Genomic DNA, 57671 nt, shown 5'->3' with positions numbered 1-57671 from the left:
GATCGACGCGGGGGCTGAGGAAATTGAGTTTGAGGAGGAGTATGTTACTATCTACAGTGCCATGGAAGACTTTGGGGCCCTGCAGAAAAAAGTAGAGGCGTTGGACTTGGAGCTGGAGAACGCAGAGCTGCAGCGCATCCCGCAGACGACTGTGAAGGTGGAAGACCCGGATGCTGTCAGGAGCGTGCTGAAGCTAATCGACGCGATGGAGGATGATGACGATGTGCAGAAGGTATACCACAACCTGGAGCTGAGCGACGAGGTGATGGCAGAATTGGAAAGCTAGGCTAAGCTTAACAGGAAAGAAGTAAGGGAGCCGCAGACTTTGGTTTGCGGCTCTCTTATTTGAAATGCTTTCCCTTTTTATTGCTTTGAAGGGTAGCAGCTATTGTCGTAATAAGGTGCCGAAAGTACTTTTATCCATAAATGAAGGATTACAGAAAGAATGCAAGATCCTATATTCAAGAACATGCTTGTGTTGGAGCTGGCGAGTGTGCTGGCAGGGCCTAGTGTGGGGCAGTTCTTTGCCGAACTGGGGGCGCAGGTTATTAAAGTGGAGAACGCCGCCACAGGCGGCGACGTGACCAGAACCTGGAAGCTTCCTACGGAACCGGCTGATACCGATACTCCTGCTTATTTCTGCGCTGCTAACTGGGGGAAAGAGTCTTTCGCCTTAGACCTGCTGCAGGAGGAGGATCTGGCGGAACTGTATGCTTTGGTAAAGCTGGCCGATATAGTCATCGCCAGCTATAAACCGGGTGACGCGGAGAAATTGCAGGTAGACTACGATACGCTTAAAAGCATAAATCCGCACCTGATCTACGGGCACATCACAGGCTATGGCCCTGGCGACGCCCGGGCAGGATACGATGCGGTGGTACAGGCAGAGAGCGGCTTCATGTACCTGAACGGCGAACCAGACGGGCCGCCTACAAAAATGCCTGTTGCGCTGATGGATCTCCTGACTGCCCACCAGTTAAAGGAGGGGTTGCTGGTAGCCCTGTTGCAACGGGAGCGGACGGGGCAGGGCAGCCTCGTGCAGGTGTCCCTGCTGGAATCGGCTATCTCGGCACTGGCAAACCAGGGAACCAACTATCTGGTAGCAGGTTATCCACCAAAGCGCATGGGTTCCGAGCACCCGACAATCGTACCTTATGGCAGCGTGTACACTACCCAGGACGGAAAGCAGCTGGTGCTGGCGGTTGGCGACGACAGGCAGTTCCGGAGGCTTTGCAGGGTGTTGGGCGTGGAGGACTTTGCGCTGGACGAGCGCTACAGCACGAATTACAACCGGGTACGGCACCGGGAGGAAGTGAACGAGCAGCTACGGCCACTGATTCTGCAATGGGAACGCAACACCCTGTTACAGCACCTGCACGCATTGCACGTACCTGCCGGCGCTGTCAATACTGTGCCCGATGTGTTCCAGCTGCCGCAGGCTCAGAGCATGTTACTGCAGAGGGAAGGGGTAAAGCCGGGAATCCGGCAGGTCGCCTTTAAGCTGGCATGGCAGGAGCACACAGAAGTTAGTCCGCCGCCCTCGTATAAGGATAAAAGAAACAGCGAACAGGGGTAACCGATACATAGTGGCTATGGCATTCCATGCCCTTTCTTAAACAAAGTGCTTATTTCAACGGTAAACACTTAGCAATAGCACCAACCGACCTTATAGACTATGGAAGACAGATTAAACGATATAATCAACGGACTACACCAGAAATCAATCACCAAAGAGACGATCTACCGCAACACGCAAAAGACTTTCGTGCGGATGAAGGAAATTTCCCAGGAGTTGGTGTCAGAGCTGACCGAACGCATGAACAACATGGATACTGGGGTTATGATTGAGTACCGCAACATTAGTGAGCACGAGTTCCAGATCCGGTTCTCCAACGACCTCCTGGTATTTGTGATGCACACAAATGTGGTTACTTTCCCCGACGATTACGAGATCATGCGGAACCAGTACGTAGACGAAGACTTCAGAAGGCGGTTCTTTGGTCATATCATGGCTTACAATTTTATGGCGGACACCATTAAGTACAACCGCCTCGATGACCCGGGTTACCTGATAGGGCGTATGCTGGTGAACATCGACATGCATTTCTGTATTGAGGGCGTAAAGCAGCTAGACCTGCCCATGGACAAGCTTGCCAACATCGCAAAGAATAAAATATCAGACAAAGCCTTGCGCGTTATTGTGGAGAGCGCCATGATTGCCTCTGTGAACAATGATTTGATGGGGCAGGACGTGAGTGATATTGAGCGCATCAGTCTAAAGCAGAAACTGGAAAACAGCCACCTGATCAGGCCGCGCAAGCTAGGCTTCCAGATCAGCCACGACTTAACAAATTAGCAGAAACAAAAGCTAACAATACACAAAGCCCAGGCCTAAACAGCCTGGGCTTTGTGTATCTAGGAAACTGGCGTTAACTCCTCCCGAAGCTTTTGAATGGCCTGCGCTACCTGTGGCAGGCTGTGCAATAGTTGGTCAAAGCTCTCAATGCAGAAGTACTGGCTCTGGTAAGTCTCTTTGATGTAAGGCGTGTCCAGGATGTGCTGCACATCAAAACCATGCTTCACACTTTGTGCAGAAACCGACAGGTTGCTTTCCCCCACAGAAGAGAGGATGCCTGCCCCATAGATCCTGGCCGCTTCACCCGGTTTCCGGAATAGGCCAAACTCGATTGTGTACCAGTAAATGCGTGTCAGGCGGTCGATGATATCCGGGCGGTCCAGGTACTCAAGGGCCATGGCCGACAGCGCTGCCAGGAACTCGCAGTACACCGGAATGGTGAGTAGGGGCACGTGCCCGAACACATCGTGAAACATATCGGGCTCCTCCAGGTAGTCTAGCTGCTCCATCTTCCGGATCCAAACAGTGGCAGGGAACTTCTTGTCGGCAATTAGGCCAAAGAACAGGGCATCATCCACAATACCGGGGGCGGGTACTACCTCAAAGCCGGTTAAGGGCTTCAGGCGTTCATTTACCTCTGCAAAGTTGGGGATGCGGTCAGGCTTAAAGCCTACCTTCTGCAGGCCTTTCATAAACTCTGGTACCGCTTTATCCGGCAAGTTCTTTATCTGCCTGTCGAATAAAATAGACCATACCTGGTGGTTCTCTTCTGTATAGGTGCTGTAGTTCTGCGTTAAGTGCATGGTTGTAGTATTGTTGGAAAACTGAAATCGATCTAAAATGAAAAAAGCAGGGGCTTGCGCCGCTGCTTTGGCAGGTTCACCTGTGGGGAGAAGCTTCTCCGGGTACTAACTAGTCAGTGGGTTTGGTGATTGCCTTAGCTGCGGTTGCGGTAATAGCGATAATAATAGCTGTAATAGCTATACACGCTCAGGCAATAGGAATAGAGAGCACGAAGCAGCCCTGTGCCAAGGGGGCTTGGCAGGGAACGTGACGTTGCTATGGCTGCTGATTGGTGCATTTGCGCACAATATTACGAGAAATTGGGTAAAACGCAAAGCCAGCCGGAAGGTTCCAGGCGCTGCAGCAGAGAAGCTGTTTATTGCACAAGTCTCATGTTACAGAAGCCTCTTGAAGAATGCCATTAAAAATTTGTATTTCGTATAAGGTAATATGATGCGTTAAGGTAAGAGGCTATGCAGACACCCCTGCTTTTAATACAGAAAAACAGAAAAGCTTCCCAAAGGCTTTTGCTGTGCTATACGTTTGCCTTATCCGCTTTTTTCCTCCTGTCTTCCTTTCACCTCTCCTCTCCTGGAAAGAAAGAGAAGCCGTGGCGCACCAAAAACGTGATCATTGTGGTGATAGACGGGCCCCGGTATTCAGAAACTTGGGCGACTGTGCCCGGCCTAATTCCGAATATGTATGCTAAGCTGCGCCCGAAAGGTGTTTTCTTCAGTAATTTCCAGAATGAGGGGGAAACATACACCAACGCCGGGCACACGGCCATTACGACGGGCGTGAACCAGCCCATTGATAATTATGGAAATGAGCTGCCCGCTAATCCTTCATTTTTTCAGTACTGGCTAAAGCAAACAGGTAAACCGGCGACAGCCGCCTGGATTGTGGCTAGTAAGGACAAGCTGCACATACTGGGCAATACACAGCAGCCCGGTTGGGAGGGCCAGTATATGCCCTCTCTTAACTGTGGTGTAAGCGGACCGGGGAGTGGCTACAGGATGGACTCTCTGACACTTGTAGAGGCCAAGCGCGTTTTAACGACGCATAAACCTAACCTGATGCTGATCAACTTTATGGAGCCGGACGGGTACGCCCATGCCGGAAACTGGGACTACTACCTGCGGGGAATCTCCAGGTCCGACAGGTATGTAAAGCAGCTTTGGGACTTTCTCAGAAAAGACAAGAACTACCGCAAGAACACCACGCTCCTGATCACGAACGACCACGGCCGCCATTTAGACAGTGTAGCCGGCGGGTGGGTCGACCATGGGGATGGCTGTGAGGGATGCCGGCACGTCAGCCTGCTGGCTTTAGGACCGGACTTTAAAAAAGGGAAGACAGTGCAAGCCGCATATTCCTTGGTTGATGTTGCGCCGACGGTGGCTCTTTTGATGGGGCTTGGGTTTGAGCAGGGGGAGGGGCGTGTCATAGAAGACCTGTTCCGCAAGAAAAAGCGCAGGGCTTTAACTTTATGAGAAGAGGCAAGCTTTCCTGAGCACACACAAGAGGCTCCAACTGTGCCGACTGGCTTGCTGTCAGTTTTGTCTATAAATCATATAGCACCCTAAAGGATGGCAACAAGTAAGACCACTACCGGGATATTCTACAGGATTATCTACTGTGCTTCTTTTGTGCTCCTAGTCCACCTGCCCTTGCGCGTGCAGGCGCAGGAAAGCAGCACCTCTGATTCTGTGTTTGCCAGCCATAGTCTTTCCGCTGAGAAGAAAGCGGGCGACGTAGTTTCCCTGTTCACCAAAGATGAGGTGCTTCACTTTAAGCTGGTAACCAACTACCAGGAGTTGCTGAAAGACCGGGGAGAGGAGCGGGCGTACCATGAGGCGACTCTGTCCTATACAGACCCACGTGGCGGCATAATATCGACTGCCCTGAAAGTGAGGGTAAGGGGTAACCGCCGGCGTGATCCTACGGTTTGTGACTTCCCTCCCTTACTGCTGAACTTTCCCCGGAAAAAGATGCAGCACACCCTATTTGAGGGAGTAAACAAGCTAAAACTCGTGACCCACTGTGTGGGCGAGGACTATGTGCTGCGGGAGTACCTGGTTTACAGGCTGTATAATGTCACCACAGAAAACAGCTTTCGGGTAAGGCTCTGCCGGGTGGACTATGAAGACCTCGTTGGTAAAAGGAAAACGGAAACCAGGTACGCTTTCCTGATTGAGGACGACGAGGACATGGCGCTGCGAAACAAGGGCAGACTGGTTTCGGAGGACATTAAGCTGCGCATGGACTGGACAGACTCGCTTGCCATGGCCCGGGTAGCCCTTTTTCAGTACATGATCGGTAACACAGACTGGTCGTTGCCCTACTGGCACAACATAAAGCTGTTGTCCCGGGACTCCTTAACAGCTCCGATACCCGTGCCATATGATTTTGACTATGCAGGTATCGTTACCGCGCCCTACGCGGTACCTCCCCCAGAATTAGGAATTACCTCTGTGCGTCAGCGCCTGTTCAGGGGCTATCACTTCAGTGACAGGACTTATGCCGCGGCAGTTAGCGCCTTTAATAAGCACAAGCCTGCTATCTATGGGGTGTACCAGAACTTTAGCCTGATAGATAAAAGTTACCTCAAGCGCACGCTTAAGTACCTGGACGACTTCTATGAAACAATCAATGATCCGAAGGACTTTAACAACAAAATCGTGCGGGTAGGGCAGCAGAACCAGCGAAAGGTTGTAACAGTGAAGGGACTGAAGTGAAAGGACCAGCTTTACGTAACCACCTGATTCGCTTTAAAAAAAGGCCCATAACTTGAACTGGTTAAGGGCCTTTCTATATTAAAAAAAATGGTTTACATCAGCTCTGCCAACTCCAGCCAACGGAACTCCTTCTCTTCCAGCTGCTCGTTTATGCTTTCAAGCTCCCTTGCCAGGGCCGTCAGCTCTTCGTGGTTAGTGGTGGAGGCACTGTTCATCATCTCCACAATCTCCGCTTTGCGGGTCTCCATCTGCCCAATTTCCTTCTCTAGCTGCTCGTACTCCTTTTTCTCGTTAAAGGTAGCTTTGCGTTTGGCATTGGGCTGCTCTGTCTTTTTCTCTGCGGCAGGTGCCGGGGCAGTGGCCTTTGCCTCTTCCTGCTCCTGTTTCTCCTGCTCTTTCTGCCACTCCCGGTAGTCGGTGTAGTTGCCCGGGAAGTTCCGGATCTTGCCCTCCCCCTCAAACACGAACAGGTGCTCTACCAACCTGTCCATAAAATAGCGGTCGTGCGACACGATGAGCAGGCAGCCGCCAAAGTTCAGCAGGAAGTCCTCCAGAATGTTCAGTGTGATGATATCCAGGTCATTGGTAGGCTCGTCGAGAATCAGGAAGTTCGGGTTTTTGATGAGCACGCGCAGCAACTGCAGGCGCCGTTTCTCGCCACCGCTTAGCTTGCTCACATAGGTGTACTGCTGTGGCGGAGCAAACTGAAAGTGCTGCAGAAACTGGCTGGCCGTGATCACCTCGCCATTGGCCATCTCTACCACCTCGGCAATCTCCTTCACAATATCAATCACGCGCTGATCTTCCTTGTACGACAGCTCGTCCTGGGTATAATAGCCAAAAACAGTGGTTTGCCCGGCATCAATGGTACCGGCATCTGGTGCGAGCTTACCTGTCAGCATGTTCAGGAAGGTAGACTTACCCGCTCCGTTAGGGCCAGTGATACCAATACGGTCCTTCTTTTTGAAAACATAGGAGAAATCGTTTACGATTTTCTTCTCTCCAAAGGACTTCGAGATATGGTCTACTTCGATGATCTTGCCTCCCTGCCGTGTCGTTTTTACGGATAGCTCCAGCTGTGGGCCGGCCGTTTTCTTGGCCGCTTTCTCCTTTAACTCCTCAAAGGCGTCTACCCGGTACTTTGCTTTCGTGCCACGGGCCTTGGGCATGCGCCGGATCCACTCCAGTTCTTTGCGCATCAGGTTACGGGCCTTTTCTGTCTCGGCTACGGCAGCTTCCTCACGCTCTGCTTTCTTCTCTATGAAATAGCCGTAGTTGCCTTTGTAGCTATAAAGCTCCCCATTGTCGAGCTCCACGATCTCGTTAGCCACTTTGTCCAGAAAGTACCGGTCGTGCGTTACCATCAGCAGCGTTGTGTTCTGAGTAGAGAGCAGCCCTTCGAGCCACTCGATCGTGTCCAGGTCCAGATGGTTGGTCGGTTCGTCCATGATCAGCATGTCCGGCTCCTCGATCAGTACACGCGCCATGGCCACACGCTTACGCTGCCCTCCCGAGAGGTGCTTGATCTTGGCGTCCAGGTTATGGATGCCAAGCTTCGAGAGGATCTGCTTTACTTTTACCTCAAAGTCCCAGGCCTGCAGCTCGTCCATGCGCACCATCAGTTGCTGCATTTTGTCTGCACCCGTGTTAGGGTTTGCAATTGCTGCCTCATATTCCTGGATCAGGTCCAGCGTTTCATTCTGCATGGCAAAAATATTCTGCTGCACGGTCAGTTCTTCCTCAAAGGAAGGGTTTTGCCCCAGGTAACCTATGCTGATTTCCTTTCTGACGCTCACGCTGCCTTCGTCCGGGGGCAGGTTGCCGGCTAATATATTCAGGAGCGTACTCTTGCCCGAGCCGTTTATGCCCACCAAAACAACGCGTTGCCCCTGGCTGATACCAAAGTTCAGGTTCTTGAACAGCCAGCGGTCGCCAAAGCTTTTGGCTATATTTTCTGCAGATAGGTAATTCATAAAGCAAATTTAACTAATTATTGGCACAGGAGAGGATAAAAGAAAACAGGCTGACCAACGGCCAGCCTGTTTTTTGCATATGTTTCTTTTACTTACCGTGCTCTTTCAGCCGATGTATGCCTTGTTCTATACGACTCGCTAGGGATACGGTGTGTCGTTAGTGCGCCTAGCACCAGGTAAACACCACCAATCAGGTGTGGCAACATCACCCACTCTGCGAAGTTAAACATCCAGGGCGATACAGCTAGGATGACGCCCAGTCCAAAGTCAAGCAGCAGGTGTGTTTGCATGGGTATCTTATGCACCATCCCCACCTCGAAGTCTGTCATCACCGCCTGAAGCAGAACAATCACGCCGGCTGCTACCATCGTCCAAGTAGCATAACTTACATCTGAAAAGCCGAAGATCCAGGGAGCGATAATAAAAACCAGCCCCACGATGTAGTCTAGAATCCCGTGGAAACGGGTTGGAATAAATCTCATAATAGTCCTCCTTTCAGTTTGTTTTCAATTCGTTTCCGAATAAGTTTATACGAATCACGAACTGAATGGAGGGAAAAAAGTGCAATTATTTAGGGAATGGTTATTCTGTTACCACAACCGTTCGGGCGATGTAGTCATGCAACGTTTGACTGCGCCGGGTGGTTAAAATGAGTAGTAAGCCCAGGCAAAGCGGTGCGACGGAAAGCAGTTTCGAAAAGTACCGGAGGTTAGCCTGTGCAAAACTAATGCGCTTGCCCCGGAGGTCTGTGACCTTTAGCCCCAGCGTAAACTTTCCTATCGTGGCCTGTTTGGGGGAAGACTCCAGGAACGTGAAATACAACCAATGAAACAAGGGCAGGTACAAGAGAAGGGGCAGCATCTCTCCGATAGCCAGCACATCACTGAAGTTTATGCCATCGTGGAGTAGGTGCTTCCAAGAGTAAAGTGGCTGAGAGGTGTTGCTCATGCTATACAGGACCAGGGAATAAGAGAAAACGAGCAGCGTGGTATCTACCAGAGAGGCCACAAAGCGAATGGTGGGGCTTCCGTATAGGTCTGACCGTTTAACGGTAGGTGCTGGTAAGGTATAGGCAGTATTCATAGCAAAGGGCGTTTTTATTACTTGTAAGTCTAACAGTAAGCTAGTAAGTAAAGCGTAATATCAGTAGTGAAGGAGTCAGCCCTAACAGGCTGCCGCAGAGCTAAAAGCCCTTGTCTAAGTCAACAGTATAAAGTTAGCTTATTGGTTTAAACCTGCAAATATTTTGACATAATTAATTTAAAAATTGATTTTATATGAAACTTGTTATATATGTTAAAACAATATTTATATAGACGGCCGCCGTCTATTGGATTCTTTGGTGAACAGACTTATTTTATGGGTAAACGTTCGTTTTGCCCGGTTTTTGGCTAATTTCGCTCATCATGTTACAGGATAAAAAAGAGAGACCGATCGGGATTTTTGACAGTGGTATTGGCGGACTTACTGTGGCTCAGGCAATTATTAACGTGCTGCCAAACGAGCGGATCGTTTATTTCGGCGACACGGCGCACCTGCCTTATGGGGACAAGTCTACGGCAGCCATACAGGCGTACGCAGTTAAGATTTGCGACCTGCTGATCCGCCAGAACTGCAAAGTGATTCTGATTGCCTGTAACTCTGCCTCAGCGGCTGCTTACGACCTGGTAAAAGAGTATGTGGGCAGCAAAGCGAAGGTGCTGAACGTGATCGACCCGATCGTGCAACACATTGGCAAAACGTACCAGCACAAGACCATCGGCCTGATTGGCACCAAGCAGACGGTCAACTCGAATGTGTACCGCAAGAAAGTGGATGAGCTGGACCTGGGCATAGAATTAAAGTCTCATGCCACGCCACTCTTAGCCGCTATGATAGAGGAAGGCTTCTTTAACGACTCGATTTCAGAGAGTGTCATACACGCCTACCTCTCAGACCCGGACCTAAAGGGTATCGAGGCGCTTATACTGGGTTGTACGCATTACCCGCTTATCAAGCGGCAGATCGAGGGGTACTACAAGGGAGAGGTAGATGTGCTGGATGCCAGCCAGATCGTGGCGCAGCACGTGAAGGCGTATTTGGAGGAAAATAACCTTGCTGCCGATAAGCTGGTAGGGGACCATACCTTTTACGTGTCGGACTTTACCCGATCTTTTGAAGAGAGCACGCGCATTTTCTTTAAGCGGCAGGTACACCTGGAGCACTACCCCTTATGGGAGTAGAAGAAAGCGGCATCTGGCGGCTCCGCTTCTACCGCTATCCTTTCTTTCGCGTAAAAAGATTACCTTTAGCTACACCTCAGACAAGCACATGAAAAAAAGATACCTCTCCATTGGGGATTTCAAGCGTAATGCCTTTATCGTGGCGGCTGCTGCCTGCATGGGCCTGACCGCCTGTGACAGTGGTTCCCGTCAGGACGAGTGGAATGCCGACAGTGAAGTAGCCGTGCCGGACGGCATCATTACCGAAGTAACGGAGCAGGCCCCTGACGAATGGAAAATAACCGATGAGCGTACCACCGTGCCCGGGCAGAGCATGGCCATCCTGAAATACAACGACGGGCGGGTAGACACCCTGCGGGGCGTAGCGTTACAGAACCGTTTGCAGGAACTGTCGGGGAATCAGGAAACTTACCGGCACGGGGGCTTTGGGCTGGGAAGCGTATTGTGGTGGAGCGGGCTTGGTTTTATGGCTGGCCGTATGTCTTCTCCACAGCCAGCCTATTATGCCAATCCCAACCTAATCAATCGTACCGATGCCTGGCGGCAGAACGTGCAGACCTACCGCCAACGCGCCACAGCGCCTGGCTCGGGGCGGAGTGGTTTTTTCAGAGGCCGAAGCGGAGGGGCTGGAGCCTGATATAAAGCCAGAGAAGAACGTATGCAGAAAGGAAACGGAACTGTCCGCCTGACCTCTCATACCGGCGATGTGGAAACAGCCGTACGCGGCCTTGGCTGGGACTGGTGCGTAGAGGAGGGATGTACGAATTATGTGCCCGGCGAGGCAGTGGTGCTAACCATGAAAGAGGCCGACGCCCTTTTAGATGCCGCCAGTACCCTGTATGACATGTTGGTGCAGGCTGTGCCAGACGACCTGCCCGAGGCTTTCCTGAAGGTGTTGGGCATCCCGGAAAACCTATGGCCCCTGGTGCGGCAGTCGTGGAACGATGAGCGGCACTGGCACCTGTACGGGCGCTTTGATTTGGCACAGACGACGGACGGCCTGAAACTGCTGGAGTTTAACGCTGATACCGCTACCTCTATACCCGAAACAGCGGTCGTGCAGTGGGCAAGCCTGGCTGCTGCCGGCAAGCACGATGCAAAGCAGTACTCTGGCTTATACGAAGCCCTGGTAGAGCAGTTGAAAACATGGCGCATGCTCAACGACGACCTACCACCCGCTTTACTGCTAACTTACTTAGGTGCCAGTGCCGAAGACGAAACGAACTGTGCCGTGATAGCCCAGGCTGCCCGAGAAGCTGGCTTTGAAGCGCACCTTTGCCCGATTGAGGAGCTTAGTATATCGACAGAGGGGGCTGAAAAGGGCGTTTGGGCACAAGTGGGAGCAGAGCAGTGGCAGCAATTCCCCTTCCTGTTCAAATTATTGCCGTGGGAGCAAATTGCCTGGGAAGAGCCGGAGCTCCTCGAGAGCCTTACTTTCCTGTCCCGCATCCGCAATGTGGTGATTGCCAACCCAGCCTATACCTTGCTTTTTCAAAGCAAAGGCATGCTGGCCTGGCTCTGGAAAGCGTTTCCGTACCACCCCCTGCTGTTGGAGGCTGACCTGGAGCCTCTTAACAACAAGTATATTCGGAAGCCTTACTTCGGGCGGGAGGGGCAGAGCGTGGAGATAGTGGACAAGGGGCGGATCACCAAAATAGAAGGGGAGTACGACGACCAACAGCAGGTATACCAGCGCTGGTGTGACCTGCCCGAAGACAAAGCCGGTTATCAGTACCAGGCAGGGGTATTCTGGGCAGGGGAGGGCTGTGCCATCGGCTTCCGCAGGGAGAAAGGTATTATCAGTAACCTGTCGCAGTTTGTGCCGCACCTGGTGGAAGGATAGCAATAGTTGAAATAGCTTTGACAGAAAAGGCTCTCCTTTCGGAAGGGCCTTTTCTGTTTATGGCTGACAGGAGGATCTGCGGGCATAAACAGAAAAGCAGTGCTATCAGGTGAACAGAAGGAAGCTTTTTCTCAGTGCTGTCTCCCAATTAGCCCCTTCTTGTATTGGTACATTCCGCCATTAAGCCCTACCTTTGCCTGCTTAAACAATTGCCCTACCTATGCTTGCTTTTCTGCTGACACTTATGCTCTTACTAGGGATAGTGATTGTGCTGGCCTATGCTGAGCGGAAGGTGGCGGCTTTCATGCAGGACCGCATGGGCCCAACAGAGGCCGGACCGTATGGCTCCTTGCAGGCGGTGCTGGATGTGCTCAAGCTCTTACAGAAAGAAGACATTGTGCCGGCCGCGGCTGATAAGAAGCTCTTTAAGCTGGCGCCCATCCTTATTTTTGCTGCCGTGTTTGCAGGCTTTGCCGTTATCCCCTTTGCCCCCTCCATAGTGCCTGCGGGTATCGGGATCGGTGTTTTTTACCTGTTGGCAATTATTTCCCTGGATGTGGTCGGCTTGCTCATGGCGGGTTGGGGCTCTAACAACAAGTATGCAATGCTCGGGGCTATGCGCTCGGTGGCGCAGATTGTGTCTTATGAGATTCCGGCTGGTTTGGCAATACTATCGGCTGTGATGATCTGCCAATCACTGGACTTTCAGGAGATCAGCTATCAGCAAGGGGCACTCATGAATCAGTTTCCGGGGATGGAGTATGACATGAACTGGCTGTTCGGCATACGGGAGTTAGGCATCAATACCACCACCATCGGAGGCATCACTACCTGGAATATTTTCCGGGCCCCTATGCTACTCGTAGCTTTTGTAATTTACTTTATCGCCTCTTTGGCCGAGAGTAACCGGGCTCCTTTCGATATCCCGGAAGCGGAATCGGAGTTGGTGGCTGGTTTCCACGTGGAATATTCGGGCTTCCGGTTTGCCGTGTTGTTTCTGGCCGAGTACAGTATGATGGTGCTGGTGAGCCTGGTAGCCGTGGTGCTGTTTCTGGGTAGCTGGAACACGCCTTTACCAAACATTGGCCCGGTAAGCCTGGCCTACTGGACTACCGGAACGGTTGGGGAACTATCCGGCATTCTTTGGGGTGTTTTCTGGTTGCTGAGCAAGACATTTGTGCTGTTGTTTTTACAGCTACAGGTCCGCTGGACATACCCGCGCCTGCGCGTGGACCAGCTCATGCATCTTTGTTGGAAAGTGCTGACACCGATTGCCTTGGGCGTTGTACTGTTAGCGGGCCTGTGGCGTTTATTGATGATTTAATGTAGACGTAAGACGAAAGACTTGTTCTTAATGGAGGGCAAGCAGTAGTAGGGAAAGTCCTTTGTCTTATATCTTATGTCCTTTTAAAATGGAGAGAACTGCTGTAAAACATAAAACAGGCTTCTGGGATGTCGTGAAGTCGCTGGGGAGCGGACTGAGCCTGACATGGAGCCATTTTCTCAAAGCCGGAAACCGACGCACGCCGGAGTACGTGTCGGATGAGAATTATTTTAAGCAAAAGGATGGCCTTGTTACGCTTAAATACCCCTATGAGGCTATTCCTGTACCGGATAATGGCCGCTACCGGCTGCATAATGAGATCGATGACTGCATTGTCTGCGACCTTTGTGCGAAGGTGTGTCCTGTGAACTGTATTACCATTGAGTCCGTGAAGGCAACAGAGGATATCGGTACCACCTCAGACGGAACGAAGAAGCGCCTTTATGCGCCAACCTTTGATATCGACATGGCCAAGTGCTGCTACTGCGGCCTCTGCACAACAGTTTGCCCTACTGATTGCCTGACGATGACGCCCGTGTATGATTTTAGCGAAGTAGACATCAAAAACATGGTGTACCACTTCACGGACCTAACGCCGGAACAGGCAGAGGAAAAGAAGCAAATGTTTGCCAAACAGCAGGAAGAAATGGCAGCGGCAAAAGCGGCTGCACTGGCGGCCCGAAAGAGTAACAAGTAGGGTGCAGGCTGCAAAGATCATACTTTCATTACTCGTTATAGCCTTGGGTTGGCTTCTCTTGGGTTATGGCTACGGCACCACGCTTGGCCACCCAATTTCCTCTGTTCTTTTCTTTGGAGGGCTAGTGTTATCCTTGGGAGGAGTAATGGGGGTTATTGGAGGGGGCAGAAGTAAAGGTTAAGCCAAAGCTTATGAAACGAACCGCCGGCGTCCTTCAAGTTGTCATGTTCTATGCGCTGGAAATATTGTTTATTCTCTTCTCTATCAGCCATGGGTGGGACGCCTTAGAGGCGAACACAAGTCACCAATATGTGCTGGCCGCTTTCTTTAGTGCATCCATTCTGTGGTTGCTGTACGAACTGTATCGGCTTATTAGCGACACGGAAGGCCTGTATCCCTTGCTGATTCACCTTGTGGGACTAGGTTTGTGTGTGGGCTATCTGATGAGGATGGAAGAGGGAAGTGCAAAGCCCAAAGTAACTCAGCCACAAGATATTGATACGGTTACTGTTTCGGGAGATACACTTGTGGCGGTTCAAAAAGGCGATACAATTTATTATAGAATCGGAGACAGAGTGCTCATCGATAAAAAAGGCATAGATAAAAGATAAACATATGCTCTTCTACCTCTTCGCCGCTTTGGCGGTGCTTTCCGGAGCTTACATGGTGCTGACGCGCAACCTACTGTATGCCGGCTTTTCACTGCTAGTCACGTTACTAAGCATAGCTGGCATTTACGTGCTCCTGTACGCTGACTTTGTGGCCGTGACACAGCTGATGGTGTACGTAGGCGGGGTACTGGTGCTGATTCTGTTTGGGATCATGCTCAGTAGCCGGGTGCAGGACAAGTCCGTACGGTCGGAGAGTGTAAACAAAATATGGGGAACTTTAGTGGCCGGACTAGTAGGGGTAGGACTTTGCTACACCATATTAAAAGCTAACATCAGTTCCTTGCCCTGGCTACTCGCAGCTGAAACTGATGTGCTGGGCTGGCAAAAAAGCACAGTGCAAATGATAGGCATCAAACTCATGACAGACGTTGTGGTGCCCTTTGAGGTAGTCTCCCTGTTATTACTGATCGCCCTGATGGGGGCCGCCTATATTGCCACAGATAAACAAGAGTTGTAGCGATGGAACAGATTCCGTTAGAGCATATTCTGCTGCTTAGTGCCCTTCTTTTTAGTATCGGGGTGTTTGCCGTCATCAGCAAGCGCCATGCGGTCGTCGTGCTGATGGGCATAGAACTTATCTTTAACGCAGCCAACCTGAACCTGGTAGCCTTTAGCCGCCATGACCCCGCGTTGTTGCAAGGGCAGCTATTTTCACTTTTTGTGATCGTAGTGGCTGCGGCGGAGGCTGCGGTGGCCTTGGCCATTGTGCTGCGCGTGTATCAGTACTTTAAAACAGCCCACGTGAATGAGGTGGTGAGTGCTGATAACAAGTAGTACTGTTATCTTCTTGTCTTTGCGAAATGAGGGCCTGTGTTATCCTAATAGTGTAAAAACTAAACCTTTCTCCTTAACTTTGGCTGCTGGTAAATAGCCTTACACTTCTAAACCGAAACGAACAACGCCTTGGAGCTATCCGATTTGTTACAGCCTTTGGCAGGCACTCCCCAAACTACAACCGCATTAGTTGTGTTGTTGCTGCCGCTACTGGGCTTTCTGGTGTTGTTCCTGGCAGGCAAGCACCTGCCTCGTAAGGGGGATTGGTTCGGAATAAGTATTACTGCGCTGGCTTTTGCCCTTTCCGTTTGGCTGTTCACCGAAACCTGGAACACCGCCACCTATCATAGCCGCGTTACCTGGTTTAGCTTACCTACGCTTACTGGTACGGTCACAAATTTCACGGCTGGTATCCTGCTGGACAACCTGACGGTGCTGATGCTAGTGATCGTGACCTTTATCTCTATGCTGGTGCAGCTGTTTTCTGTAGGCTACATGCACGGCGACGAAGGCTATAGCCGCTATTTCGCCTATCTGGGGCTATTTACCTTTAGCATGCTGGGCATTGTGCTGGTGGATAACCTCCTGCTGCTTTTCATGTTCTGGGAACTGGTAGGCTTTTCTTCTTACTTGTTAATTGGTTTCTGGTACGAGAAGCCTGCTGCCGTAGCAGCCAATAAAAAAGCATTTCTGGTAAACAGGGTAGGAGACATAGGCCTGCTCCTGGGGCTTTTCACTTTTTACACCTATTTCCGCACGTTTGACTTGGAAGCCTTACGCGCCCTGATCAGCATGGGGAGCTGGACGAGCGGTGACTTCGTAGTGAGTTATCTGTTCAACGGCCAACCATGGCTGGTGGCTTTAAGCCCACTACTGCTGACCTTGGCAGGCCTCGGGCTGTTTATGGGTTGTGTGGGAAAATCAGCGCAGTTCCCGCTGCAGGTCTGGTTGCCGGATGCTATGCAGGGCCCCACACCTGTGTCGTCGCTAATACATGCCGCCACGATGGTGGCGGCCGGCGTCTACTTGCTAGCCCGGTGCTATGCCTTCTTTACCGTTGATGCCCTTACTATTATTGCTATCATTGGAGCTGTAACCGCCTTGCTTGGTGCTTTGGCAGCCCTTACCCAGTACGATGTGAAGGCGGTACTTGCTTTCTCTACCATCTCCCAGCTAGGGTACATGGTAATGGGCATGGGGGTAGGAGCCTATGATGCTTCTCTCTTTCACCTGACCACCCATGCTTTCTTTAAAGCGGCCCTCTTCCTGAACGCCGGCATTATCATTCACGCCATGCACCGGGGGCTGCACCATACGCATCAACCGGAGCATATCGACGCGCAGGACATCCGCTATATGGGTGGGCTCCGAAAAGCCTTACCGCTGACCTTTTATACCTATCTGGTTGCAGCGGCTGCACTGATCGGTCTGCCCTTTTTCTCGGGCTTTTTATCGAAAGACGCTATCCTGTCGGGGAGTTGGGCCTGGGCGCAGACGATGAGCGCAACTGGGAGCAGCCTTTATTTTATTGTACCCATTCTTGGGTTTACGGTGGTGTTACTCACGGCTTTTTACATGGCCCGGCACATGTGGTTCATCTTCTTCGGGAGTTTCAGGTTGCCATTCGATGTGAAGGCACTGCGCCTGAAGGCGGGGAAGGAACTGGAAACTGTGATGGCGCTGCCTGTTGTAGTGTTGGGTATCCTTTCCTTAGGTGTCTTTTTCTCGCTTAACCCCTTGAGCTTTGGCGATAGCTGGTTAATGGATGGAATCAATTTAGAAACGGGCAATGCATACGCTGTGTTCCTGGCATCTGGCCTGCTGCAGGCGATCGCCTTGCAGGACGAGACCAACCACACCGTACACCTTGTTATTGGTGTAACATCAGCAGTGCTGGGAGTGGCAGGTATTGCGCTTGCGGTAAGTAAGTACAGGAAAAAGAGCAGTGAGGCGCTGTTACAGGAGCAAGCGGATAGCAGGCTGGAAAAGTTCTCTTATCATCACTTCTATCTGGATGAGGTCTCCCAATCTTTCTTCGTGATGCCAGCACTGGCACTAGCCAGGGGCTTGTATCGGGTAGATAAACGGGTAATTGACTATACCTTGAACAACGGCAGCAAAGCCCTCGTGGTCTTTTCGAAGGTGGTGGCCTGGTTTGACCGCTGGGCAGTGGATGGTGTCGTCTGGCTGCTGGGAGCCCTTTCTAAATTGCTGGGTAGCTTCGGTCGCCTGCTACAGAATGGGAAGGTGCAGTCTTATTATGCATACTCTCTTTTCGGATTTATTTTGATTATACTATACATCGTCCTGTTTTGATATTAAGTTTGCAATTCAAATTTTAAAGGCCTCAAACAGGAGACCTGAAATCGGAATCTTGCGCAGGAGCGACAGTGGTCTTTCCTACACTTGATGACAAAGCGGAAGGCTTCGTGTCTGACAACACTAGATGAACCTGATCTTAACTAGTTTAATCTTTACACCCTTGCTTGCGGCACTCGTAGTGCTGCTCCTGCCTACGCGCCTTGAGAGGCCAGCTAAGACAGTTGCCTTACTAGGGGCACTGGCGCAGTTGATCCTGGCGGTGGTGCTGTATATACAGTTTAACGGCAGTGCTTTTGCGAACGGGCAGGAGGGCTACCAGTTTGTCGAGAAGCTCGACTGGATCAGTTTCTCCCTGGGTAGCCTGGGGCACTTTCAGGTGCAGTATTTTCTGGGGGTAGATGGTGTCAGCGTGAGTATGGTACTGCTAACAGGGATTGTAGGTGTTATCGGCGTGATTTCCTCCTGGACAATTACCCGGAACGTAAAAGGCTACTTTCTGCTTTACCTCCTGCTGCTTACCAGCGTTATGGGTTGTTTCCTGGCCCTCGACTTCTTCCTGTTTTACCTTTTCTTCGAGTTCATGCTCCTGCCGATGTACTTTCTGATCGGTATCTGGGGTGGTCCGAACAGGGAATACGCGGCGATCAAGTTCTTTATCTATACCCTGGTGGGCTCTCTTTTCATCCTGGTCGTGATGATCGGGCTGTATGCCTCTGTGATAGACCCGCTGGCCACAGCCTGGCAGATGGGCTTAGTAGAGCGTGGAGTTGCCAGTGCCGAAGTGGTGCAACAGGTACAGCAAATGCTCCAGCAGAAGGTCATAAACCCTGCTGATCTGGTTCGTACCTTTAGTATTCCTGCCATGATGGAGCCTGCGAACTTTATACCGGACAGCCTGCTACACGTGCTGTCTGGCGCAGAACTGTGGGATTTGCCGGTTCGCTTTATCGCCTTTTTACTGCTCTTTGCCGGCTTTGCGATCAAAGTACCTGCAGTGCCCGTACATACCTGGCTTCCGGATGCGCACGTGGAGGCCCCTACGCCTGTCTCTGTACTGCTGGCTGCTGTGCTCTTGAAGGTTGGGGGCTACGGACTGATTCGTATTGTGTATCCTGTTTTCCCTGATGCAGGAACGTATTTCTCTGTATTGGTAGGAGGTTTGGGCGTGTTGTCAATCATTTACGGTGCTCTGAATGCGCTAGCCATGAATGACCTGAAGAAGCTGATCGCCTACTCCTCGGTATCGCATATGGGCTTTGTGCTGCTGGGCTTAGCCTCCCTTACAACCGAGGGGGTAAACGGAGCCATTTACATGATGTTCAGCCACGGCATCATTTCCGCCATGCTCTTCCTCGTGGTGGGCGTTATTTACGACAGGGCCCACAACCGCATGATCCAGAACTTTAGGGGACTAGCCAGAGTAATGCCTGCCTATACCACCTTTGTGGTAATCGCTTTCTTTGCCTCCCTTGGCCTGCCGGGCTTCTCTGGCTTTATTGCCGAATTACTTGTGCTGGTCGGAGGTTTTAGCGCCCCGGACCTGACCGGTATGCTGCCGCGCTGGCTGACAATTGTGGCCATCCTGGGTTTATTATTGGCCGCTGCTTACTATCTGTGGGCTTTGCAGCGCATGTTCTTTGGCAAATACTGGATCTTTCCAGAACTGCGGGAGCAGGCAGTTATTAAAGACCTGACTGTCCGGGAGTACCTGATGTTGGTGCCCCTGGCTGTGCTGGCCCTGCTTTTCGGCATTTTCCCGCACCTCTTGCTGGATAAGGTCGGGGTGGCGGCTACTGGTTTTTCAGAGTTAGTGCTACAGCAAGGGCAGGAGCAGCTGAGGCTTGTTTTATCATCCATGATTCGTTAGGTGAACGAGCAGGTAGCATACTTATCCCAAACAATTGAGGCTATCGTAGCAGGGGCAGGTAATCTGCTGCCGGAACTGCTGCTGGCCACCTTCTTCCTGCTGCTGGTTACCCTCGATCTGTTCAGGTCTCCACTTATTAAGAGCCTGCTGCCCTGGCTGGCACTGACGGGCTTGTTTGCAGCCCTGCTGATTCAGGTGCTTGGCGGTTATACTTTTCAGCAAGGTTTTTTCCTGGACTTACTGCTGTCTGACGGAATTGCCCGCTATACAGGTATACTTTTTTGTGCGGCAGGAATCTTTACCCTCTTATTATCACTCCTGAACAGGTCACTCGAGAAGCTTCGGTATGGCCACGGAGAGTACTACGGGCTTATCCTGGTGCTGGTCTTAGGACTTCACCTCATGGCAAAGTCGGTGAACCTGCTCATGGTATTTGTCGCTATCGAAGTCGTGTCTATTGCCTCTTATATCTTAACCCTCACCTTTAAGACAGAGGAAAGAGCGGTGGAGGCTGGTCTGAAATACATCCTCTACGGTGCTCTATCGGCAGGCGTAATGCTGTATGGCATGTCCTTTTTCTATGGCCTCACAGGGTCGCTGAACTATGCCGTAGAGGGCTTTGGCGCTGCTTTACTGCAAGCTGATACCTTACTGGTTACAGTGGCGGCTGTGCTGGTGTTTGCTGGTTTCTTTTTTAAGATTGCCGCCGCTCCCTTTCATTTCTGGGTGGCCGATGTGTACCAGGGCGCTCCCTTGCCAGTGGTTGCCCTGTTCTCTACCGGGCCCAAGATTGCGGGTATCGTCGTTATCCTACGGTTTGTGGGCACTTTTGCGGACCCGCTTTTCTTTGCCGATGTGCAATTTTTCTTAGGCATTGCGGCCATCGCAACACTAGCAATTGGTAATTTTACAGCACTTTGGCAAAAGACACCGCGCAGGCTGCTGGCCTTTTCTTCTGTGTCGCATGCCGGCTTCCTGTTGGTAGGCTTGTTGGCTTTCGGGGCAGATTATACGCAGAGTATCTTGTTTTACCTGACTGTGCTGTTGTGCATGAACTTCGGTATTTTCCTGTTCCTGCAAATTTCAGAGGAGGCCTTTGGGGTAGCAAAGCTGGATGGCTTTGCCGGCTTGGGGCGGGCCTATCCCTTTATTGGAGTGATGGCAGTACTATATTTGCTCTCGCTTACCGGCCTGCCGCCATTGGCCGGTTTTATGGGTAAGCTGCTCATCTTTAGCAACGTGTGGGAGGCCTATTCCCTTAGCGGAAACAACCTGTTGCTCGTGTTGTTAGCGACTGGTATTCTGCTCACAGCGGTGGCTCTATTTTATTATATCAAGATACCGTACAACCTTTTCTTTAAAAGGAATTTTAGAGAAGAAAATTTAGTTATTTCACTGTCGAATAAATTGTTATTGGTACTGTTCGCCTTGCCGCTGCTGGTCTTTTTCTTTAAACCCGACCTGCTGCTAAACTGGATCGAACAACTGCTGGCCCAGATAAATTAATATAATAGCACCCATGAGCGACGCTATAAAACATGAATGCGGTATCGCCTTAATCAGGCTTAGAAAACCGATCAGCTATTACGTAGAAAAGTATGGCACCCCCATGTACGGTGTCAACAAGCTGTACCTGCTGATGCAGAAGCAGCACAACCGGGGCCAGGACGGGGCCGGGGTTGCCAGTATCAAGATCAACGCGCTGCCCGGCATCGATTATATCAGCCGCTTCCGTTCGGTGAAGACAAGAGCCATTGACAGCATCTTCGGCAAAATCGGCAAAGAGTACAAGCGCCTGAAGGAGAACCAGCCGGAGCTGACGGACGATACGGAGTGGGTGTGGGAAAATATGCCTTTCCTGGGCGATGTGTACCTGGGGCACCTGCGTTATGGCACGCACGGTATAAATAGCGTGGATAGCTGCCATCCGATGGTGCGCGAGAACAACTGGCGCAGCCGCAGCCTGGCGGTGGCCGGTAACTTTAACATGACTAACGTGGATGAGCAGTTCCAAAAGCTTTTGGAATTGGGCCAGCATCCGAAGCATAAGTCAGACACCATTACGGTGCTGGAAAAAATCGGACATTTCCTGGACGAGGAAAACCAGGCGCTGTTCGATGAGTTTAAAAAAGGCAACTATACCAACAAAGAGATCACGCAGCTGATCGAAAGCGAGTTGGACCTGCAGCGCGTACTCAAGCGCGCCTGTAAAGATTTTGACGGCGGTTATGCCATGGTTGGCCTGACGGGATATGGTGCCTCTTTTGTGGTGCGCGACCCGAACGGCATTCGCCCGGCCTATTACTATGCGGATGACGAGATAGTAGTGGTAGCTTCCGAGAAGCCGGCCATCAAGACGGCCTTTGACATCGATTACAGCGAGATCAAGCCAATCACACCAGGACACGCCCTGATCATTGATAAAGCGGGTAATCCAGAGATGAAAGAGATTCTGCCGCAAGGGGAAAAGCTTTCCTGTAGCTTCGAGCGTATCTACTTCTCGAGAGGCAATGACCCGGAGATCTATGAGGAGCGTAAGAACATGGGCCGCCTGCTGTGCCCACAGATTCTGGAAGCAATTAACTACGACCTGAAGAATACGGTTTTCTCCTACATTCCGAACACAGCAGAGACTTCCTGGCTGGGCATGATGAAGGGCATTGAGCAGCACCTGCGTGAGTACCGTAAGAAAGCCATTCTGAACCAGCAACTGACAGAGGAGCAGCTGGATGAGATCCTGCAGTTTAAGCCGCGTGCTGAAAAGCTGGTAATTAAAGACGCGAAGCTGCGTACCTTTATTAGCGATAATGACAGCCGTGATGACCTGGTAACGCACGTATATGACACAACCTATGAGGTAGTAAAGAAGGGAGTGGATACGTTGGTGGTGCTGGATGACTCTATTGTGCGTGGAACTACGCTGGAGAAAAGCATCATCAAGATGCTGGATAAGCTGGAGCCAAAGAAGATCATCATCGTTTCCTGCGCACCGCAGATCCGTTACCCGGATTGCTATGGCATTGACATGTCGCGTATGAAAGAGTTCGTCGCTTTTAGAGCCTTGTTGGAGCTCTTGAAGGACAGAGGCCTTTACTTTAAAGTGGAGGAAGTGTATGATAAGTGCGTTGCTCTGGCCGGCACACCGGCTTTTAAAGAGCAGAACTATGTGCAGGAACTGTATGATCTCTTTACAGCAGAAGAAATATCCGCGAAGGTATCGGAGATTGTAAAGGCTCCAGGTGTTAATGCAGAGGTAGAGGTGATTTACCAGCGCATCGAAGATCTGCACCAGGCTTGTCCAAATCACAAAGGCGACTGGTACTTTACAGGTAACTACCCAACGCCTGGGGGAACAGGGGTCGTAAACAGAGCCTTTATGAACTTCATGGAGAATAAATTGGCGAGGGCCTACTAAGTAATAAAGCAGAACTGTGTAGAAAAAGCACAGCAAGACAGGAAAGCGTCTGGCCTCGAAGGCCAGACGCTTTCTTTTTTGTTGCCAAGCGCTTAAATCTGTTCCTTTTCATGTGGAACTGCTTGTGTTCTTTTCCCCGATTGGTTTAGAAGGAGAGGGGAAACTATAAAGCTTTAAAACAAAAAGGCTCTGCATAACTGCAGAGCCTTTTTGTTTAGGAATTAAAGAAGCCTTTATACAGAGAAGCTATCGCCGCAACCGCAGGTTCTGGTAGCATTTGGGTTGTTGAAGAAAAAGCCTTTGCCGTTCAGGCCGTCGGAGAAATCTAATTCTGTTCCGGCCAGGTACAGGAAGCTCTTCATGTCCACCACCACTTTTACGCCTTTGTCCTCAAACTCCTGGTCCATGGGCTTCACCTCATCGTCGAAGTCCAGCTGATAGGAAAGACCGGAGCAACCACCACCTGCAACAGAAGCACGTAAACGGAACGTATCGTCCAGCTGCGCATCTTGCTTTAGCTTTATTACCTTCTCTTTTGCTTTATCTGAAACTGTGATCATAATCGGGTGTTTTTAAGGAAGCAAGTAAAAGTTATTTCTCGTTTACTGCCTCACATCGTTAACACAAACGCAAGCAGGCTTGTTCCTGATCGCGCTAGTGATGGTCTTTCTTAGTGGTGAGACTTAGGCAGCTCCAGTGCCGGCAAGCCGTTCTTCACTCTATAGTCGTTGATGGCAGACTTGATCGCGTCTTCTGCCAGTACAGAGCAGTGGATCTTAACCGGTGGCAGGGCCAGCTCTTCTACAATAGCCATGTTATCGATAGCCAGTGCCTCGTCTACTGTTTTGCCCTTCAGCCATTCTGTTGCCAGGGAAGAAGAAGCGATCGCCGAGCCACAACCGAATGTTTTGAACTTTGCGTCGGTGATTACCTGGTTCTCGTCTACTTCAATCTGAAGGCGCATCACGTCGCCGCACTCAGGGGCTCCTACAAGGCCAGTGCCAACGCTTGCTTTTGATTTGTCCAGCGTACCTACATTACGTGGATTGGTGTAATGGTCAATTACTTTATCTGAATAAGCCATAGCTCAAGTGTTAATTACAAATGGTGTATAAAAGGAGTGGTGTCAGATATTAATGTTCTGCCCACTCAATAGAGTTCAGGTCGATCCCTTCTTTGAACATCTCCCATAGCGGAGACAGCTCGCGTAATTTGGCGACAGCCTCTTTCACGTGGTTGATGGCAAAGTCGATCTCCTCATCTGTTGTGAAGCGGCTCAGGCCGAAACGCAAAGAAGAGTGCGCCAGGTCATCGCTCAGGCCCAAGGCCTTCAGCACGTAAGATGGCTCCAGAGAGGCAGAGGTACAGGCAGACCCGGAAGAAACAGCCAGGTCTTTCACGCCCATCATCAGTCCTTCGCCTTCTACATACTTAAAAGAGATGTTGGAAACATGCGGCAAACGGTGCTCGGTAGAACCGTTTACATAAGATTCCTCAATGGTAATCAACTCTTTCTCCAGGCGGTCGCGCATAGCAGCGATACGAGCGGTATCGGCTTCCATGTCCTGCTTAGCAATTTCAGCGGCTTTACCCAGGCCAACAATACCAGGCACATTCAGTGTACCGGAACGCATGCCGCGCTCGTGTCCGCCACCGTCCATCTGGGCAGTAACTTTCACACGCGGGTTCTTGCGGCGCACGTACAGTGCACCAACGCCTTTCGGGCCGTACATTTTGTGCGCGGAGAAAGCCATCAGGTCAATGCCATCTGCTTCTACGTCTACCGGTATCTTGCCCACTGCCTGCGTGGCATCTGTAAAGAACAGGATACCGTGCTTTTTTGCAAGGGCAGAGATTTCGCGGATTGGCTGGATAACACCTACCTCGTTGTTGGCATACATCACCGAGATCAGGATGGTCTTATCTGTGATCGCCTCCTCCAGTTGCTTCAGGTCGATCAGGCCTTTTTCATCCACGGTCAGGTAGGTTACCTTACCGCCTACTTTCTCGATGTGCTTGCAGGTATCAAGCACTGCTTTGTGCTCTGTTGTAACCGTAATAATGTGGTTCCCTTTAGACGCATACATTTCGAACACGCCTTTGATCGCGAGGTTATCAGACTCGGTAGCGCCGGAAGTAAAGATGATTTCTTTAGGAGAACAGTTAATAAGAGAGGCGATCTGCTCGCGGGCATAATCCACTGCCTCTTCTGCCTGCCAGCCAAAGGCGTGGTTACGAGAAGCAGCGTTGCCGAACATCTTGGTCATGTAAGGCAGCATGGCATCCAACACACGCGGGTCTAACGGCGTAGTGGCATTGTTATCCAGGTATATAGGGAGTGTTAGCATATAACTTTCAGGTTTCTGTTCTGCACTGTTCCACGAACAGTCCGAAGAAATGATTAGTTTTGATACGCTGCGAAATTAGAAAAAAAACCTTACTTAGACTAATTACAAATTTAAAATGCGGAACGTAGAACATATAGGCATTGCTGTTAAAAACTTTGCGGAGGCAAATGCTTTATACTTTAAATTATTGGGCGTAGAACCCTATAAAACAGAGCATGTTGCGTCGGAGGGGGTTAACACTTCCTTCTTTAAAGTAGGCGAGACAAAGATAGAATTACTGGAAGGTACCAACCCTGAGAGTGCGATCAGCAAGTTCATCGAAAAGCGCGGGGAGGGCATTCACCACATCGCCTTTGAAGTAGAGGACATTCTGGCTGAGATGGACCGTTTAAAGGGGGAGGGCTTTACGTTACTGAACGACACGCCGAAGAAAGGGGCCGACAACAAGTTGGTGTGCTTTGTGCACCCTAAAAGTGCGAATGGGGTTCTGGTTGAGTTGACGCAGGAGATAAGATAAAGGACTTAGTCCCTAAATGGTTGCTCGGAAGGGACAATCCCTCCGGAGAGTGCAACCATTTAGCCATGCAACCTTCAATAATAAGAAAGACATGAGCCAGTTTTTGAAAGAGGTACAGGCTGCAGAAGAGGAACTGCTAGTGGGTAACGTTATTCTTTACCCTACAGACACAGTATGGGGTATTGGCTGCGATGCAGAGAACACAGCCGCTGTGCGCAAAATATTCAAGATAAAGGAGCGGGAGGAGTCGAAGGCTATGATCCTGTTGGTGGCAGATCAGCAAATGCTGCTGCACTATGTGCGAAAGTTACCTGCTGACTTTGAGCAACTGGCCAAGCAGCAGGAACGCCCTACAACCTATGTTTTTTCGGAGCCGCAGAACCTGCCGAAAGAGTTATTGGCTGAGGACGGTACGGTGGCTATCCGTATTGCGCAGGATGAATTCTGCCACCGTTTGATCCGGCAGATCGGGCGGCCTATTGTTTCAACTTCTGCCAACGTGAGCGGGGAGCCCTCTCCCAAAACCTTTGCGGACGTATCAAACATCATAAAAGAGCGGGTGGACTTTGTCGTTCGGTGGCGGCAGGGCGATCCCATGGATTCCAAGCCCTCGCGTATTGTGAAGATAAACCCGGACGGAAGTCAGCAGGTATTGCGCGACTAGCTGGGCAAAGGGCAAGCCACCAGGGGGGATAATAAAATGAGAGGAGGTTTAAATGCTCATCTTTTGTCCCTCTACACCTGGCCCTTTGTCCAACAGATGTCCGGCAGCCCTGTATTTTTAATTTATTAGCTTAATTTTGTACCTCAGGTAAAGCAGTTGCAGCCTTAGGTTTTAATTCTTGAAATGGACAAAGTACAATTACCCGAGCACCCGATTTTTGATGTTGTATCCAAAGCGGCCTCTGAGTTAGGCACCGATGCTTATGTAATTGGCGGTTTTGTGCGGGACCTGGTGCTAAAGCGAACATCCAAGGACATCGATGTGGTATGCGTGGGAGATGGCATTGCGCTGGCGTCTATGGTGGCTCTTAAGCTGCCTCACCGACCGAAAGTTTCCATTTTCAAAAACTTTGGCACTGCCATGCTGCGGGCCGATGAATGGGAGGTAGAGTTCGTGGGGGCCCGCAAGGAGTCGTACCGGGAGCATTCCCGCAAGCCAGAGGTAGAGCAGGGCACCTTGGATGACGACCTGAAGCGTCGTGACTTTACCATCAATGCCTTAGGCATCAGCCTGAACAAGCAGAACTACGGAGCGTTGATCGACGAGTTCAATGGGCTGAAAGACATGAAACGCAAGGTTATCCGGACGCCCCTGGAGCCTGGGATAACCTTCTCCGATGATCCCTTGCGCATGATGCGCGCTATTCGCTTTGCTACCCAGCTTGGCTTTGATATTGACCCGGATACCTTTGATGCCATCACGGAAAATAAGGAGCGCATCAAAATTGTATCGCAAGAGCGCATTACAGATGAACTGAACAAGATCATCTTGTCTCCAACTCCCAGCTATGGCTTTAAACTGCTGTTTGTCTCGGGGCTTTTGCACCTGATCTTCCCGAAAATGGTGGAACTGCAGGGGGTGGAAACGAAGAACGGCAACTCGCACAAAGACAATTTTTACCACACGTTGCAGGTGCTTGATAATGTGGCGGAGGTGTCGGATGACCTGTGGCTGCGCTGGGCGGCTATCATGCACGACATCGCCAAGCCCGACACGAAGCGCTACTCTCCCAAAGTGGGCTGGACTTTCCACGGGCACGAAGACCGTGGGGCCCGCATGGTGCCCAAGTTGTTCCGGGACCTGAAACTGCCCCTGAACGAGCACATGAAGTTTGTGCAGAAGCTGGTGAAGCTGCACCTGCGCCCGATTGCCCTGGTCAAGGAAACAGTGACCGACTCGGCCATACGCCGGCTTCTGTTTGAAGCAGGGGATGATGTGGATGCATTAATGACCCTTTGTCGCGCCGACATTACCTCTAAAAGCGAAAATAAGGTAAAGCGCTACCTGCAAAACTTCGATAAGGTGGAGCAGCGCCTGGTGGAGGTAGAGGAAAGTGACAAGCTGCGTAACTTCCAGCCGGTGATAACCGGGGAGGTGATCATGGAAACCTTCGGCCTGAAACCTTCTAAAACAGTAGGAGAGCTGAAAGAGGTCCTTACGGAGGCAATTCTGGAAGGAAAAGTAAGAAACGAGTTTGATGAGGCGTATGCTTTCCTTTTAGAAAAAGGAAAGGAGATGGAGCTACCTGTTGTAAAAACATTGGCTTCAAATGAAAAAGGGGAGTAGTGTAAAAGCAGCTCCCCTTTTGATATGATCACTTATTGCAGGGTGCAGCGGATTGCCTCTGCTTGCATGGGTACGTGGTTGCGCCCAACTACCGCAAAAACCCTTTCGCCGCGCAGTACTGCATCAGTCAATAGCCGGTACATGTGCAGATTCCGAAACTCGCTGCTGTGCCGGTTGATGGCATTGGTGAATTTGCCTCCCGTTTCTTCTCCATTGCCTCCGGGCGTGAACCATTCTGTAGGAGCTTCCCACCAGTTGGCTGGTGCCGACCAGTATTTCGCGTAAGCAGGCTGTAAGGATGCTATATCGGGCAGCACAGCCGCAAGAGCGGGAAGCACCTTGTTTGCTTTATCCATCAGTTGTCCTATTGCCTCCTTGGTTTGCTCTACGCTCATGTTCTTGCGCTCCCGAAGCCTGTTGGCTTCCCGGAGAATGTAAAACAGTTTGATCTGCTCGGGAGTAAACTCTTTTAAAGAAAGTAAGTAATTCACCTCCTCCTGTGGCCGGGGCTCCAAGGTTTGTGTTGGAACTCCCGCTAACCCGGCCATGTACCGCACGAAGCCAGACTCTCCTAAGCGTTTTATCGTTTCAGTTCCTGAATCTGCTGTACCCCGGTCCGGGCCTTCGAAAAAGGCAAGGGTGGGGCTCTGATCTTTCCACGCCTGGCGTATAAGCTCAAACTGCGGATGCGTGGCGTCGTCGGAGTGGGACGCTCCAATGTACTGCAGGCTTCCGCCGTCCGGCCTTGTGAGCTGCAGTGACCATTCCGTGTGCGGGGTCTCTTCCCAGTTTAGGTAAGAGATCAGCTTGCTGTCGCAAGAGGTCTGTGGCTGCCCCTGACCTTGTACTGTTTGCCTGCTTGCTACAACAATAGCAGTGCTCGCAAACACGAGAAGCATTGTGTTCTTAAACATAGTTTTATGGTTTTGGTGGTATAGTCGCTTAGTGGGATTATGCCCGAAAAAAGCGGTACTACTGGGGAGGGTTATGCCGCGTAAAGCTTTAGCAAGTAGAAATGAGTTTGACGAAGCCTTCGCCTTTCTGTTGGAAAAAGGAAAGGAGATGGGGCTCCGCCAAATTCATTCGTCAAACAACAACTAAACAAATACTTGTTATGCTATTAGAACGACGTAATCCGGTTTTAGTATAGTTTTATTTTGTACTGATGGCGGTTTTTATGCTAGCCTGTAAAACATGCAGCTTAAGCGGTTTCCGGGCTTCGTTCAGCGGCGCTTTACGCTACTGGGGCCAGAGGTATCGATAATGGTATTGCTTGGGTTGCCGCTGTAGGTGATACGGCTGGTGCCGGAGGCATCGGCGCGGAGGCTGGAGGTAGCGTTCACCTCGGCTACGCTTGCTCCGGTTACATCCACATCTACTGCTTTTGCCCTTAAGTCTTCCGCATCTACTCCTACAGCACCCGTAGCGTTCAGTTCAAACCGTTCTGCCTGTCCTCTGAACTTACTGATGGAAGCCCCTGCTATGTCTACTTTCAGGTCACGGACGTTTAAGTCAGCAACAGACTTGGTTGCCCCGGACATGCTGATATCCAGGTTGTCAGAAGTAATCCTTCCTATATCGGCTTTAATAGCACCACTGAGGTCTATGTTTCGGATATTGGGCGCTGTAATTTGTACCAGTGTGGGCTTCCTGTCATCGAACAGGTTAAAATTCTTATCCTCCGAGTTGATGATAAGCTGGTTGCCCTGCTTGTCAAACCTCATACGGTCAATGCCTTCCTGCTCTCCGCGCACGCGCACGCGATAATCATTTCCTTGCTGGATCTGTACGTGGTAAGGGCCGCTAACGGAGATTTGTTCAAAGTCACTGTAAGTGAAAGTACGGCTGTTGCTGCTGTACTGGTTCTCATCCAGGAGCACACTGCCGCTTATGCCAATGTCTCCCCTTTCCAGGTCAATGTCTACGTCAAAGGCACCATCGCTGAAGGAGGCGTTCTCTACAAAGCTTTCCGAGTCCAGGGTATCGGTGGCGCAGGTCAGGCATTCCAGTTGGTCGCCTCTTACCTGCCATAGGTTACGCACGATCTTGTCTGTGCTGTAGTCTTCAGTAAAGGTGGCGCTGGGAAGTAAGTGGACAAACTCCCGGGTCAGGCGCAGGGGCTTGTTTGGAGGCAACTGCAACACCACGGCCAACTCCTGGTCCCGGAACTTTGCTCCCTCCTTAAACTCATAGCTGTTATCAAACCGAATTGTGGAGTCCCGCTGAACAACCCGATAAGTGATCATGCGCGCATTTTCCTTCGCTTCTTCTTCTGTTTTGCCTTTTGCCTCTGCCCGCTGGATGATTTCGACGTTCTGTCCAGGCGCAGTCTGTACATCGATGTAGAGGTTGTCATAGTCTAAGTGCGTGTCATAGGCATCCAGGATAAGGGTGCCAAAGCCCGATGCGGGTATTGTTTTCGTTGTGATGACTTCGCCGCTTCGGCGGAAGTTGTTCGTATACATCACGATGGAGGTGATCATAACGAAAAGTGCTACCAGCCACACCCCGAACATAGACCAGCCTGCAATGGGGCGCATAATCGTGCGCTTCAGCAAGAGGCTGATCGCCAATACCATCAAGAGCAGAAGCGGGATAAGACCTACAAGAAAACCTGCCACCAGTCCGGGCCTGGGAAAGCCCCCGAGCAGGACGGAGGCCGGAAAATCACCTAAAACGATGTACTGAGAGTCTTCTATCCAACCTAAGGCAACAAAAAGCGCGGAAAGCAAGCCAATTGTAAGCCCTATCGAAACAACCAGCAGTATAATGCCGGCACCAATGCGTATCAAGGCAACCAGAAAGCCCAGAATTGGCCCCAAGGCCCTGCCCAACCAGTTAAAGATTTGGGAAACCAAGCGGATCGGGAGTAGTATGATCTTAGCCAACGTGCTTTCCTCACCGTTGCTGTCCCGCATGTTCAGGTTGTCTTTCAAGGTTCGCTCAATGCCGCTCAGGGTAACGGGGTCTCCTTGCATTTGCATGCGTTCTGTTAGCGTCACGGCCTCAGGCATGGCGATCCACAGGACAATGTAGAGGATCACCCCGAAGCCGCCGAGGAAGATAGAGACCAGGAACAGGATGCGAATCACCGCAACGTCTACCCCAAAATACTTGGCAATGCCGCTGGCCACGCCCCCGAGTTTCTTGTCTTCGGGGTCGCGGAAAAGCTTTTTAACAGAGGTTTCCGGTAGCTGGTCGCTTTGGGGCATGGCAATCCACAACACTAGGTAAAGGATAATGCCAGTTGCCGTAGAAACGCCGGCGGAGATAACACCCAACAGCACAAACAGCACAAAGAAGAGCCTTACCCACAACGTGTCGATGTTAAGGTAGTTGGCTATACCAGCCGATACCCCGGCTATTACTTTGCGGTTTATGTCGCGGTACAGCTTTCTGGAACCAGCCGTGCCCGTAGTACCTGTCGTGTCAGACGTATAGGCGTATTCTGCCTCCGGGCCCGGGTTAGGGATCTCCGCTTCGATAGGCTCCTCTACCTCAAAGTCCGTAACATTGCCCATGCGGCCTATCAGGTACTGCACATCCTCCTGGGTGATCACCTGTTTTCCGGGAGTCAGCCGGCCCGCAAATATTTCAGCAATTCGGGCCTCTATGTCCGCAACAATCTCTTCGTGCCCCTCATAATTCGAGAAGTAGGTTCTGATCGAGGCTAAATATCTGCTAAGTTGCTCATACCCATCCTCCTCTATGTGGAAGATGACGCCCTGCAAGTTTACGTTTATATTCTTTTTCATAGTTACTGCGCTTTCTTGTTGTGGATAATGTATTCTGTGGAGGCCACCAGCTCAAACCAGGTTTCCCGGAGCTGTTCCAGGAACTCTCGTCCTGTTTCGGTGAGCTTATAGTACTTGCGAGGCGGCCCAGAGGTGGATTCTACCCAATTGTAGTCGAGAAGTGACGCGTTCTTGAGGCGGGTGAGCAAAGGGTAGAGGGTACCCTCCACAACGATCATTTTGGCCGCTGTCAGCTCTTCCAACATATCGGACGCATATACTTCACCACGAGAGATTATCTCCAGGATGCAGAATTCGAGAATTCCCTTCCTCATCTGCACTTGTGTGTTTTCTACTTTCATGATGATTCCGTTATAATGTTGAAGCAAAGATATAATAAGGTACTATGTAAAGCAAGGTACTGTATATAAATCTTTACGCTAGTTTTTTTTAATGGTTATTCAGTCTGTATAATTATCATTATAATTCAGTAAGTTTGGATTAAATCTAATTGAGCAGATGGTTTCCTGAATGCTGTCTTTATATCAAAACCCTGGTATGCAGTGTTGTAACGGCTTAAGTGGCTGTATTGCCAAAAGGCTAAGAGGGCTGTTGAGGAACTAAGAATTTACGCTTCGTGAATAGTATGATCAGATCTACCTTTTGCTGCCTATTGGTGATGCTGCTTGTTATTTCGTGGTCTGTTGCCACAGCACAGGTATCGACTCCTAAATACAGCAATGAGTTTTTAAATGTAGGGGTGGGCGGGCGTGCCTTAAGTATGGGCAACGTGCAGACAGCCATTGCAAATGACGCGACTGCCGGTTACTGGAATCCGGCAGGCCTGCTACGGCTAAAGGACAAGTACAACATCACCCTGATGCATTCGGAACTCTTTGCCGGCATCGCGAAAAATGATTTTGCCAGTTTCGCCATGCCATTGGATAGCAGTAGTGCTTTGGCAATCTCTGTGATCCGTCTTGGAGTGGATAACATTGCAGATACCCGTCGGCTGCAAAATGAGTACGGTTATATTCAGTACGACAGCATCCGGTTCTTTTCTGTGGCCGACTATGCGATGCTTTTGTCGTATGCCCGCCAGAGTAACCTGATCGAGGGGCTGCAGTTAGGGACCAGCGCCAAGATCATCTACAGAAACGTTGGCGAGTTCGCCAATGCTTACGGCTTCGGTGTGGATGTAGGGGCGCAGTTGCAGCGGGGGGACTGGCAGTTTGGATTAATGGCCAAAGATGTGACGACGACCTTTACGGCCTGGACGCATAACGTGGAGGAGCTGGAGGAGGCCTACCAGCAAACAGGCAATGACCTGCCTGAGAACCATGCAGAGCTGACCCTTCCAAGGCTGGTCATCGGAGTGGCGCGGTTCTTCCAATTCAATGAAAAGCTCTCGGGGCTGCTCGCTACTGATCTTGACTTTACTTTTGACGGCAGACGAAACGTACTGCTGAGTTCTGAGCCTGTATCCCTTGATCCTCACATAGGCTTGGAGCTAGCATATGCCAATACGGTTTATGTTCGTGGAGGAATTAACAACTATCAGGAAACAGTTAACTTTGATGGGGGCACGGCAAAGAGCATGCAACCTAACTTTGGCGTTGGAGTTAAAACCAATGGCTTGAGCTTAGACTTGGCTTTATCCCGTGTCAGCTACTCCGAAGCAAACACGGTAGGAGGAGCCAACACATCCTCAGTTGTTATTTCCTTGAGCTACTCTGGTAATTAAAGCACCAATGTTTCAGCAATCACCCATGCTTAAAGTTACTGAAATGAAGAAAGCTTTTATCGTACTTGTACTGCTGATAGCAGGCCTTATGGCAGGTTCTGCACAGGCACAGGAAGTGTATGGCAACGAGTGGATAGACTATTCCAAGACTTACTATAAGATCAAAGTCGTTAACACGGGCCTGCATCGCCTTAGCTATGGCTTTTTAGATAGTTTGGGCCTAAGAGGGGTTAATCCGAAACACCTGCAGCTATTTAGGAGAGGCAAAGAAGTGTCTATCTATGTGGCCGGGGAGAACGATGGCAAGCTGGACCCGCAGGACTATGTGGAGTTTTATGGCGAACGTAATGACGGAGCTTTAGACCGGGAACTATACAAGAACCCGGCGCACCAGGTGCACCAATTTTATAGCCTCTACACCGACACAGCTGCTTATTTCCTGACCTTAGCACCTACAGGCGGGAAGCGCATGCGGGAAGTAAACCCTTCCATTGCAGGACGAACGCCCGAGCCGTACCATTTGCAGAAAGCGGTATATGTTAATACAGACCGGTTTAATTATGGCAAGGCTTACGACAGTTTTGCCAGGATGCCATGGCTAGATGAAGGGGAAGGCTATTTTTCTCACTATTCTGTAAATCCTCGGACATACGCAATTTCAGGTATAACGAATGTAGAAACAACAGGCCCAGCTCCAAGGGTAAGATATGCAACAGTAGGAGTTGGGAATGAAAATCACAAAATTGATATAAATGTTCAAGTACCTAGTGGAGGCTTTAGAAAGCTAGGGACGTATCAATATGGGATAAACGGACACGCATATGATACACAGCCTGTCTTATTTAGTGATATAAGTCCACAAGGAAATCTAACATTACAAGTCTACCCTGCCGCTACACAGAAGCAACAGAACTCTGTGAGTTTTGCATACGGGATATTAACCTATCCGCAAAAGACAGTTTTTGCAGGTACTTCAATGAGTTTTTATACTGATTCAACCAGAGGTAGTAATCCTTACTTTGAGTTTAGCAGTGCCCCGCCTTCTGCAGTTGCCTTTGATGTAACAGATTCCTTTAACGTTGTAAGAATTGCTGGACAAGTAACAGGATCTAAAAAAGGCTTTGTGATAGAAAGTCAGGATAATAAGACACACAAATTGTTGTTAGCAGACACTGCCAAACCTTTAAAGCCTGCTCAGCAGCGTCAAGCTAGTCTTAGATTCCGAAAGATTAACCCGAATGATCATAACTACATTCTATTGACAAACAAAAGGTTAATGAAGCCTGCTGGAGGAACTAATGCACCAGTACCTGTTGAGTATGCGAAGTACAGGGCTTCGGTAGCAGGGGGAGGCTACGATACCCTTTTGTTTACGATGGAGCAAGTCGTGAACCAATTCCATTACGGAGAGTTCTCGTCTAATGCCATTCGCCGTATGTTGCGGTTTATGGCCACGGCGAGTCACCCGACACAGCTCTTTATTATTGGTAAGGGCGTGGAGTACGCTTCACAGGACTACTATTTTACTTTCTATCCCGGTAAGTTTAGCTACTATCAAGTAGGAGCGCGACACCCAAAGGTACATGAGCTTGATCTGGTGCCGACTGGTATTTTCCCGGCATCAGACCTGTTCTTCTCTACTGATTACCGGAATAGCTCTTATGTGCCTGCCATTCCTGTAGGAAGAGTTACCGCAACAACATCAGAAGAGGTCTTATATTATCTTAATAAAGTAAAAGAGTATGAGGCTGCAAAAGAGGGCGAAGCTTGGCGTAAGAACATTTTACAGTTAAGTGGAGGAACATCAGCATCTCTTATTCGTCTGTTTGCTACTTGGATGAAAGAATATGCCAGCATAGTTAGGGGACCATTGCTGGGTGCAAACGTCATTGAAAAGTATAGGCAGAATATTAGTGAATATGTGGAAACTTTAAACGTGACAGAGGAAGTAAACAGGGGGGTGTCCCTCATAACTTTTTTTGGACATGGATCACCAACGACTACTGACCTTAATATTGGTTTTGCGTCTGTTTCAGTAAACGGTTATAATAATAAAGGGAAGTACCCCATCATGTTGATGAATGGGTGCGGAGGCGCGAATGCTTTTCTGCCAAACAATGTCTCTTTTGGTGATGATTGGCTTTTAACGCCAAATAAAGGGGCTGTCGCGTGGATTGCGCACTCAGACACAGGTGCCGATTATCCGTTAAACTTGTATAGCAATAACTTCTATAAAGTAGCTTTTCAGGATCCTGAATTTTATGGTAAAACCTTGGGAGAGGTGCAAAAGGAGACGATCAGGCGTGTTATGCGGGTTAATGATCCCGGATGGGATACCAACTGGAACATAGCGATGGTGTTGGAAACAGTATTGCAAGGGGACCCCGCGCTTAAACTATACAGCCCGGGCAAGCCTGATTACTTGTTTAAGGGGAACGGGGCAGTGCAGGGCATCGGAGGAGAACAGATGACAGCGGCTATTGATACTTTTACCGTCACAGTTGATGTAGAGAATCTAGGGAAAGCCATTACGGATCCTCTTTATGTTTCTGTCAAGAGAACGTTGGCAGACAACACAGTGCTTTTAACTGATTCTGTGCTCATCGAGCCTGTTATTCAAGGTAGGCAAGTTAAGCTTGGGCTCTCAAACGAAGGAGTGGCCGCTGCGGGTATGAATACCTTCGAGGTCATGTTGGACAGCCCCAACGCCGTAGAAGAGCTACGGGAGGACAACAACGTCCTGTCTTTTCAGCACTACTTTCCTGTCAGTGGTCTAGCTGTGGTTAGCCCCGCAAAGTATAGCATAGTCGGGACAAACAGGGTAAAGCTTGCTGTGCAGGCGACCACGAAAACTGACAAACAAGGCTTTTACTTTGAGTTAGATACCGCCGCGACATTTAATAGCCCTTTGCGGCAGATGCAAACCATGACTGCGGCGGCTTTACCAACATGGGAAGTTACTTTGCCGGGTGCCAACAGTGATAGTACCGTATATTATTGGCGGGCTCGTTTTAGCCATTATGAAGCAGAGGAAGACACTTTATGGGCTAGCAGCTCTTTCCGCCATATCGCCGGGGCGAAGGGAGGTTGGTCGCAGAGCCACTATGCCCAGCTACAGGATGTAACCCTGGAGGGCCTGGAGAACCTAAAGGCGGACAAGCGAACATGGGAGTTTAATCCGACCCGCATGTTCATCGACATTAAAACCGTGGGGGGAGACAAACGGTTTACAATTCCCCCCTATGGACTGTTTATCGACGGGCTGCAGGAAGTGCATGTGTATTGTGGCAACCCCGCCGGTTCTTCCACCTCGCGCATCTTCTTTGTTGTGGTTGACAACAGAAGCCTGGAGAAGGTGACCAGCTTATCAGGACCAACGTTTTGTTCTGCTATCCCCTATGTGTATGACACAGGCGATCTGAATAATCCTTCTAATGTTGCAAAAATCAAAAGCTTTTTAGATGCTGTTCCGGCAGGCTTTTATGTAGCGGCTGTAAGTATCAATAAAGTCCCGTTCAGCAATTTCTCTTCAGATGTAAAAGCAGCTTTCAGGAGTATAGGCTCGAACCTGATCGATAAGCTGGTAACGGGTGCTCCTTTTGCTATCGTTGGGCAAAAAGGAACTCAGCCAGGGGCGGCACATGAAGCAACAGCTTCTTCTGATGATCCTACGCCTGTTACTTCGCAGGAGGTGGTGTTAACCAAGACCTTGCTTTCAAACAACGTGGCAGGCACCATTACTTCCGTTGAGATTGGGCCAGCCTTACGCTGGGAGACCTTGCACCACAATGTGGAGCGCTACAAAGCGGGTAATGACAAGTACACGTTAAGCCTGATTGGCATAGACCCATCCGGGAGGCAGCAAGTGCTGGAGCCTAAAGTAGCCTCAAAGGTGATGGACCTGACGGGTATTGATGCAAAACAATATCCTAACCTAAAGCTGTCGCTCTTCGTGTCCGACTCTACTGACCGAACGGCACCGCAGTTAAAAGAGTGGTTTGTGTTATATGAAGAAGTGCCGGAGGGGGTCATACGGCCTGACTTAGTGAAGGCAGACAGCGAGGTGCTATCAGAGTTGGCAAATCGTGGCAGCATGAAGGTGCCCATGGCCTTTCAGAATGTCTCTGGAACGGCTTTCCGCGACTCCTTAGCAGTAGAAGTGACGGTATCCGGAGACAACCTGGAGCCCACAACATCCCGTTTCAAAATAAAACCGGTAGGGGCAAACGAGACAGTTTATTTTGATTACACTGTGCCTACCCTGGCATTGGAGGGAAGCTATAAGCTTAGCTTGTACGTGAACCCTCGCCTACAGCCAGAGCAGCAGTATACGAACAACATTTATGAGGTCAACTTCAGCGTCAAGGCCAAGCTGCACCCAATCATGGAGGTGACCTTCGACGGGCGGCACCTGCTAGACGGGGACCTTGTTTCGCCAAGCCCTCTGATTAGCGTGACCGTAAAGGACGAAAACCGGCATGTGTTCTTACAGGACCCTGCCACGATGTCCATTGTGCTGATAACGCCTGAAAACGAGGAAAAGGAGATATCCCTGATGAACAATCCGCAGGAGGTCTCTTACACGGCTGCTACAGAGAAGAATGACTTTAAACTAGATTACAAGCCGCAGCAGCTGTCCAACGGTACCTATGTTATGGAGGTACGAGCAAAGGACGCCGTTGGCAAGGCCTCTGGTGTTTCCCCGTACCGCATCAGTTTTGAGGTAGATAATGAGTCTAAAGTGAGTAATTTTTATCCTTTTCCCAATCCCTTCTCCACCAAGACCAACTTTATCTTCACCCTCACAGGGAGTGTAATTCCGGAGCACATGAAGATTCAGATACTGACAGTAACAGGTAAAGTGGTGAAGGAGATCATGAAAGAAGAGCTAGGACCGATACGCATTGGGAACAACAAGACAGCGTATGCCTGGGATGGCACGGACATGTACGGTGACAAGCTAGCAAATGGCGTATACCTCTATAGAGTTATCATGCGTAAGGGCGAGGAGGAGATGAAGCATAAGCTGACCTTTGGCGATTATGCTTTCAAGAATGGATACGGGAAAATCTACATACTCCGGTAAACCAACTTAGATAAACAAAAGGGGCTGCCTGTTGTGGCAGCCTCTTCTGTTTTACACTAGCTTACTTCCGCTTTAATGTCAGGAAAGTATAGCTGTATTTGTTCTTATCGTCTGGCTCGTGGTGTTCTTGCTCCACTACTTTCCAGTCTTGGTCTTTTAAATCCGGAAAAAAGACATCCCCTTCAAAAATACCATGCACCCGCGTGAGATACACGGTGTCTGCTAAATGCAAAGACTGTTTATAGATATTTGCTCCGCCAATGATGCAAATATCCTCGTCAAGCGCTTTGCCTTTCTGTATGGCTTCTTCAACAGAATGCACCACAATGCATCCCGTGGCTTTGTAGTCCTCCTGGCTGGTGATAATAATAGACGTGCGGCCTGGTAAGGGCTTGCCAATAGACTCGTAGGTCTTGCGCCCCATCAGGATAGGGTGCCCCATGGTGAGACGCTTAAAATGCTTCAGATCAGCAGGCAGATACCAGATAAGGTCATTATTCTTACCGATAGCATTGTTTTCTGCTGCGGCGACAACGATGGAAACCATAAGGCTAAGTGTTAAAGTTGTATCCCCTGAGCAGATCCGCTACAGGCATGCGCTTCTTACCCTCCATTTGCAGGTCATGCACTGCTATGGCACCAGAGGCTGTTTGGATATGTAGAAAAGTCTTATTGTCTGTCTGTACCTGCCCAGGTTCTAATTCATAAGCGGTGTTTGGCAGTGCCTCTACTTTGAAAAGCTTAAAAGCCTTTCCGTTCAGCTTTGTCCAGGCGGCAGGGTAGGGGCTGAGACCTCGGATAAAGTTCCTGACCTGTTGCGCCGGTTGGTTCCAGTTTATTTCACAGGTGTCTTTAAAGATCTTGGGGGCGTGTTTTGTCTCGGCTGAAACAACTTGTGGCCGTGGCTGTACCTCATCCCGTTCAATGGCCTGCACCGTACGCAGGGCAAGCTTAGCTCCTTCATACTTCAGCTTCTCATACAAACTTCCGAAGTCATCCTCCTCCAGTATCGGCACGCGTTCCTGGAAAATTAGATCGCCGGTATCGATCTCGTGTTTCAGAAAGAAAGAAGTTACCCCTGTTTCTTTTTCCCCATTAATGATGGCCCAGTTAATGGGCGCCGCGCCTCGGTACTGCGGTAGCAGGGAGGCGTGGATATTAAAGGAACCTAACTCCGGCATAGCCCAAACCACTTCCGGCAGCATCCGGAAAGCCACCACGATCTGCAGGTTAGCTTTATAGCTGCGCAATTCTTCGAGAAAGGCTTCTGACTTTAAGTTGGTCGGCTGTAGCACCGGGATGCCTTGCGACACGGCGTATTCCTTTACAGGGGACTGCTGTATTTTCTGGCCGCGCCCTGCTGGCTTATCAGGGGCAGTGATTACGGCTACTATAGTATACTTATGCTCAACAAGTGTCTGGAGGGTAGGCACCGCAAAGTCGGGCGTTCCCATAAACACGATGCGTAGGTCTTTGGTCATGATCTATTCAGCGTCAGGGTAAAGCAAGTACTGCTTACGGAGTTTTTTGTAGTTCGAAAGGGCCGGCTCCCAACTGGCTCTGATCTCATCCTCTGTTTTGCCTGCTATGATCTGCTCACGGAGTTTGGAGGTGCCTGCCAGCTTCTCGAAGAAGTTGTTGAAAAACTTATCTTTTTGCGTGGAGTTCTGATACATGTCCAGCAGGAAAGCCAGGGTGAAAGGCTGTTTGTCGGCCGGGGCTGTCAGATCAAAGCCATAGCAGGTCTGTCCTTTATGAGGCGGGTTCGTAGCCCCTGGGGTACTCTCAGGGGTAAAGGCAAAACCTTTGTTTTTGTAATAAGGGCTCCCGATTACCTGGAAAGGCGTTGGCGTGCCACGTCCTACGCTCACGTTCGTGCCCTCAAACAGGCAAAGCGAGGGGTACAGTGTAATCGCCTGCATGTTAGGCAGGTTAGGAGATGGCTTTACAGGTAAAGCATAGGCCGTTTGATGGGTGTAATTTGCCACTGGCACAACGGTTAGCTTTGCCTGGCGTTTTCCCTCCAGCCACTTCTCTCCATTTATCATGTTAGCCAGTTCACCTACAGTTAATCCGTGTACGATAGGAATGGGGTGCATGCCCACAAAAGACTGTTGTGCCGGTTCCAGTACGGGGCCATCCACATAATGTCCGTTGGGGTTAGGGCGATCCAGGACAATGACTTCTTTCCCGTTTTCAGCAGCTGCTTCCATAACGTAATGCATTGTGCTGATGTAGGTGTAAAAGCGTGTGCCCACATCCTGGATATCAAACACCAGAACGTCCAAATCTTTGATCTGCTCGGGCAGTGGCTTTTTGTTCTTCCCGTAAAGGGAGATGATCGGGAGGCCGGTTTTAGTATCTTTTGCGTCTTTTACGTATGCTCCTGCATCGGCTTCGCCCCGGAAACCATGCTCTGGGGCAAAAATGGTGGATACTTTCACGCCCCGGCTCAATAAGGTATCCACCAGGTGCGTTTGCCCCACAACGGATGTCTGGTTTACCACCAGGCCTACGAGCTTGTCTTTAAGTAAAGGCAGGTACTGACTCATGCGCGCAGCCCCTGTTGTTAAAGGCTTTGCCTTTTGGGGCTGCACAGGATGCGTTACGGTAGTTGCCGTTGTAGCTTCCGGTTGCAGGGTGGGGGCCTGCTTTGGGGCGCACTGGCCTAAGGCCAGCAGGAGTGAAGTATAGAGTATTAGCATGGGCGGTGTCATGGTCATAAGGTAGAAATCAAATTTCATACCTATCTTTAACGCTATTAAGAAGCAAGGCGAGTGAACATCTCCAAATACATATCCGATAAAATATCTGAAGTACAGTCCGGCTCGTTTACCTCGTCGGTTACAAAAATAGCAATTATCAGCATAGCTGCAGGCATTGCGATCATGATCGTTTCTTTTGCCATCCTGGAAGGGTTTCGTAATGAAATACGGGAGAAGATCTTTAGCTTTGGGGCGCACCTGCAGGTCAGCAAGTACGATACGAACAACTCTTATGAGGGGGCACCCATTAGCGTGAATATTGGCGTCACCGATTCTATTGCCGGTATCAAGCAAATCCAGCCCTTTGCCCGCAAAACAGCTATTATCAAGACAGAAGAGGAGGTGCTCGGCGTGGTGCTAAAAGGCATCGGCCAGGACTACGACCTGACAGCGATGCAACAGAACCTGGAGGCAGGGGAGTTGATTGCATTTAACGATTCTGCTGCTTCCAAAGAAGTACTGATAAGCCAGACCATTGCGGACAAGTTAAAGCTGGAGGTAGGGGACGAGGCCATTTTCTACTTTATTCAAAATCCACCCAGGGCCAGAAAACTCGAAGTGAAAGGTATTTTTAATACGGGGCTGGAGGAGTTTGACGAGGTATTTGTGCTAGGCGATATCCAGCTGATTCAGGAGCTAAACAACTGGCCGGACACCCTGGTGGGCGGCATCGAGATCGTGCTGAAAGACTTTAACCAGATAGACCAGGCAGCAGACCAGGTGTTTGAGCAAATGAACTACGACCTGCAGCTGGAAAAAATCACGGACCGCCATGCACAGCTGTTTGACTGGCTCAAGCTGCTCCGAAAAAACGTTATTATCTTTTTGGTGCTCATCATTTTCGTGGCCTCCTTTAACATGGTTTCCACGGTATTTATCATGATCATCGAGCGGATAAACATGATTGGGGTATTGAAAGCGGTGGGAGCTACGGATGCGCAGATACGGCAGGTTTTTTACTTCCGGGGCCTAAAGCTTACCATCAAAGGCCTGATCTGGGGGAATATAATTGGTTTGGGCTTCTGTGCTCTTCAATACTACTTTGAGCTCATCCCGCTGGACCCGGAAAACTATTACATGGACCGGGTGCCCATTAGCTGGAACTTCGGAATCATCGTCCTGCTCAACGTCATTACATTACTCCTCACCATGCTGGCAATTCTGATACCAGCCGCCATGGTGGCTCGCATTAAACCTGTAAAGGCTATCAAGTTTGACTAAGGCTAAGACCTTTATTTATGGAACCCGCTAGCTTTCAGAAAAGAAAGCGCTACGCAGTGAGCAACGCTTCCGATAATTCAAAAAGCCCGGCGAATAGACGGGCTTTTTGAATTATAAGGCTGTAAAGAATTTGCTAAGCTTTGCCTGTAGGCTGTACGGAAATTACTTCTCGTTTCTGGACAGGAGCCGGCGCTTTGATGTCGTTCTCTTTGAAGGCGGTCTTTACACGTTCGTTCATTTCCCAGTTTAGTGGCCAAAACTCATCCTTTTTAGCCCACAGGCGCATGCTAATGGTCAGGGAGTATTCTGTGAAAGCTGTTACGGCAATAACCGGTGCCGGGTCGTTCAGGATGCGCGGGTCAGCGTCGATAAGGTCTTGCAACAGCCGCTTTACGGCAGCCAGGTCATTCTCAGGGCTAATGACAAGCTGCAACTCCATGCGGCGGGTAGGCTCCACAGAGTAGTTTACCACGACGCTTGAAGCCAGGGGGCCGTTCGGCATATAAATTACCTGGTTGTTACCCGTCTTGATAACGGTGTTGAAAATGTTGATCATGTGTACCGTGCCCATTTGTCCCTGCGCTTCGATAAAGTCACCGACACGGAAGGGCTTAATGGTGAGGATAAGCACACCACCGGCGAAGTTGGAGAGGCTACCCTGTAGCGCCAGACCTATGGCCAGGCCGGCAGAGCCAAGCACGGCAATAAAAGAAGTCATCTCCAGTCCCAGTTGTGCCACAATCAGTACGATGAGCAACACCCACAGCGCTACGTTAATGATACTGCCTAAAAATGGCCGCAGCGATTCATCCACTCCTTTCCGTAACATCAGGTTTTGTAACAACCTGTTCAGGCGATTGATCACCCAGGTTCCTATGATCAGAATAACGACAGCCACTAGTAGTCGCATGCCATACAGCACGACGAAGTTTACCACCATTTCACGGATGGAATCGATGTCCAGTACCATTTCAGATAAAATTGTAAGGTTAAAAACAAAAGGCGCTACCGGCTACAGCAGCGCCAAAAGGGGCAATTTTAAACAAAACCGGCAGTATTTGCAACGTTAAGGAAGGTAGCGGCTCTGCAGGATAAGGTTTGGGTTGGGGCAAACAAGCTGGTACTTAGCTTTTTCAGCAGTGGTGGCAACACCAGGGTAATCTCCAAACTTTCCTTCCATGGTAGCCATGACCTGAAAGTGTAAATGAGGCGGCCAGTCACCGTTCTCCGGGTAAGGTCCTACCTCGGCAATCTTTTCGCCTTTTGCAAAATGCTTCCCTGCCGCCAGCCCCTCCAGGGAGGTGCGGTTCAGGTGCCCGTATAGGGTATAAAAGGTAGTTTCCTCCAGCGTGTGCTGCAGAATGATGGTAGGGCCGTAATCGCCAAAGTTGTTGTTGTCCTGAAAGCTATGCACCACAGCATCCAGCGGAGTAAACACAGCTGTACCAGCGGCAATCCAAACATCTACCCCCAAGTGTAGGTTTCGGCTTTCTACTTCCGCATCAAAGTGCTTGCTCCGGCTGTAAATAAACCTGTCCTCCAGGTAACCACCCACGCCAACGGTGGCATGTTGTTCCTGTAGCATTTGCTGCACAGCCTGGTGAAAGGCTTCTGTGTTTTGCAGGTCTGTTTGTTGCAGTAAGAGGTTGCGGGCTGTAAAGTCCAGCAGGCAGACATGGGGGGCATTCAGGTCTGCGTCTAATACAGGAGCAAAGGCATGGGTGTGCCTGCTCAGAATTTCTCTAAGTGCGGTAGGGTTCTCCATAAGCTTGTAGAGGCGAGGAAAGCTCGCCTCTACAAGTATAAACAGAAATCAGCTTACGGCAGCCTCTTCCTCTACAAATTTAGAAAGCGTACGCAGGCTTTTGGTTTTGCCAAACAGCTCTTCCGACTTCTTGCTGTAAGCTTGGGCGGCCTCCTGCAGGGTGTCAAAAGTGCCCAGGTTGATGCGCTGCTTGTTGAAGTGGATGATGGCACGGTACTTTTGCGCCTCTTTGTGCACACCGCGTACCCCGAGCTTATTCTCGGTTTTGGAGGTGTTGCGAACAATCTTGCAAAGAGGGGCCCATTCCAGGTTTTCGCGGCGGCAGTCCAGCTTATTGCCGTTCTTGAAGTGTACGTACAGCTTCAGGTTACTATCCGGCTTCTCGAGCAACTGCTCCCCGATCATTTTGTGCAGGTAAATCGTCTCGTTTCGGTATTTGCCGTCTTTGAGAGGCCAGTTCTTCTGAAAGAAGGCGTAGCCGTTGGAGTGTATGCGTAGGTGCTTCAGGAACTCGATCTGTTGCAGATACACATTGTTTTGGATGTACTCGTAGGTTTTGTCGTCTACAACTACAGTTTTTTCACAGTTTTTGAGCGTGAGTTTGTACAGCATGTTGTTTTCATTATATGTGAGGTACCATACGGAGGCATAGGCGGTTAAGCACGGGTTTTAACCGCACACGCGTGCGCGATGTAAAGTTGCAGTTTTTTTTATATCTGCTACAACTAATATTTCATTTAAATTATTATACACATCCGGAATTTAATGCCACTTTTTATACGGTCGTTTCTCCAAACAGAACGGATTCTTGTAACTTTCAGCTGAGAAACCTGTTTTAATACGAAAATATTTAGCGAAACTAATCTATAATGAGTAGCCCTTACCTCAGCCTAAAAGTTGTAGACATTACGAGAGAAACCCCGGATGCTGTTACCATTCAGCTAGAACATCCTCAGAAACAAAAGATAAACTACAAGCCTGGCCAGTTTTTAACGCTGATCCTGCCACTAGAGGGGCAGGAGGTCCGCCGTTCTTACTCCATTAGCAGCACGCCTCTCGAAGGGGCACTTGCCGTTACCGTGAAGCGTGTAGAAGGCGGGTTGATGTCGAATTACCTAGTGGACGACCTGAAGGTAGGGCAGGAGGTGAAGGTAATGCAGCCCATGGGTAACTTCTGTCTTACCTGTGAGCCCTCGTTTAGCCGGCACGTGTTTCTGTTTGGGGCTGGTAGCGGTATAACTCCCCTCATGTCCATCTTAAAGACCGTGCTGCAGGAGGAGCCCAACAGCCAGGTAACCCTGCTATATGGCAACCGCAACGAGGAGTCCGTAATCTTTAAAGAGCAGTTGCAGGAACTGGAGGCCGGGCACCAGGGGCGTTTCCACGTGGAGTACGTGTACAGCCAGCCGAAGCATGACTGTGAGCACCGGGGCCGCATGAACCAGACCATGATCCTGAAAATGCTGGAGCGCCTTGGCGTTACAAAGAACCAGGGCATGGGCAGCAAGTTCCTAAAGGCCTTAGGGTTGGTAAAACAACAGGAGGCGGTGTATTATATGTGCGGACCAGAAGGTATGATGGAGGAGGTGCGCCACGCACTGGAGATACTTCATGTACCGGCCAGCCGTATTTTCAAGGAAAGCTTTGTGAACAGCAAGCCACAGGGAGAAAAGAAGCAGCAAGCGCACAGCAGTGAGACGGCGGCCGGAGCCGGAGGGGAGGTAAGAGGGCAGACCGTGACCATTATTTACGAAGGAGCAGAATACGCTGTGGAAGTGGGGCCCGACAAAACTATCCTGGAGGCTGCCCTGGAGCAGAATATCGACCTGCCTTACTCCTGCCAGGCAGGCCTGTGCACCGCCTGCCGCGGTGTGTGCCTTAGCGGTAAGGTAGAACTGGAGGAAAATGATGGCCTGTCCGAGTCCGAATTAGAGGAGGGTTACGTGTTGAACTGTGTAGCGCACCCCTTAACAAGTGATGTCGTGATTGAGATCAGATAGGGATTTTTAACGTATACGGATAGCAGCGCCATACTTGAAAAATTTATGGCGCTGCTTTTTTTTGTACATTCGTAAGAACTGCATATATTGTATTTCTAAAATATTTATTGCCATAATGACAACGCAACCAACAGAATTGACCATACCAGAGCGAAAGCCGCGGGTTTACTTGTCCGAAGACTTTAAAGTGGAGAACTGGGAAACCCTGAAGCCTTACTTTGATGAACTGAAGGAGCGGCCGATAAATACAGCGGAGGAACTGGAGAAGTGGCTGCAGGACCGTAGTGAGTTGGAAAGCGTGCTTTCAGAGGACCTGGGGTGGCGCTACATCCGGATGACCTGTAACACACAGGATGAGGAAACCACCAAGGCCTTTCAGTATTTTGTATCTGAGATTGAACCTAAGATTGCCCCTTACGATCATGAGCTGAACCTGAAGCTAATGCACTCGCCTTATGTGAACGGACTGAATAAGGAAAAGTATAAAATCTATTTGCGGGGCGTAGAGCGCGCGTTGGAAATTTTCCGCGAAGAAAACATCCCCCTGAACACGGAGATCAGTACCAAGCAGCAGCAGTACGCTGCCATTACAGGTGCCATGACCGTTACTTTGGACGGTGAGGAGCTGACGCTGCAAAGAGCAGCTGACCGCCTGAAGCGAACAGACCGGGCTGTGCGCGAGGAGGCATGGCGGGCTATACAGGAACGCCGCTTCAAAGACCGGCAGCAACTCGATGACCTCTTTGACGAACTGTTGAAACTACGCCACCAGGTAGCGAGAAACGCAAACTTTGAAAACTTCCGGGACTATATGTTCGCTGCCTTGGGCCGTTTTGACTATACGCCCCAGGATTGCTTCGACTTCCACCATTCTGTAGAAGAAACCGTGGTGCCTTTGCTTACTAAGATAGACGAGGAGCGGAAGGGGAAACTAGGCGTGGAAGACCTGCGGCCCTGGGACCTGGAAGTAGACCCTTCCGGCAGAAAACCATTGGAGCCATTCCAGACGGGAGAAGAGCTCCTGGAGAAGACTGTGAGCGTGTTCTACAAGCTGGATACGTTTCTGGGAGACTGCCTGGCTACGATGCGCGAGATGGGGCACCTGGATCTGGAGTCACGCAAGGGCAAAGCGCCCGGCGGTTATAATTATCCCCTCGATGAGATTGGTGTGCCTTTCATCTTCATGAATGCTACCTCCAGCTTACGCGACGTGATCACCATGCTGCACGAAGGCGGCCATGCCGTGCACTCCTTCCTGACCCGCGACCTCAGCTTGGGCGCCTTCAAACACCCGCCTTCAGAGGTAGCCGAACTGGCCTCTATGTCGATGGAGCTGATCTCGATGGACTATTGGGACACCTTTTTTGAAAGCGAGGATGAGCTGCGCCGCGCCAAGCGTACGCACTTGGAGAGCGTGTTAGAGACCTTCCCATGGGTAGCGACGGTCGATAAGTTTCAGCATTGGATCTACGAGCATCCTGAGCAAACGCAGGAGGAGCGGCACCAGGAGTGGGTAAAGGTTTTTGAGACCTTCAACCACCAGTTGGTAGACTGGCAGGGACTCGAAAAGTACAAGCCCTATGTCTGGCAAAAGCAGCTCCACATCTATGAAGTGCCTTTCTACTACATTGAGTATGCGATGGCGCAGTTAGGGGCTATCGCTGTCTGGAAGAACTACAAGGAAAACCCAACAGAGGGGCTCGCGGCCTATAAGCGCGCGCTTAGCCTGGGCTATACCGTGTCAATTGGGGAGGTATATGAAGCCGCGGGCATTAAGTTTGATTTCAGTACAGACTATATCAAAAGCCTGGTAGACTTTGTGCAAAGGGAGATGGAAAAGGTTTGATACCATTCCTCCAAAGATTGAGCTATCCCGAAAGCCGCGCATATACTGCGCGGCTTTCGGTTTTCCTTGGCTTTGCATCGAGCAGCGCAAATGCTCGTTTAAGAACAGCCTGATGGCGAAGGCCGTACAAAGCAGTATGAAAAGAAGAAAATTATTGATAGCTGTGTGGGTGCTGCTATATACCGCTACAGCCTGTACTACCAATACCAATTCTACTGTTCCTTTAGGAACTAGTGAGATAGACGCTGCAGACGTACGACCAGTGGACGTAACTGTTGGAGGAGAAGCTTACCCTTTCCCTGTAGTAGGCGTCTGGCACGGCATTATCCCTTGTGTCGATTGCCCGGGCATTGTGTATGACCTGACGCTGAACGAAGACAATACCTTTGAGGAAACCAGGGTGTACCAGGCGCGGGAAGAAGAGCCTTTGACCCGCACGGGCAGCTGGCGTGTAGCAGATGGCGTGCTGGAGTTAGATTATCCGGATGCTGAACGAGCAAGGTTCGACCTGTCTACCGCCGGTGAGCTCAGGATGCTGGACCCAAGCGGTACCCCTGTCGAGGCACCGTTGGCAAATACTTACCGTTTGAGAAGAGAGACAGACATCGTAGGGGGCAATGCGGATCTGCTGAATGAGCAAAGAAGAACAGGCGTAGACTTTGCCGCCACCGGCAATGAACCGGGTTGGTCTCTGGCTATTGACTTAGAAGACAACATTTATTTTAAGACCTTACCATCCGAGTCCACTGCCATTGAAGCCCCAGTGCCGGACCCTGTTAAAAGCGGCAACAGCACCACTTACCGCACCCAGGCGGAGGGAAAAGAACTAGTCGTGGAATTGGTGGAAACGCCCTGTACAGACACCATGTCCGGTAAAGTGTCTCCTTATACCGTCCGTGTTACTGCGGGAGGAGTCGCATACACAGGATGCGGGAGATACCTGGGGGAGGAGTCACAGAAGTAGCAGGAGTGGAGTTTGTTTACAGTGCCTTAAAGGACAAGAAGAAGGGCTTAGGGAAGCTACATAAGCACTTGCCTGGCGGGTGCGTTACTTACTTGTAAGCCCGTTCAGCAGCATTTCCGACAGGCTGTTTGCTATTTCCAGCGGTGTCATCTTGCCCTCCGGCTTGTACCAGGTGTGTATCCAATTCAGGGCAGAAAGAACGGTTAGGGCCGCGAATTTCTCGTCCGGCACAGAAAACTCCCCATTCTGTATGCCAGACCTGATAATTCCCCTGAAGCGGGCCTCATACTTGTCGCGTAAGGCAAGGAACTCCCCGTGCAGGGGCTCGCTTAAATGACGCCACTCGTGCAGGAACACAGCAGACGCTTCCGTGTTGTTAGTGAGCACCTGCACATGCGCGGCAACAGCAGCTCTCAGTCTGTTGGATGCCGTTTTGCGCTTGTCCTCCGCTACATCTATCGCCTCAAAAAACTCATCCGCCATCCGGAAGCACACCCGCTGCAAGATCTCTTCCTTCGATTTGATGTGCGAGTAAATGCTGGCAGCCTCAATGCCCAGTGCAGTTGCCAGGTCCCGCATAGACGTTGCTGCAAAACCCTTGGACTTAAAGAGGGCTGTGGCGGTTCTTTCTATTTGCTCTTTTCTGGTCAATTTTTGCATTGTCTTCTAAACAAACTTACGTTTCCTAACATCCGTTAGCAAATTTATTTTTGGGTAAGTGTATCCTTAAAAGGGGTAAATACATACTTATTATAGAAGGAGTGGTTTGCGGCTTAATTAAAAGATGGTTTACTTTTTGTGCTGTCTTATGCGCAGGGGCGAGCCAGGTGCCTCTTAACCGTTGACTGCCTGTGTCTTGTGCTGCTGCAAACCTTCCAACCTTAACAGAAGAAAGCCATGATCGATACGATGAATACTGCCGAGAAGCAAACCATGGAGTTTGTTCGCTACGAAGTGAAGGAGCGGGTGGGGTATATTACCCTAAGCAGGCCTGAGAAACGCAATGCTCTGAACCTGAAAATGGTGACGGAGTTGAAAAGAACCTTTGCCCTGGCAGAGGAGGATGACAGCTGCAAAGTAGTTGTGCTGCGCTCTGAGGGGCCTGTGTTCTGCGCTGGCGTTGACCTGGCGTACATGCAGCGCCTGCAGGAGAACAGTTACCAGGAGAACCTCCTGGACTCTACGCACCTGATGGAGCTTTTCCGGATGATCTATACCCTGAAAAAGGTGGTGATCGCACAGGTGCAGGGACCTGCGGTAGCTGGCGGCTGTGGCTTGGCGGCCGTCTGTGATTTCAGCTTTGCCGTGCCGGGGGCCATGTTCGGCTATCCGGAGGTAAAAGTAGGTTTCATTCCAGCCATTGTAACCGTGTTCCTGCTCCGCAAGCTCGGGGAGGCTCGGGGAAGGCAGCTACTGCTAACCGGGGACCTGATACCAGCAGCGGAGGCAGAGCGCTATGGGTTGATCAACTACATGGTGCCGGACAAGGACCTGGAAGAACGGGTATATTCCTTTGCCCAAAAGCTATGCACCGAGAACTCACGCCAATCAATGGAGGCGACGAAAGAAATGATTGCGCGTGTACAGGGCATGGGGCTGGAGGATGGCCTGCAATATGCTGCTGAGATGAATGCCGTGGCCCGAAGCAGCGAGGACTGCCAGCGGGGTATCGTTTCTTTTCTAAATAAAGAGCCAATTACCTGGTAGTTTTGTTTAAGATCTAAAACTATTTGTTAAACTTGTTGTTCTTTTGGTATGCTGACAGGCATCGGAATCATGCTTTTGACTTTTGTAGCAATGGAGGGCGTGGCCTGGGTCATGCACAGGTACGTGCTACACGGGTTTTTATGGTTTCTGCATAAGTCGCACCATGTGCGCCACAACCACGCCTTTGAGCTAAATGACCTGTTCTTTGCCTATTATGGCACCTTGGCTATGCTGTTCTTTATCTTTGGCAGCGACCCGATTGATTACAGGTTCTGGATTGGCGCAGGCATTACGCTTTATGGGGTGGCGTACTTTCTGATACATGATGTGTTTATACACCGGCGGCTTAAGGTCTTTGGCAAAACGTCCAGTGTTTATCTAAAAGCCTTAAACATGGCGCACAAAGTACATCATAAGGTGGAGGGCAAGCATGGTTCGGAGTCTTTTGGAATGCTGTGGGTGGCCCCGCGGTATTTCAGGGCAGCATATAAAATTGTAAAGAAACAGGAACAGGAGAGACGTGGCTCAGTACACTATTAAAGAACTTGAACATCTGTCAGGTATCAAGGCTCACACCATCCGTGTGTGGGAGCAACGCTATAACATCCTTTGCCCGAAGCGCACCGACACCAACATCCGCTTTTATGACGATGCGGACCTGAAGGCCCTGCTCAATATCTCGCTTTTAAACGAACGGGGTTACAAGATCTCAAAGATCGCGCAGATGAAGCCGGAGCAGATCCTGCAGACGGTCACGCAGCTGTGCGATTCGCCATGCCAGTGCTCACACCATGTAAATGCCCTTGTAACGGCTATGGTGGACATGGATGAGGTGAAATTTGACAAGGCCCTCTCGACGGCTGCCTTGCAGATGGGGTTTCAGGAGGTGATGCACGAGGTGATTTACCCTTTCCTGAACAAAATCGGCATCTTGTGGCAAACGGGCAACATCAGCCCGGCACACGAGCATTTTGTAAGCAACCTGATACGGCAGAAACTGATTGTGGCGATTGATGGGCAGGTAGTGCGCAAGCAGGAGGGGAAGCCGACTTTTATCCTGTTCTTACCGGAAGGGGAGCTGCATGAACTGGCTCTGCTGTATATGAACTACATCCTGCGCACCTGCAACCAGTATGTGATGTACCTGGGGCAGAACCTGCCGTTCAAGGACCTGGAGTTAACCTACGAGCAGTTTAAGGCGGAGTGCCTGTGCACGGTGTTAACCGTGGAACCGGAGCGGGAGCGGGTGCAGGCTTATCTGAATAAGCTTGCCCAGCGCTTTCCGCAGTGTACTATCTATGTGTATGGTTACCAGGCGCAGCACGAGTTTCTGGAATTCCCTCCCAACGTGAAGCGTGTGAGTTGCCTGCGGGAGTTTCACGCCTTGTTTAAGTAAATAAAGCAGGGTTAAATGGTCTGAGCTCCTGTCGCTGTCGTTTAAAGAACAGTGGCAGGAGCTTTTTTATGTGTACCGTTAACCAGCCAATTTGGTCCGTACACAGGGGGAGACAGGGCGTCTGTCTAATTTGTTTAACATTTTATGAAACTTGTGTAAACAAAACTGGTTTAATTTCCCCTTGTCTCGTATATTTGTTTATGGTTTTATGATAAACTATAAACAAAATGACTGCTCTAGAATTTAATAACCTCGTACAGAATATAGCACAGACCTTGCGCCCCGTAGCCATGAACCTGACTCGGGACGTGGATGACGCCAAGGACCTGGTGCAGGAAACCATGCTGAAAGCCCTGACAAACAGGGAGAAGTTTAAGTCCGGCACCAACCTGAAGGCCTGGCTTTACACGATTATGCGCAACACCTTTATCAATAACTACAATAAGGTGATCAAGCGTAGCAGCAACGTGGACAGTGCGGACTACCTGCAGTACCTGAACACGGACGAAAACTACATCACGCAGAACAAAGGGACTGCAACCTTCGTTATGAACGACATTAATAAAGCAATTGCCAATCTTAGTGAAGAGCACCGCACCCCATTCATGATGTACTATGTAGGATACAAATACCTGGAGATCGCCGATAAGCTGCAGATACCAATCGGCACGGTGAAGAACCGTATCCACATAGCCCGCAAAGAACTGAAGCAGGCGTTAAAGGTGTACAGGCAGGATGCATAAGTAAAGCACCAAAAGCGCCCGCCCATGGCTCAGAAAGTAATCGTTATCGGCTCCGGTTTTGCTGGCTTGTCAGCGGCAACCTGCCTGGCCCACGAGGGCTACGAGGTTACGCTGCTGGAGAAGAACAGCACACCCGGCGGACGTGCCAGAAGCTTTTCGGCCGAGGGCTTTACCTTTGACATGGGCCCAAGCTGGTACTGGATGCCTGATGTTTTTGAGTCTTACTTTAACAAATTCGCTAAAACTACATCCGACTACTACAACCTTAAACGGCTGGATCCTTCCTACACGGTCGTGTTTGGCCAGGACGACTTTATGCAAGTGCCAGCCTCGCTGGATGCGTTCCGGGAGTTGTTCGAGGGGCTGGAGAAAGGCAGTGCTGGGCAACTGGACAAGTTCCTGGAGCAGGCGGCCTATAAGTATGAGGTCGGTATTAAACAGTTGGTGTACAAGCCGGGCCGCTCCCTTACAGAGTTTATGAGCCCGCGCCTCTTGCTGGACATGCTCCGGATGGATGTGTTCCAGTCTTTCCATAAACACATCCGCCGCTACTTTAGCCACGAAAAGATCATTAAGCTGATGGAGTTCCCCATTCTGTTCCTGGGGGCGCTGCCAGAGAACACTCCTGCTCTGTATAGTCTGATGAATTATGCGGACATCAGCCTGGGCACCTGGTACCCCATGGGGGGGATGCACCGGATTGTGGAGGCGATGGTAAGCCTGGCGGAGGAGAAGGGAGTACGCCTCCTGTATAACCAGGATGTGCAGCGGCTGGAGGTAGAAGAAGGGCAGGTAGCGCGAGTTGTAACGGCTACAGATAAGTTTAAAGCTGATGTGGTGGTGGCAGGCGCTGATTACCATCACGTGGAAAAGCAGCTGTTGCCCAGGGCCTACCAGAGTTACTCTGATGGATATTGGGAAGACCGGGTCATGGCGCCTTCCTCACTGCTTTTTTACCTTGGAGTGAATAAAAGGCTCCAGAACCTGCAGCACCACAACCTGTTCTTCGACGAGGACTTCGGCCCGCATGCCCAGGAGATCTACACCGACCCCAAGTGGCCCTCCAGGCCTTTGTTTTACGTGTCAGCCCCATCCGTAACAGACCCTTCGGTAGCCCCTGCGGACTGCGAAAACCTGTTTGTGCTCATTCCGGTTGCCCCTGGCCTGACCGATACCGAGGAGCTGCGGGAAAAGTATTATCACCTGGTGATGGACAGGTTGGAAAAGCTGACAAAGCAGGATGTTCGTTCTCGCGTGGTGTTTAAGCGCAGCTATGCCCATAAAGACTTTATCAGTGACTATAACGCCTTTAAAGGCAACGCGTACGGCCTGGCCAACACCCTGATGCAGACGGCCCTGCTGAAGCCAGGACTGAAGAGTAAGAAGGTGAAAAACCTGTTTTATACCGGACAGTTGACTGTTCCGGGGCCAGGTGTGCCACCCTCCCTTATTTCGGGGCAGGTGGTAGCGAAGGAAGTGATGAAGGAGTTTGAAACGCCGGTGGCCCTGAAAGTTTAGTTATTAACGATTCACGCACATGGAGCTATTTAAAGAGACTTGTTTAAAGTGTAGTAAGGTTATTACGGAGGCCTACAGCACTTCCTTTACTTTGGGTATCAAGACCCTGGATAAAAAGTTTCATGCTCCCATTTATGCCATTTACGGCTTTGTGCGCTGTGCCGATGAGATTGTAGACACCTTCCATGACTTTGACAAGCGCAAACTGCTGTCCGACTTCAGAAAACAGACCTTCGAGGCGATCGAGACCGGGATCAGCCTGAACCCGGTGCTGCATGCCTTCCAGTGCGTTGTAAAGCAGTATCAGATCGAAGAGGATTTGATAGAGGCTTTCCTGAAGAGCATGGAGATGGACCTCGATGACCAGGTGTATGACAAGACGCTTTACCAAGAGTACATCTATGGATCGGCGGAAGTGGTGGGGCTCATGTGCCTGCGGGTTTTCTGTGAGGGGGACCGCGACATGTACGAACGCCTGAAGAAGCCAGCCGCCAGCCTGGGGGCTGCCTTCCAGAAGGTGAACTTCCTGCGCGACATGAAGAGTGACTACAAGGACCGCGGCCGGGTGTATTTCCCGAAGGTCGAGTTCAAGACCTTTAACAACAGCAGCAAGGCAGAGATAGAGGCGGATATCCTGAAGGACTTCCGGGAGGCTTACCTGGGTATCATGGCTTTGCCCCGTTCTGCGCGGATGGGAGTATACTTGGCCTACGTCTACTATCTGAAGCTTTTCCGGAAGATACAGGACTTGCCGGCAACCCATATCCTGCAGGAGCGCGTAAGAGTACCTGATAATACAAAGTTGGCACTCTTATTGAGTTCCTACTTAAAATTCAGGCTTAACGCGATATAAATGATTAAACTTTCACTTCTTTTCCTTTTTCTTTTTGTACTGCAGGTTACCCAGGCAGACAGTGCCGTTTTTAAAGTAGCCGAGTTGCGTAACGAGTACCTGGAGGCCAGCAAGGACGAGGAAGCAGCCAAGCTCTTCCATAAAAAGATGAGCGCTTATAAGGAGAAGCACCCCGATCCGGTGGTGCTGGCTTATAAGGCGGCCTCTGAGGCCGTAATGGCAAAATATGTCTGGAACCCTTACAGTAAGCTGAAGCAGCTCCGTACAGCCGAGGCTATTTTTCAGGATGCTGTGGCCCTGGACAAGGAGCACCCGGAGATCCGTTTTCTACGGTTTACCGTTGAGCAGTTCGTGCCGCGCTACCTGAACTTGAGCAAGCACGTGGAAGAGGATAAGCGGGTTATCATTAGAAGACTGAAGGAGCATCCGGACTCGGGAGTATCGACGGCGATGGCCCGCAGGATAAAGGATTTCATGCTGATGGGAGAGAACACAACCGCCGAAGAAAAAAAGGTGCTCCGCAGCATAGAGATCTGATAGCCATATGAACAGGATATGTACATTTACCTGTACCTGAACATTTTCACCATTCTTTTCCCGCTGTTGCTTTCGTTCGACAGGCGGGTAGCCTTCTATAAAAGCTGGCCTGCTCTTTTTCCGGCAATCCTGCTCAATGCTGTTGTGTTTATCGCTTGGGATGCCTTTTTTACCGACCTGGGCGTCTGGGGCTTCAACGAAGCCTACCTGACCGGTATTTATCTGTGGAACCTGCCCCTCGAGGAAATCCTGTTCTTTATCACCGTGCCCTATGCCTGTGTGTTTATCTATGACGTGCTCAGGGCATACGTACAGCGGGACCTGCTAAAGCCCTACACCAAGGGGATCGCCTTTTTCCTAGTGCTTGCTCTGCCACTAGTCGCCATTTTTAATATCGCGAAACTTTATACCTCCATCACTTTCATTGCCCTTGCCATCCTGCACATGGTGCATCTGCGCTATTTTGGGGCAAAGTATCTGGGGCGCTTTTACCTGGCTTACCTCGTGCACCTGGTTCCCTTCCTGCTGGTAAATGGAGTGCTGACGTACCTTCCCATTGTTTGGTATAACAACGACTACAACCTGGGCCTCCGGCTTGTGTCCATCCCGGTAGAGGATACGATGTATTCTATGCTGATGCTGTTGCTAACCATCTCAGTGTATGAGGGGTTACGGCAACGAAAAGCAGTTAAACAATATGAGCCTTTAGCTGTATAAAGAGTACATGCACAGCTTAAATGTCACGATAGATAAGAACTCTGGTTTCTGCTTTGGGGTGGTGTATGCCATCCAGATGGCAGAAGACCTACTGGAGGAGCAGGGGTATCTCTACTGCTTAGGCGACATTGTGCACAACGATGAGGAGGTGGAGCGGCTGCAGAAGCGGGGCTTGCGCATCATCGACCACGACAGGTTAAAGGAGCTCCATGGCGAGGCAGTACTGATCCGTGCCCATGGCGAACCCCCGGAAACCTACCAGACGGCGCTTCAGAACAATCTAACCTTGGTGGATGCCTCCTGTCCGGTTGTGTTGAAACTACAGAACCGCATCAAGACCTCTTTCGACAAAGGGCAAAAGATCTTTATTTATGGCAAGCACGGACACGCCGAGGTGCTGGGGTTGTTGGGCCAGACTAACAAGGAGGCCGTGGTGTTCGAAAACATAGGAGAACTGCTGCAGCATGAGCTCCCCCCTAAAATCACCCTCTATAGCCAGACGACAAAAAGCACCGGTAACTTTTACAGGATAAAAGAAGACCTGGAGGCGCGGGGGTATGAGGTGGATGCCAATGACACCATTTGCCGCCAGGTGTCGAACCGGGACAAGGATCTTCGGAAGTTCGCTGCTAACTTTGACAAAGTGGTTTTTGTGTCGGGTACTAAGTCGTCTAATGGAAGGGTGCTGTATGAGGTGTGCAAGGCCACTAACCCGGATACACATTTTGTGTCGAAGGCAGCAGAACTAAAGCCTTCCTGGTTTAAGTTTGGGGATAACGTGGGAATATGCGGGGCTACCTCTACCCCCATGTGGCTGATGGAGGAGGTGCGGGACACGTTATTGGAATACGACCTGTAGCTACATGTAGGAGTCAAGTAGTGCAGGAAATAGGTTAATCTATACGGATGGCAAAAACAAGGCAGAAGGATTATAG

General features: G+C 50.3%; 53 protein-coding genes (2 of these 53 running past the window's edge). 36 read left to right on the top strand and 17 right to left on the bottom strand.

Annotated elements, in window-relative coordinates; translation table 11 throughout:
- The 3 genes from CHB92_RS09915 to CHB92_RS09905 all read left to right on the top strand — a co-directional run.
- Window positions 1–286, top strand: partial view of a YebC/PmpR family DNA-binding transcriptional regulator gene (locus CHB92_RS09915; RefSeq protein ID WP_089319035.1) — the 3' portion only. It extends 476 nt beyond the left edge of the window; the window shows 286 of its 762 coding nt (coding positions 477–762); its start codon lies off the left edge, out of view; its stop codon occupies window positions 284–286.
- 159 nt (window positions 287–445) lie between these two features.
- Window positions 446–1576, top strand: coding sequence for a CaiB/BaiF CoA transferase family protein (locus CHB92_RS09910; protein WP_089319034.1), 1131 nt, complete (start codon window positions 446–448; stop codon window positions 1574–1576).
- Between the two features lie 99 nt (window positions 1577–1675).
- Window positions 1676–2356 (top strand): hypothetical protein, encoded by a 681-nt coding sequence (locus CHB92_RS09905; protein ID WP_089319033.1) that lies wholly within the window; start codon window positions 1676–1678, stop codon window positions 2354–2356.
- A 59-nt stretch (window positions 2357–2415) separates the two neighbouring features.
- Here the strand turns inward: CHB92_RS09905 and CHB92_RS09900 are convergent, their stop codons facing one another.
- Window positions 2416–3159 carry a phenylalanine 4-monooxygenase gene (locus CHB92_RS09900; RefSeq protein ID WP_089319032.1) on the bottom strand — a complete coding sequence of 248 codons (744 nt, stop codon included), beginning with the start codon at window positions 3157–3159 and terminating at the stop codon, window positions 2416–2418.
- Window positions 3160–3612: 453 nt separating this feature from the next.
- Here CHB92_RS09900 and CHB92_RS09895 point away from each other — a divergent pair, with 453 nt between their 5' ends.
- On the top strand, window positions 3613–4632 hold the full coding sequence (locus CHB92_RS09895) for a sulfatase-like hydrolase/transferase (RefSeq protein ID WP_089319031.1): 1020 nt from the start codon (window positions 3613–3615) through the stop codon (window positions 4630–4632).
- A gap of 96 nt (window positions 4633–4728) precedes the next feature.
- On the top strand, window positions 4729–5877 hold the full coding sequence (locus tag CHB92_RS09890) for a hypothetical protein (RefSeq protein WP_089319030.1): 1149 nt from the start codon (window positions 4729–4731) through the stop codon (window positions 5875–5877).
- Window positions 5878–5969: 92 nt separating this feature from the next.
- On the opposite strand, the gene CHB92_RS09885 is transcribed toward CHB92_RS09890, so the two are convergent.
- The 3 genes from CHB92_RS09885 to CHB92_RS09875 all read right to left on the bottom strand — a co-directional run bounded on the left by CHB92_RS09885 (window position 5970) and on the right by CHB92_RS09875 (window position 8933).
- Window positions 5970–7850: an ABC-F family ATP-binding cassette domain-containing protein gene (locus CHB92_RS09885; RefSeq protein WP_089319029.1), complete on the bottom strand. Its 1881-nt coding sequence runs from the start codon at window positions 7848–7850 to the stop codon at window positions 5970–5972.
- A 92-nt stretch (window positions 7851–7942) separates the two neighbouring features.
- Complete coding sequence (locus tag CHB92_RS09880) at window positions 7943–8332, bottom strand: SPW repeat protein (RefSeq protein WP_089319028.1); 390 nt, start codon at window positions 8330–8332, stop codon at window positions 7943–7945.
- 100 nt (window positions 8333–8432) lie between these two features.
- Window positions 8433–8933 carry an RDD family protein gene (locus tag CHB92_RS09875; protein WP_089319027.1) on the bottom strand — a complete coding sequence of 167 codons (501 nt, stop codon included), beginning with the start codon at window positions 8931–8933 and terminating at the stop codon, window positions 8433–8435.
- 323 nt (window positions 8934–9256) lie between these two features.
- On the opposite strand from CHB92_RS09875, the gene murI reads away from it, so the two are divergent.
- The 12 genes from murI to CHB92_RS09815 all read left to right on the top strand — a co-directional run bounded on the left by murI (window position 9257) and on the right by CHB92_RS09815 (window position 22985).
- Window positions 9257–10072 carry a glutamate racemase gene (gene murI, locus CHB92_RS09870; RefSeq protein WP_089319084.1) on the top strand — a complete coding sequence of 272 codons (816 nt, stop codon included), beginning with the start codon at window positions 9257–9259 and terminating at the stop codon, window positions 10070–10072.
- Between the two features lie 88 nt (window positions 10073–10160).
- Window positions 10161–10709, top strand: a complete 549-nt coding sequence (locus CHB92_RS09865; RefSeq protein WP_089319026.1) for a hypothetical protein — start codon at window positions 10161–10163, stop codon at window positions 10707–10709.
- A gap of 21 nt (window positions 10710–10730) precedes the next feature.
- Window positions 10731–11915: a glutathionylspermidine synthase family protein gene (locus tag CHB92_RS09860; protein ID WP_089319025.1), complete on the top strand. Its 1185-nt coding sequence runs from the start codon at window positions 10731–10733 to the stop codon at window positions 11913–11915.
- 220 nt (window positions 11916–12135) lie between these two features.
- Entirely contained in the window at window positions 12136–13239 is a 1104-nt protein-coding gene (locus CHB92_RS09855) for a complex I subunit 1/NuoH family protein (RefSeq protein WP_089319024.1), read from the top strand.
- Between the two features lie 88 nt (window positions 13240–13327).
- Window positions 13328–13936 (top strand): NuoI/complex I 23 kDa subunit family protein, encoded by a 609-nt coding sequence (locus tag CHB92_RS09850; RefSeq protein WP_089319023.1) that lies wholly within the window; start codon window positions 13328–13330, stop codon window positions 13934–13936.
- A gap of 191 nt (window positions 13937–14127) precedes the next feature.
- Window positions 14128–14547: a hypothetical protein gene (locus CHB92_RS09845; protein WP_089319022.1), complete on the top strand. Its 420-nt coding sequence runs from the start codon at window positions 14128–14130 to the stop codon at window positions 14545–14547.
- Window positions 14548–14551: 4 nt separating this feature from the next.
- Window positions 14552–15064: an NADH-quinone oxidoreductase subunit J family protein gene (locus CHB92_RS09840; protein WP_245842434.1), complete on the top strand. Its 513-nt coding sequence runs from the start codon at window positions 14552–14554 to the stop codon at window positions 15062–15064.
- A 2-nt stretch (window positions 15065–15066) separates the two neighbouring features.
- Window positions 15067–15381 (top strand): NADH-quinone oxidoreductase subunit NuoK, encoded by a 315-nt coding sequence (gene nuoK / locus CHB92_RS09835; RefSeq protein ID WP_089319020.1) that lies wholly within the window; start codon window positions 15067–15069, stop codon window positions 15379–15381.
- A gap of 129 nt (window positions 15382–15510) precedes the next feature.
- Complete coding sequence (gene nuoL, locus CHB92_RS09830; RefSeq protein WP_245842433.1) at window positions 15511–17697, top strand: NADH-quinone oxidoreductase subunit L; 2187 nt, start codon at window positions 15511–15513, stop codon at window positions 17695–17697.
- 130 nt (window positions 17698–17827) lie between these two features.
- Entirely contained in the window at window positions 17828–19570 is a 1743-nt protein-coding gene (locus tag CHB92_RS09825; protein ID WP_179223003.1) for a complex I subunit 4 family protein, read from the top strand.
- Entirely contained in the window at window positions 19571–21076 is a 1506-nt protein-coding gene (locus tag CHB92_RS09820; RefSeq protein ID WP_089319019.1) for an NADH-quinone oxidoreductase subunit N, read from the top strand. It abuts the gene before it with no gap.
- A gap of 13 nt (window positions 21077–21089) precedes the next feature.
- Complete coding sequence (locus CHB92_RS09815) at window positions 21090–22985, top strand: amidophosphoribosyltransferase (RefSeq protein ID WP_089319018.1); 1896 nt, start codon at window positions 21090–21092, stop codon at window positions 22983–22985.
- A 233-nt stretch (window positions 22986–23218) separates the two neighbouring features.
- Here CHB92_RS09815 and CHB92_RS09810 read toward each other — a convergent pair whose 3' ends face one another.
- The 3 genes from CHB92_RS09810 to CHB92_RS09800 form a co-directional block, all read right to left on the bottom strand.
- Entirely contained in the window at window positions 23219–23545 is a 327-nt protein-coding gene (locus CHB92_RS09810; RefSeq protein ID WP_089319017.1) for a HesB/IscA family protein, read from the bottom strand.
- 110 nt (window positions 23546–23655) lie between these two features.
- On the bottom strand, window positions 23656–24069 hold the full coding sequence (iscU, locus tag CHB92_RS09805) for a Fe-S cluster assembly scaffold IscU (RefSeq protein ID WP_089319016.1): 414 nt from the start codon (window positions 24067–24069) through the stop codon (window positions 23656–23658).
- Window positions 24070–24118: 49 nt separating this feature from the next.
- A complete protein-coding gene (locus CHB92_RS09800) occupies window positions 24119–25333 on the bottom strand; it encodes an IscS subfamily cysteine desulfurase (RefSeq protein WP_089319015.1) in 1215 nt (404 codons plus the stop codon).
- Between the two features lie 115 nt (window positions 25334–25448).
- Here CHB92_RS09800 and mce point away from each other — a divergent pair, with 115 nt between their 5' ends.
- The 3 genes from mce to CHB92_RS09785 all read left to right on the top strand — a co-directional run bounded on the left by mce (window position 25449) and on the right by CHB92_RS09785 (window position 28140).
- The gene (mce, locus tag CHB92_RS09795) at window positions 25449–25850 is read left to right on the top strand and encodes a methylmalonyl-CoA epimerase (protein WP_089319014.1); all 402 of its coding nucleotides are present in this window, start codon (window positions 25449–25451) and stop codon (window positions 25848–25850) included.
- Between the two features lie 91 nt (window positions 25851–25941).
- Window positions 25942–26514 carry an L-threonylcarbamoyladenylate synthase gene (locus tag CHB92_RS09790; RefSeq protein WP_089319013.1) on the top strand — a complete coding sequence of 191 codons (573 nt, stop codon included), beginning with the start codon at window positions 25942–25944 and terminating at the stop codon, window positions 26512–26514.
- A gap of 183 nt (window positions 26515–26697) precedes the next feature.
- Window positions 26698–28140 (top strand): CCA tRNA nucleotidyltransferase, encoded by a 1443-nt coding sequence (locus tag CHB92_RS09785; protein WP_089319012.1) that lies wholly within the window; start codon window positions 26698–26700, stop codon window positions 28138–28140.
- Between the two features lie 32 nt (window positions 28141–28172).
- Here the strand turns inward: CHB92_RS09785 and CHB92_RS09780 are convergent, their stop codons facing one another.
- From CHB92_RS09780 to CHB92_RS09770, 3 genes are all read right to left on the bottom strand, one after another.
- On the bottom strand, window positions 28173–29054 hold the full coding sequence (locus tag CHB92_RS09780) for a hypothetical protein (protein ID WP_089319011.1): 882 nt from the start codon (window positions 29052–29054) through the stop codon (window positions 28173–28175).
- A 309-nt stretch (window positions 29055–29363) separates the two neighbouring features.
- Complete coding sequence (locus tag CHB92_RS09775) at window positions 29364–31895, bottom strand: GIN domain-containing protein (RefSeq protein WP_089319010.1); 2532 nt, start codon at window positions 31893–31895, stop codon at window positions 29364–29366.
- 2 nt (window positions 31896–31897) lie between these two features.
- A complete protein-coding gene (locus CHB92_RS09770) occupies window positions 31898–32236 on the bottom strand; it encodes a PadR family transcriptional regulator (protein WP_089319009.1) in 339 nt (112 codons plus the stop codon).
- Window positions 32237–32520: 284 nt separating this feature from the next.
- On the opposite strand from CHB92_RS09770, the gene CHB92_RS09765 reads away from it, so the two are divergent.
- Together CHB92_RS09765 and porU2 are read left to right on the top strand one after the other, a co-directional pair.
- Window positions 32521–33618, top strand: a complete 1098-nt coding sequence (locus CHB92_RS09765; RefSeq protein WP_245842431.1) for a putative type IX sorting system protein PorV2 — start codon at window positions 32521–32523, stop codon at window positions 33616–33618.
- Window positions 33619–33661: 43 nt separating this feature from the next.
- Window positions 33662–38704, top strand: coding sequence for a putative type IX secretion system sortase PorU2 (gene porU2, locus CHB92_RS09760; RefSeq protein ID WP_089319080.1), 5043 nt, complete (start codon window positions 33662–33664; stop codon window positions 38702–38704).
- Window positions 38705–38765: 61 nt separating this feature from the next.
- Here porU2 and CHB92_RS09755 read toward each other — a convergent pair whose 3' ends face one another.
- Genes CHB92_RS09755 through CHB92_RS09745 form a run of 3 tightly spaced genes read right to left on the bottom strand, consistent with a single transcriptional unit; the run spans window position 38766 to window position 41448 of the window.
- Entirely contained in the window at window positions 38766–39251 is a 486-nt protein-coding gene (locus CHB92_RS09755; protein WP_089319008.1) for a dihydrofolate reductase, read from the bottom strand.
- A 4-nt stretch (window positions 39252–39255) separates the two neighbouring features.
- Window positions 39256–40185: a methionyl-tRNA formyltransferase gene (gene fmt / locus CHB92_RS09750; RefSeq protein ID WP_089319007.1), complete on the bottom strand. Its 930-nt coding sequence runs from the start codon at window positions 40183–40185 to the stop codon at window positions 39256–39258.
- Window positions 40186–40188: 3 nt separating this feature from the next.
- On the bottom strand, window positions 40189–41448 hold the full coding sequence (locus CHB92_RS09745) for an exo-beta-N-acetylmuramidase NamZ family protein (protein ID WP_245842429.1): 1260 nt from the start codon (window positions 41446–41448) through the stop codon (window positions 40189–40191).
- A gap of 33 nt (window positions 41449–41481) precedes the next feature.
- On the opposite strand from CHB92_RS09745, the gene CHB92_RS09740 reads away from it, so the two are divergent.
- Entirely contained in the window at window positions 41482–42690 is a 1209-nt protein-coding gene (locus CHB92_RS09740) for an ABC transporter permease (RefSeq protein WP_089319006.1), read from the top strand.
- Window positions 42691–42823: 133 nt separating this feature from the next.
- Here CHB92_RS09740 and CHB92_RS09735 read toward each other — a convergent pair whose 3' ends face one another.
- From CHB92_RS09735 to CHB92_RS09725, 3 genes are all read right to left on the bottom strand, one after another.
- Complete coding sequence (locus tag CHB92_RS09735; RefSeq protein ID WP_089319005.1) at window positions 42824–43660, bottom strand: mechanosensitive ion channel family protein; 837 nt, start codon at window positions 43658–43660, stop codon at window positions 42824–42826.
- 96 nt (window positions 43661–43756) lie between these two features.
- Complete coding sequence (locus CHB92_RS09730; RefSeq protein WP_089319004.1) at window positions 43757–44455, bottom strand: peptidoglycan DD-metalloendopeptidase family protein; 699 nt, start codon at window positions 44453–44455, stop codon at window positions 43757–43759.
- A gap of 48 nt (window positions 44456–44503) precedes the next feature.
- On the bottom strand, window positions 44504–45067 hold the full coding sequence (locus CHB92_RS09725; RefSeq protein WP_089319003.1) for an HNH endonuclease: 564 nt from the start codon (window positions 45065–45067) through the stop codon (window positions 44504–44506).
- A 257-nt stretch (window positions 45068–45324) separates the two neighbouring features.
- Here CHB92_RS09725 and CHB92_RS09720 point away from each other — a divergent pair, with 257 nt between their 5' ends.
- The 3 genes from CHB92_RS09720 (at window position 45325) to CHB92_RS09710 (ending at window position 49265) form a co-directional block, all read left to right on the top strand.
- On the top strand, window positions 45325–46455 hold the full coding sequence (locus CHB92_RS09720) for a ferredoxin--NADP reductase (RefSeq protein WP_089319002.1): 1131 nt from the start codon (window positions 45325–45327) through the stop codon (window positions 46453–46455).
- Between the two features lie 115 nt (window positions 46456–46570).
- The gene (locus CHB92_RS09715; RefSeq protein ID WP_089319001.1) at window positions 46571–48301 is read left to right on the top strand and encodes a M3 family oligoendopeptidase; all 1731 of its coding nucleotides are present in this window, start codon (window positions 46571–46573) and stop codon (window positions 48299–48301) included.
- 136 nt (window positions 48302–48437) lie between these two features.
- Complete coding sequence (locus CHB92_RS09710; protein WP_179223002.1) at window positions 48438–49265, top strand: copper resistance protein NlpE N-terminal domain-containing protein; 828 nt, start codon at window positions 48438–48440, stop codon at window positions 49263–49265.
- Between the two features lie 84 nt (window positions 49266–49349).
- Here the strand turns inward: CHB92_RS09710 and CHB92_RS09705 are convergent, their stop codons facing one another.
- Window positions 49350–49925 (bottom strand): TetR/AcrR family transcriptional regulator, encoded by a 576-nt coding sequence (locus CHB92_RS09705; RefSeq protein ID WP_089318999.1) that lies wholly within the window; start codon window positions 49923–49925, stop codon window positions 49350–49352.
- A gap of 273 nt (window positions 49926–50198) precedes the next feature.
- On the opposite strand from CHB92_RS09705, the gene CHB92_RS09700 reads away from it, so the two are divergent.
- The 10 genes from CHB92_RS09700 to CHB92_RS09655 form a co-directional block, all read left to right on the top strand.
- Complete coding sequence (locus CHB92_RS09700) at window positions 50199–50972, top strand: enoyl-CoA hydratase/isomerase family protein (RefSeq protein WP_089319078.1); 774 nt, start codon at window positions 50199–50201, stop codon at window positions 50970–50972.
- Between the two features lie 69 nt (window positions 50973–51041).
- Window positions 51042–51512 carry a sterol desaturase family protein gene (locus tag CHB92_RS09695; RefSeq protein ID WP_245842426.1) on the top strand — a complete coding sequence of 157 codons (471 nt, stop codon included), beginning with the start codon at window positions 51042–51044 and terminating at the stop codon, window positions 51510–51512.
- Window positions 51493–52368 carry a MerR family transcriptional regulator gene (locus CHB92_RS09690; RefSeq protein ID WP_089318997.1) on the top strand — a complete coding sequence of 292 codons (876 nt, stop codon included), beginning with the start codon at window positions 51493–51495 and terminating at the stop codon, window positions 52366–52368. The genes CHB92_RS09695 and CHB92_RS09690 overlap by 20 nt, the downstream gene beginning before the upstream one ends.
- Window positions 52369–52595: 227 nt before the next feature.
- Window positions 52596–53111, top strand: a complete 516-nt coding sequence (locus CHB92_RS09685) for an RNA polymerase sigma factor (RefSeq protein ID WP_089318996.1) — start codon at window positions 52596–52598, stop codon at window positions 53109–53111.
- 24 nt (window positions 53112–53135) lie between these two features.
- Complete coding sequence (locus tag CHB92_RS09680; RefSeq protein ID WP_089318995.1) at window positions 53136–54629, top strand: phytoene desaturase family protein; 1494 nt, start codon at window positions 53136–53138, stop codon at window positions 54627–54629.
- 19 nt (window positions 54630–54648) lie between these two features.
- Complete coding sequence (locus CHB92_RS09675; protein WP_089318994.1) at window positions 54649–55482, top strand: phytoene/squalene synthase family protein; 834 nt, start codon at window positions 54649–54651, stop codon at window positions 55480–55482.
- Window positions 55483–56019, top strand: coding sequence for a hypothetical protein (locus CHB92_RS09670; protein ID WP_089318993.1), 537 nt, complete (start codon window positions 55483–55485; stop codon window positions 56017–56019).
- An 18-nt stretch (window positions 56020–56037) separates the two neighbouring features.
- Window positions 56038–56736, top strand: coding sequence for a lycopene cyclase domain-containing protein (locus CHB92_RS09665; RefSeq protein ID WP_089318992.1), 699 nt, complete (start codon window positions 56038–56040; stop codon window positions 56734–56736).
- 7 nt (window positions 56737–56743) lie between these two features.
- On the top strand, window positions 56744–57595 hold the full coding sequence (locus CHB92_RS09660; RefSeq protein WP_089318991.1) for a 4-hydroxy-3-methylbut-2-enyl diphosphate reductase: 852 nt from the start codon (window positions 56744–56746) through the stop codon (window positions 57593–57595).
- A gap of 47 nt (window positions 57596–57642) precedes the next feature.
- Window positions 57643–57671 carry the 5' end (the start) of a fatty acid desaturase gene (locus CHB92_RS09655; RefSeq protein ID WP_089318990.1) on the top strand. 685 nt of this gene lie beyond the right edge of the window, so 29 of the gene's 714 nt are visible here — the first part of the coding sequence; it begins with the start codon at window positions 57643–57645; its stop codon lies off the right edge, out of view.

The sequence above is a fragment of the Pontibacter ummariensis genome, assembly GCF_900188175.1.
GTDB lineage: Bacteria > Bacteroidota > Bacteroidia > Cytophagales > Hymenobacteraceae > Pontibacter > Pontibacter ummariensis.
The sequence above is the reverse complement of the archived record's forward strand: the minus strand, read 5'-3'. Positions and strand labels throughout refer to the sequence as shown.

Coding starts and splice junctions, on each gene's coding strand:
- CHB92_RS09790 (WP_089319013.1), top strand. CDS start 25,942: ATGAGCCAGTTTTTGAAAGAGGTACAGGCTGCAGAAGAGGAACTGCTA.
- CHB92_RS09825 (WP_179223003.1), top strand. CDS start 17,828: ATGAACCTGATCTTAACTAGTTTAATCTTTACACCCTTGCTTGCGGCA.
- CHB92_RS09660 (WP_089318991.1), top strand. CDS start 56,744: ATGCACAGCTTAAATGTCACGATAGATAAGAACTCTGGTTTCTGCTTT.
- porU2 (WP_089319080.1), top strand. CDS start 33,662: ATGAAGAAAGCTTTTATCGTACTTGTACTGCTGATAGCAGGCCTTATG.
- CHB92_RS09780 (WP_089319011.1), bottom strand. CDS start 29,054: ATGTTTAAGAACACAATGCTTCTCGTGTTTGCGAGCACTGCTATTGTT.
- CHB92_RS09800 (WP_089319015.1), bottom strand. CDS start 25,333: ATGCTAACACTCCCTATATACCTGGATAACAATGCCACTACGCCGTTA.
- CHB92_RS09715 (WP_089319001.1), top strand. CDS start 46,571: ATGACAACGCAACCAACAGAATTGACCATACCAGAGCGAAAGCCGCGG.
- CHB92_RS09720 (WP_089319002.1), top strand. CDS start 45,325: ATGAGTAGCCCTTACCTCAGCCTAAAAGTTGTAGACATTACGAGAGAA.
- CHB92_RS09890 (WP_089319030.1), top strand. CDS start 4,729: ATGGCAACAAGTAAGACCACTACCGGGATATTCTACAGGATTATCTAC.
- CHB92_RS09905 (WP_089319033.1), top strand. CDS start 1,676: ATGGAAGACAGATTAAACGATATAATCAACGGACTACACCAGAAATCA.
- CHB92_RS09755 (WP_089319008.1), bottom strand. CDS start 39,251: ATGGTTTCCATCGTTGTCGCCGCAGCAGAAAACAATGCTATCGGTAAG.
- mce (WP_089319014.1), top strand. CDS start 25,449: ATGCGGAACGTAGAACATATAGGCATTGCTGTTAAAAACTTTGCGGAG.
- CHB92_RS09840 (WP_245842434.1), top strand. CDS start 14,552: ATGCTCTTCTACCTCTTCGCCGCTTTGGCGGTGCTTTCCGGAGCTTAC.
- CHB92_RS09845 (WP_089319022.1), top strand. CDS start 14,128: ATGAAACGAACCGCCGGCGTCCTTCAAGTTGTCATGTTCTATGCGCTG.
- CHB92_RS09895 (WP_089319031.1), top strand. CDS start 3,613: ATGCAGACACCCCTGCTTTTAATACAGAAAAACAGAAAAGCTTCCCAA.
- CHB92_RS09745 (WP_245842429.1), bottom strand. CDS start 41,448: ATGAAATTTGATTTCTACCTTATGACCATGACACCGCCCATGCTAATA.
- fmt (WP_089319007.1), bottom strand. CDS start 40,185: ATGACCAAAGACCTACGCATCGTGTTTATGGGAACGCCCGACTTTGCG.
- murI (WP_089319084.1), top strand. CDS start 9,257: ATGTTACAGGATAAAAAAGAGAGACCGATCGGGATTTTTGACAGTGGT.
- CHB92_RS09885 (WP_089319029.1), bottom strand. CDS start 7,850: ATGAATTACCTATCTGCAGAAAATATAGCCAAAAGCTTTGGCGACCGC.
- CHB92_RS09710 (WP_179223002.1), top strand. CDS start 48,438: ATGAAAAGAAGAAAATTATTGATAGCTGTGTGGGTGCTGCTATATACC.
- nuoK (WP_089319020.1), top strand. CDS start 15,067: ATGGAACAGATTCCGTTAGAGCATATTCTGCTGCTTAGTGCCCTTCTT.
- CHB92_RS09850 (WP_089319023.1), top strand. CDS start 13,328: ATGGAGAGAACTGCTGTAAAACATAAAACAGGCTTCTGGGATGTCGTG.
- CHB92_RS09860 (WP_089319025.1), top strand. CDS start 10,731: ATGCAGAAAGGAAACGGAACTGTCCGCCTGACCTCTCATACCGGCGAT.
- CHB92_RS09670 (WP_089318993.1), top strand. CDS start 55,483: ATGATTAAACTTTCACTTCTTTTCCTTTTTCTTTTTGTACTGCAGGTT.
- iscU (WP_089319016.1), bottom strand. CDS start 24,069: ATGGCTTATTCAGATAAAGTAATTGACCATTACACCAATCCACGTAAT.
- CHB92_RS09725 (WP_089319003.1), bottom strand. CDS start 45,067: ATGCTGTACAAACTCACGCTCAAAAACTGTGAAAAAACTGTAGTTGTA.
- CHB92_RS09685 (WP_089318996.1), top strand. CDS start 52,596: ATGACTGCTCTAGAATTTAATAACCTCGTACAGAATATAGCACAGACC.
- CHB92_RS09810 (WP_089319017.1), bottom strand. CDS start 23,545: ATGATCACAGTTTCAGATAAAGCAAAAGAGAAGGTAATAAAGCTAAAG.
- CHB92_RS09855 (WP_089319024.1), top strand. CDS start 12,136: ATGCTTGCTTTTCTGCTGACACTTATGCTCTTACTAGGGATAGTGATT.
- CHB92_RS09900 (WP_089319032.1), bottom strand. CDS start 3,159: ATGCACTTAACGCAGAACTACAGCACCTATACAGAAGAGAACCACCAG.
- CHB92_RS09680 (WP_089318995.1), top strand. CDS start 53,136: ATGGCTCAGAAAGTAATCGTTATCGGCTCCGGTTTTGCTGGCTTGTCA.
- CHB92_RS09675 (WP_089318994.1), top strand. CDS start 54,649: ATGGAGCTATTTAAAGAGACTTGTTTAAAGTGTAGTAAGGTTATTACG.
- CHB92_RS09765 (WP_245842431.1), top strand. CDS start 32,521: ATGATCAGATCTACCTTTTGCTGCCTATTGGTGATGCTGCTTGTTATT.
- CHB92_RS09775 (WP_089319010.1), bottom strand. CDS start 31,895: ATGAAAAAGAATATAAACGTAAACTTGCAGGGCGTCATCTTCCACATA.
- CHB92_RS09770 (WP_089319009.1), bottom strand. CDS start 32,236: ATGAAAGTAGAAAACACACAAGTGCAGATGAGGAAGGGAATTCTCGAA.
- CHB92_RS09910 (WP_089319034.1), top strand. CDS start 446: ATGCAAGATCCTATATTCAAGAACATGCTTGTGTTGGAGCTGGCGAGT.
- CHB92_RS09695 (WP_245842426.1), top strand. CDS start 51,042: ATGCTTTTGACTTTTGTAGCAATGGAGGGCGTGGCCTGGGTCATGCAC.
- CHB92_RS09815 (WP_089319018.1), top strand. CDS start 21,090: ATGAGCGACGCTATAAAACATGAATGCGGTATCGCCTTAATCAGGCTT.
- CHB92_RS09865 (WP_089319026.1), top strand. CDS start 10,161: ATGAAAAAAAGATACCTCTCCATTGGGGATTTCAAGCGTAATGCCTTT.
- CHB92_RS09700 (WP_089319078.1), top strand. CDS start 50,199: ATGGAGTTTGTTCGCTACGAAGTGAAGGAGCGGGTGGGGTATATTACC.
- CHB92_RS09875 (WP_089319027.1), bottom strand. CDS start 8,933: ATGAATACTGCCTATACCTTACCAGCACCTACCGTTAAACGGTCAGAC.
- CHB92_RS09705 (WP_089318999.1), bottom strand. CDS start 49,925: ATGCAAAAATTGACCAGAAAAGAGCAAATAGAAAGAACCGCCACAGCC.
- CHB92_RS09665 (WP_089318992.1), top strand. CDS start 56,038: ATGTACATTTACCTGTACCTGAACATTTTCACCATTCTTTTCCCGCTG.
- CHB92_RS09730 (WP_089319004.1), bottom strand. CDS start 44,455: ATGGAGAACCCTACCGCACTTAGAGAAATTCTGAGCAGGCACACCCAT.
- CHB92_RS09880 (WP_089319028.1), bottom strand. CDS start 8,332: ATGAGATTTATTCCAACCCGTTTCCACGGGATTCTAGACTACATCGTG.
- CHB92_RS09785 (WP_089319012.1), top strand. CDS start 26,698: ATGGACAAAGTACAATTACCCGAGCACCCGATTTTTGATGTTGTATCC.
- CHB92_RS09735 (WP_089319005.1), bottom strand. CDS start 43,660: ATGGTACTGGACATCGATTCCATCCGTGAAATGGTGGTAAACTTCGTC.